This is a genomic window from Nonomuraea sp. B10E15 (assembly GCF_039871615.1).
Classification (GTDB): Bacteria; Actinomycetota; Actinomycetes; order Streptosporangiales; family Streptosporangiaceae; genus Nonomuraea.
In genome coordinates, this window is record NZ_JBDPMB010000009.1 from 282,653 (window position 1) to 328,278 (window position 45,626).

At 70.6% G+C, this 45,626-nt stretch carries 38 protein-coding genes, 2 tRNA genes, 1 rRNA gene and 1 pseudogene (1 of these 42 cut by a window edge); 26 read left to right on the forward strand and 16 right to left on the reverse strand.

The window, feature by feature from the left end; all coding sequences use genetic code 11:
- The 7 genes from ABGB14_RS25930 to ABGB14_RS25960 form a co-directional block, all read left to right on the forward strand.
- Nucleotides 1–331, forward strand: partial view of a hypothetical protein gene (locus ABGB14_RS25930; protein WP_347646419.1) — the end only. 389 nt of this gene lie to the left of the window's left edge; 331 of the gene's 720 nt are visible here — the last part of the coding sequence; the start codon falls outside the window, past its left edge; the stop codon is at nucleotides 329–331.
- A 20-nt stretch (nucleotides 332–351) separates the two neighbouring features.
- Nucleotides 352–1,560: a S8 family serine peptidase gene (locus ABGB14_RS25935; protein ID WP_347646420.1), complete on the forward strand. Its 1,209-nt coding sequence runs from the start codon at nucleotides 352–354 to the stop codon at nucleotides 1,558–1,560.
- Between the two features lie 53 nt (nucleotides 1,561–1,613).
- A complete protein-coding gene (locus ABGB14_RS25940; RefSeq protein ID WP_347646421.1) occupies nucleotides 1,614–2,516 on the forward strand; it encodes a hypothetical protein in 903 nt (300 codons plus the stop codon).
- Entirely contained in the window at nucleotides 2,510–3,658 is a 1,149-nt protein-coding gene (locus tag ABGB14_RS25945; protein ID WP_347646422.1) for a S8 family serine peptidase, read from the forward strand. The genes ABGB14_RS25940 and ABGB14_RS25945 overlap by 7 nt, the downstream gene beginning before the upstream one ends.
- 48 nt (nucleotides 3,659–3,706) lie before the next feature.
- Complete coding sequence (locus ABGB14_RS25950) at nucleotides 3,707–4,066, forward strand: hypothetical protein (protein ID WP_347646423.1); 360 nt, start codon at nucleotides 3,707–3,709, stop codon at nucleotides 4,064–4,066.
- Nucleotides 4,054–4,368: an MGMT family protein gene (locus ABGB14_RS25955; RefSeq protein ID WP_347646425.1), complete on the forward strand. Its 315-nt coding sequence runs from the start codon at nucleotides 4,054–4,056 to the stop codon at nucleotides 4,366–4,368. The genes ABGB14_RS25950 and ABGB14_RS25955 overlap by 13 nt, the downstream gene beginning before the upstream one ends.
- 207 nt (nucleotides 4,369–4,575) lie before the next feature.
- A complete protein-coding gene (locus ABGB14_RS25960; protein ID WP_347646426.1) occupies nucleotides 4,576–7,323 on the forward strand; it encodes a CDP-glycerol glycerophosphotransferase family protein in 2,748 nt (915 codons plus the stop codon).
- Nucleotides 7,324–7,338: 15 nt separating this feature from the next.
- On the opposite strand, the gene ABGB14_RS25965 is transcribed toward ABGB14_RS25960, so the two are convergent.
- The gene (locus ABGB14_RS25965) at nucleotides 7,339–7,953 is read right to left on the reverse strand and encodes an NUDIX domain-containing protein (protein ID WP_347646427.1); all 615 of its coding nucleotides are present in this window, start codon (nucleotides 7,951–7,953) and stop codon (nucleotides 7,339–7,341) included.
- 173 nt (nucleotides 7,954–8,126) lie between these two features.
- Here ABGB14_RS25965 and ABGB14_RS25970 point away from each other — a divergent pair, with 173 nt between their 5' ends.
- Complete coding sequence (locus ABGB14_RS25970) at nucleotides 8,127–11,339, forward strand: ATP-dependent DNA helicase (RefSeq protein ID WP_347646428.1); 3,213 nt, start codon at nucleotides 8,127–8,129, stop codon at nucleotides 11,337–11,339.
- A complete protein-coding gene (locus ABGB14_RS25975) occupies nucleotides 11,333–14,629 on the forward strand; it encodes an ATP-dependent DNA helicase (RefSeq protein ID WP_347646429.1) in 3,297 nt (1,098 codons plus the stop codon). Before ABGB14_RS25970 ends, ABGB14_RS25975 begins: the two co-directional genes overlap by 7 nt.
- On the opposite strand, the gene ABGB14_RS25980 is transcribed toward ABGB14_RS25975, so the two are convergent.
- From ABGB14_RS25980 to ABGB14_RS25995, 4 genes are read right to left on the reverse strand one after another with little or no spacing between them, the layout of a single operon-like run.
- A complete protein-coding gene (locus ABGB14_RS25980) occupies nucleotides 14,589–15,659 on the reverse strand; it encodes a type III PLP-dependent enzyme (RefSeq protein WP_347646430.1) in 1,071 nt (356 codons plus the stop codon). The genes ABGB14_RS25975 and ABGB14_RS25980 overlap by 41 nt on opposite strands.
- Nucleotides 15,656–17,203 (reverse strand): IucA/IucC family protein, encoded by a 1,548-nt coding sequence (locus ABGB14_RS25985; RefSeq protein ID WP_347646431.1) that lies wholly within the window; start codon nucleotides 17,201–17,203, stop codon nucleotides 15,656–15,658. The genes ABGB14_RS25980 and ABGB14_RS25985 overlap by 4 nt, the downstream gene beginning before the upstream one ends.
- Nucleotides 17,204–18,691 (reverse strand): IucA/IucC family protein, encoded by a 1,488-nt coding sequence (locus ABGB14_RS25990; RefSeq protein ID WP_347646432.1) that lies wholly within the window; start codon nucleotides 18,689–18,691, stop codon nucleotides 17,204–17,206.
- Nucleotides 18,688–19,824 carry a siderophore biosynthesis protein gene (locus tag ABGB14_RS25995; RefSeq protein WP_347646433.1) on the reverse strand — a complete coding sequence of 379 codons (1,137 nt, stop codon included), beginning with the start codon at nucleotides 19,822–19,824 and terminating at the stop codon, nucleotides 18,688–18,690. The genes ABGB14_RS25990 and ABGB14_RS25995 overlap by 4 nt, the downstream gene beginning before the upstream one ends.
- A gap of 143 nt (nucleotides 19,825–19,967) precedes the next feature.
- On the opposite strand from ABGB14_RS25995, the gene nudC reads away from it, so the two are divergent.
- The gene (gene nudC / locus ABGB14_RS26000) at nucleotides 19,968–20,942 is read left to right on the forward strand and encodes an NAD(+) diphosphatase (protein WP_347646434.1); all 975 of its coding nucleotides are present in this window, start codon (nucleotides 19,968–19,970) and stop codon (nucleotides 20,940–20,942) included.
- Here nudC and ABGB14_RS26005 read toward each other — a convergent pair whose 3' ends face one another.
- Together ABGB14_RS26005 and ABGB14_RS26010 are read right to left on the reverse strand one after the other, a co-directional pair.
- Complete coding sequence (locus ABGB14_RS26005) at nucleotides 20,943–21,191, reverse strand: mycoredoxin (RefSeq protein WP_347646435.1); 249 nt, start codon at nucleotides 21,189–21,191, stop codon at nucleotides 20,943–20,945.
- Nucleotides 21,192–21,282: 91 nt separating this feature from the next.
- Nucleotides 21,283–22,005: an alpha/beta hydrolase gene (locus ABGB14_RS26010; RefSeq protein ID WP_347646436.1), complete on the reverse strand. Its 723-nt coding sequence runs from the start codon at nucleotides 22,003–22,005 to the stop codon at nucleotides 21,283–21,285.
- A gap of 346 nt (nucleotides 22,006–22,351) precedes the next feature.
- On the opposite strand from ABGB14_RS26010, the gene ABGB14_RS26015 reads away from it, so the two are divergent.
- The 6 genes and pseudogenes from ABGB14_RS26015 (at nucleotide 22,352) to ABGB14_RS26040 (ending at nucleotide 28,407) form a co-directional block, all read left to right on the forward strand.
- Complete coding sequence (locus ABGB14_RS26015; protein WP_347646437.1) at nucleotides 22,352–24,391, forward strand: ATP-dependent DNA helicase UvrD2; 2,040 nt, start codon at nucleotides 22,352–22,354, stop codon at nucleotides 24,389–24,391.
- Nucleotides 24,392–24,420: 29 nt separating this feature from the next.
- Nucleotides 24,421–25,003 (forward strand): annotated as a pseudogene (locus ABGB14_RS26020) (putative glycolipid-binding domain-containing protein).
- 406 nt (nucleotides 25,004–25,409) lie between these two features.
- The gene (locus ABGB14_RS26025) at nucleotides 25,410–26,510 is read left to right on the forward strand and encodes a winged helix DNA-binding domain-containing protein (RefSeq protein WP_347646438.1); all 1,101 of its coding nucleotides are present in this window, start codon (nucleotides 25,410–25,412) and stop codon (nucleotides 26,508–26,510) included.
- 211 nt (nucleotides 26,511–26,721) lie between these two features.
- Complete coding sequence (locus tag ABGB14_RS26030; RefSeq protein ID WP_347646439.1) at nucleotides 26,722–27,591, forward strand: acyl-CoA thioesterase II; 870 nt, start codon at nucleotides 26,722–26,724, stop codon at nucleotides 27,589–27,591.
- 158 nt (nucleotides 27,592–27,749) lie between these two features.
- A complete protein-coding gene (locus tag ABGB14_RS26035) occupies nucleotides 27,750–28,013 on the forward strand; it encodes a hypothetical protein (RefSeq protein WP_347646440.1) in 264 nt (87 codons plus the stop codon).
- Nucleotides 28,014–28,137: 124 nt separating this feature from the next.
- Entirely contained in the window at nucleotides 28,138–28,407 is a 270-nt protein-coding gene (locus ABGB14_RS26040) for a WhiB family transcriptional regulator (protein ID WP_132333100.1), read from the forward strand.
- Nucleotides 28,408–29,003: 596 nt separating this feature from the next.
- On the opposite strand, the gene ABGB14_RS26045 is transcribed toward ABGB14_RS26040, so the two are convergent.
- The 3 genes from ABGB14_RS26045 to ABGB14_RS26055 form a co-directional block, all read right to left on the reverse strand.
- Nucleotides 29,004–29,213 carry a hypothetical protein gene (locus tag ABGB14_RS26045; RefSeq protein WP_347646441.1) on the reverse strand — a complete coding sequence of 70 codons (210 nt, stop codon included), beginning with the start codon at nucleotides 29,211–29,213 and terminating at the stop codon, nucleotides 29,004–29,006.
- 278 nt (nucleotides 29,214–29,491) lie between these two features.
- The gene (locus tag ABGB14_RS26050; RefSeq protein ID WP_347646442.1) at nucleotides 29,492–30,826 is read right to left on the reverse strand and encodes an AarF/UbiB family protein; all 1,335 of its coding nucleotides are present in this window, start codon (nucleotides 30,824–30,826) and stop codon (nucleotides 29,492–29,494) included.
- Nucleotides 30,827–30,897: 71 nt separating this feature from the next.
- Nucleotides 30,898–32,448, reverse strand: a complete 1,551-nt coding sequence (locus tag ABGB14_RS26055) for a hypothetical protein (RefSeq protein ID WP_347646443.1) — start codon at nucleotides 32,446–32,448, stop codon at nucleotides 30,898–30,900.
- A gap of 211 nt (nucleotides 32,449–32,659) precedes the next feature.
- On the opposite strand from ABGB14_RS26055, the gene ABGB14_RS26060 reads away from it, so the two are divergent.
- The 3 genes from ABGB14_RS26060 to ABGB14_RS26070 all read left to right on the forward strand — a co-directional run bounded on the left by ABGB14_RS26060 (nucleotide 32,660) and on the right by ABGB14_RS26070 (nucleotide 34,606).
- The gene (locus tag ABGB14_RS26060) at nucleotides 32,660–33,442 is read left to right on the forward strand and encodes an enoyl-CoA hydratase-related protein (protein ID WP_347646444.1); all 783 of its coding nucleotides are present in this window, start codon (nucleotides 32,660–32,662) and stop codon (nucleotides 33,440–33,442) included.
- Between the two features lie 67 nt (nucleotides 33,443–33,509).
- Entirely contained in the window at nucleotides 33,510–34,025 is a 516-nt protein-coding gene (locus ABGB14_RS26065) for a M48 family metallopeptidase (protein ID WP_347623147.1), read from the forward strand.
- A complete protein-coding gene (locus ABGB14_RS26070; protein WP_347646445.1) occupies nucleotides 34,022–34,606 on the forward strand; it encodes a hypothetical protein in 585 nt (194 codons plus the stop codon). Before ABGB14_RS26065 ends, ABGB14_RS26070 begins: the two co-directional genes overlap by 4 nt.
- A gap of 1 nt (nucleotide 34,607) precedes the next feature.
- Here the strand turns inward: ABGB14_RS26070 and ABGB14_RS26075 are convergent, their stop codons facing one another.
- From ABGB14_RS26075 to ABGB14_RS26085, 3 genes are read right to left on the reverse strand one after another with little or no spacing between them, the layout of a single operon-like run.
- A complete protein-coding gene (locus tag ABGB14_RS26075) occupies nucleotides 34,608–35,594 on the reverse strand; it encodes an endonuclease/exonuclease/phosphatase family protein (RefSeq protein ID WP_347646446.1) in 987 nt (328 codons plus the stop codon).
- A gap of 32 nt (nucleotides 35,595–35,626) precedes the next feature.
- Nucleotides 35,627–36,181, reverse strand: a complete 555-nt coding sequence (locus tag ABGB14_RS26080; RefSeq protein WP_347623144.1) for an NUDIX domain-containing protein — start codon at nucleotides 36,179–36,181, stop codon at nucleotides 35,627–35,629.
- Nucleotides 36,178–37,389, reverse strand: coding sequence for a zinc-dependent metalloprotease (locus ABGB14_RS26085; protein ID WP_347646467.1), 1,212 nt, complete (start codon nucleotides 37,387–37,389; stop codon nucleotides 36,178–36,180). The genes ABGB14_RS26080 and ABGB14_RS26085 overlap by 4 nt, the downstream gene beginning before the upstream one ends.
- A gap of 130 nt (nucleotides 37,390–37,519) precedes the next feature.
- Here ABGB14_RS26085 and ABGB14_RS26090 point away from each other — a divergent pair, with 130 nt between their 5' ends.
- The 6 genes from ABGB14_RS26090 (at nucleotide 37,520) to ABGB14_RS26115 (ending at nucleotide 43,588) form a co-directional block, all read left to right on the forward strand.
- The gene (locus tag ABGB14_RS26090) at nucleotides 37,520–38,593 is read left to right on the forward strand and encodes an NAD-dependent epimerase/dehydratase family protein (protein WP_347646469.1); all 1,074 of its coding nucleotides are present in this window, start codon (nucleotides 37,520–37,522) and stop codon (nucleotides 38,591–38,593) included.
- A 105-nt stretch (nucleotides 38,594–38,698) separates the two neighbouring features.
- A complete protein-coding gene (locus ABGB14_RS26095; protein WP_347646447.1) occupies nucleotides 38,699–39,124 on the forward strand; it encodes a molybdenum cofactor biosynthesis protein MoaE in 426 nt (141 codons plus the stop codon).
- A gap of 10 nt (nucleotides 39,125–39,134) precedes the next feature.
- Nucleotides 39,135–40,181, forward strand: coding sequence for a PDZ domain-containing protein (locus ABGB14_RS26100; RefSeq protein ID WP_347646448.1), 1,047 nt, complete (start codon nucleotides 39,135–39,137; stop codon nucleotides 40,179–40,181).
- A 128-nt stretch (nucleotides 40,182–40,309) separates the two neighbouring features.
- The gene (locus ABGB14_RS26105) at nucleotides 40,310–43,273 is read left to right on the forward strand and encodes a UPF0182 family protein (protein WP_347646449.1); all 2,964 of its coding nucleotides are present in this window, start codon (nucleotides 40,310–40,312) and stop codon (nucleotides 43,271–43,273) included.
- 54 nt (nucleotides 43,274–43,327) lie between these two features.
- Nucleotides 43,328–43,404, forward strand: a tRNA-Met gene (locus tag ABGB14_RS26110).
- A gap of 107 nt (nucleotides 43,405–43,511) precedes the next feature.
- Nucleotides 43,512–43,588, forward strand: a tRNA-Met gene (locus ABGB14_RS26115).
- 440 nt (nucleotides 43,589–44,028) lie between these two features.
- On the opposite strand, the gene ABGB14_RS26120 is transcribed toward ABGB14_RS26115, so the two are convergent.
- From ABGB14_RS26120 to ABGB14_RS26130, 3 genes are all read right to left on the reverse strand, one after another.
- A complete protein-coding gene (locus tag ABGB14_RS26120; protein WP_347646451.1) occupies nucleotides 44,029–44,265 on the reverse strand; it encodes a hypothetical protein in 237 nt (78 codons plus the stop codon).
- 5 nt (nucleotides 44,266–44,270) lie between these two features.
- Entirely contained in the window at nucleotides 44,271–44,459 is a 189-nt protein-coding gene (locus tag ABGB14_RS26125; RefSeq protein WP_347646452.1) for a hypothetical protein, read from the reverse strand.
- Between the two features lie 74 nt (nucleotides 44,460–44,533).
- Nucleotides 44,534–44,935 (reverse strand): hypothetical protein, encoded by a 402-nt coding sequence (locus tag ABGB14_RS26130; protein ID WP_347646453.1) that lies wholly within the window; start codon nucleotides 44,933–44,935, stop codon nucleotides 44,534–44,536.
- Between the two features lie 582 nt (nucleotides 44,936–45,517).
- On the opposite strand from ABGB14_RS26130, the gene ABGB14_RS26135 reads away from it, so the two are divergent.
- Nucleotides 45,518–45,626: ribosomal RNA gene (locus tag ABGB14_RS26135) — 16S ribosomal RNA — on the forward strand; the annotation flags it as partial.

The window sequence follows — 45,626 nt, forward strand, 5'->3', positions numbered from 1 at the left end:
CGTGGCCATGCGCGACGAGCGGGGTGCCCTGCAGGCCAAGTCCGCCTTCTCCGACAGCGGCGAACCCGAGCCCGGGCTGCGGCCGCTGGCCTTTCGCGGTACGGTGGCCGACCGGTTCACGCCTGCCGTACGCCAGGCGGGTTCTGTGCGCCAGGCGGGCCCCTATCTCGTGCTGACCACGGCCGGCCAGGTGGCCGGGCGCCCCGCCGACACCGTGGGCGAGCAGCGGCCCGCCATCTTCGCCTTCGCCACAGAGATCTCCGAGCACGTGCTGTCGAAGCTGAGCACGCCACGGATGCCCGACTGCACGGCCGAGGAGTGGGTGTGCTGAGGCGGGGCAGAGGCGGGGCTGTGCTGAGGCGAGGCGCGGTGGTGGCGGCGCTCGGGTCGTTGTTGCTCGCGACGCCGCCCGTCTGGGCCGACGACGTGCGGGGCGGCCAGCAGGCGGTGATCGAGACGCTCGACCTCGCCAAGGCGTGGCGCACGACCAGGGGCGCGGGGGTGCTGGTGGCCGTGCTCGACTCCGGTGTCGACCGTCGCCATCGTGACCTGGCCGGCTCGGTCCGTGTGGGCAAGGATTTCACTGTGGGCGCAAACCCGCGGGGCGTGATTCCACGCAGGTTGCACGGCACGTACATGGCCTCGCTGATCGCCGGGCACGGCCACGGGCCCGAGGGAAAACGGGGGATCATCGGCGTCGCGCCCGAAGCGCACGTACTGTCGGTAAGGGTCATCCTCGAGGATGAAGAGCCCGGTTTCCGGGAGTTCAACTCCGCCGAGCGCTTCGAGGACGTGGTGGCCCGTGGCATTCGCTACGCGGTGGACGAGGGAGCAGACGTGATCAACATGTCGATCTCCAAAGAGCTGGCGACCCGGCAGGAGCGTGCGGCGATCCGTTACGCCATCTCCAAGGGTGTCGTGCTGGTGGCCGCCGCCGGCAACCACGGCGACAACAAGATCGACGGCGACTTCGCGCCCTACTCCTACCCGGCGGCGTTCCCCGGGGTCGTCTCGGTGGGGGCGACGGACCGGCGGCTGCGGCGGGCCGCGTTCTCCAACCGCAACTCCTCGGTGCTGGTGTCCGCACCGGGCGTGGACATCATGGGCGCGGGCCCTGGCGGCCAATACTGGGTCGGCAGGGGCACCTCGCAGGCGACCGCGCTGGTGTCCGGGGTAGCCGCCCTCATTAAAGCGAAATATCCGGATATGTCGCCGCCGCTCGTCGCCCGCGCCCTCTCCACCGGCGCCACCGACCGCCCGCCCGGCGGCTACGACACCGCCACCGGCTTCGGCGTCGTGAACGCCACCAGGGCGCTGGCCGAGGCCGGCAAGCTCGCCGGGCACACCGAGACAGCCACCGGCGCCGAGGCCCACGACCCGGCCAAGCCGCTGGCCGGCGGCCACGCGGGCCCCGTCAGGGTCATCACCAGGGACCAGCGGCAGGTGACGCTCTACTCCGCCATCGCCGCAGCGGCGGGCGCCGGCGCGCTTCTGTCCCTGGCCGTCATCTTCGTCCTGGTCAGGCGCGTACGCCGGGCGCAGAGCTCACAAGAGGCATGATCCGCCTACTTAGGGGGACGAAATAGACAAGCGAACGCGGGAACGAGGCGGTGGTGAAGGCACGTAGGACGACCTCAGGGCTTCCGCGCGCCGGGGGAGAGGCCACGCAGCGACGGAGCAACCCGCTCGGCGCCGCGACCGGCCGCAGGTCACGCGTCCGCGCATGGCCCGCGGCCAATTCCCGCACGCGCACGGCGGCCCGGCAGCGCGCCCAGATGGACGACCTCAGGCAGGGCATCCGCTACCGGCGCATCTTCGTCGTGCTGCTCGGCGTCATCCTCGCCGTCTCGGCCGTCGTCGTGCTGCTGGGCTCGGTCGGGCTGGTCGCCGAGACCCGCTCGCGCCCGCTGACCGCCGCCGAGCAGAACCAGTACAAGGACGAGGAGATCGCCAGGCGCTGGCAGGCGTGGCCGGCCACGGGCGTCTTCCCGGAAGAGGTGAAGTACGTCGGCCTCGACCGCGCCCAGCAGTACGCCAGGCGCGTCGGCATCGCACCGGAGACCGACTGCGGCAAGGGCGTCGACGCCTCCGTGGCCGGGGTGCTGCGGAGCCACGGCTGCGTCACCGTGCTGCGGGCCACGTACACCGACCAGACGGCCGCGTTCGTCATCACGGTCGGTGTCGCCGTGCTGGAGGACGAGGAGTCCAGGGTCTCGGCGACGGACGAGCTCACCAAGGACGACCGCGTCGGTGTGCTGCCGGTCGCCTTCCCCGGCACGGTGACCGAGCGCTTCGGCCCCCAGCAGCGCCAGCGCACCGGCTGGGTGGGCGCGGGGCCGTACATCGTGTTCTCGACGGCGGGCTACGCCGACGGGCGCACCAGGGCCGCGGTCCCGCCCGAGGAGATCCTGCACAGTGAGTTGTGGCCGGCTGCCAGGTCGGTCGGCAACCAGATCGCCTACTTCCTGGCGGACCCGCCCAAGGTGCCGCCCTGTACCCAGGGGAACGTGTGCTGAACGCCGTACGCACGCTCACGGCCGCGCTGCTCGTCCTGGCGGGACCCGCCGCCGACCCCGTACGCGACCAGCAGCAGTGGGTGCTGGACGCGCTCAACATCGAGCGGGCCTGGTCGGTCACCAAAGGCGCGGGCGTCACCGTCGCCGTCGTGGACAGCGCGGTGGACGGCGAGGTCAAAGAGCTCAAGGGCCGCGTGACCGCCGGCCCCGACATGACCTCGGGCGCGGTGAGCCGCGAGGTGTCGCCGGGCAGGCACGGCACCGCCATGGCCGGGTTGATCGCCGGCTCGGGCGAGGACGGCGGGTTCACCGGCGTCGCCCCGGAGGCGCGCATCCTCTCGTTGCCCCTGGTCACCGACGAGGAGCCCACGATGGCCACGCCGGCGCCGGACGCGGGGCGCTCGCGGGAGAGCCCGCTGGCCCGCGCCCTGCGCTACGCCGCCAACCACGGCGCCCAGGTCGTCAGCATGTCGATCGGCTCCTACGGCCCGCTCAGGTCCGAGCGCGAGGCCGTCTCCTACGCGCTCGGCAAGGGCGTCGTGCTGGTGGCGGCCGTGGGCAACGACGGCCAGACCGACTACGCCAAGAAGGAGGACACCTCCTACTGGAGCTTCCCCGCCGGCTACCCGGGCGTCATCGGCGTGGCGGCCACCGACAAGCAGGGCAGGCGGGCGACGTTCAGCAGCGACAACCTGTCGGTGATGGTCGCGGCGCCCGGCGTCGGCGTGCCCGTGGTCAAGCGCAGGAGCGGCTACGAGATGTCGCAGGGCACCAGCTCGGCCGCCGCGCTCGTGGCGGGTGTGGCAGCGCTGATCAAGTCGCTCCATCCGAAGATGCGGCCCGAGCAGGTGGCCCAGGCGCTGTCGTCGAGCGCCAGGGGCCGGCCCGCCGCCGGTTACGACGACCAGACGGGGTTCGGCGTGGTCGACGCGGCGGCCGCGCTCAACGCCGCGGGAAGCCTGACCGGCGCGAAACGCAGCGTCGTGCCGGGGATGGAGCACTTCGGGGAGGGCGAGGACTCACCCGTCCCGGCGCCTCCGGGGCCCGACCCGCTCCGCCTGGTGTTGTACGGCGGCGGCGTGCTGGTGGCGCTGGTGGCGTTCTGCGGCGCGATCATCATGCTCAATCAGCGCAAGGAGTGAAAGGCTCCGTACGACGGGAGGAGTAAACATCCGCTATGGTCCCCCGTCATGGGATACGAGCTGCGGGTGGTGCGTGAGTCACCACTCGCCTTCGCGGAGCTCGCGAAGGCCATCGCTCCGGCCGGTTTCGAGCTGCGCGGATCTGACGAGATCGTGGCCGGTCACGGGGGCGCCGCGCACGCGGTGGCACGCTGGGACGACCAGCTGATCGGCGAGCCGGGCTCCGACTGGCAGGTGGCACAGCTCCTGCGGTTGTCGGCCGCGCTCGGCGCCCGGCTCGTGGGCGAGGACGGCGAGGTCTATGCTCTGCGTGACGGCGTCATCGAGGTCGAGGCGGGCGGCGGCACGGTGGAGATCGGCAAGTTCGACGAGATCATCGACGCCGGGCCGGCCTCATGGACTCCATGAACCCGTTCGCGGAGAAGGTGCTCGATCTCGTGGAGCGCATCCCGCCGGGCAGGGTCATGGCCTACGGCGACATCGCCGAATACCTCGGCGAGGGCGGTCCGCGTCAGGTCGGCGCGGTGATGTCGACGTGGGGCGGAGGCGTGCCGTGGTGGCGGGTCGTGCACGCGGACGGCAGCGGCGCCGCCCCTGACCACCTGCGGAGATGCCTGGCTCACTGGCGCGAGGAGGGCACTCCGCTGCGCGGCGAGCGGGTGGACATGCGACTGGCCCGCTGGGACGGGCGTTCAGCGGATTTTCAGTAAGCGGCTTGACCAGCACTTTCGCCGAACGGGCGATTCTGTGACATGTGACGCGCATTACCATGGGCAGAACACTGATGGCGGCCCGAAAGGCGGTGCCTCCCCATGGCCACCGGCGTTACAGCCCAAAGCCAGGGCGGCGATTCGCTCGCCGACCGCCTGAAGGCTGTCCAAGATCTTTGTGATCGTGGCGAGCCTCTCGAAGCGGTCATGCGAGCGGTCGGTCCAGGCGGTCGCGACGCGGCGTTCGACACCGAGGTGCTGAGCGGCCCTCTGGGGAACCGCATGGACCTCGCGGTCAAACGAGGCGCGGCGCGCCGGCGCGAGATGCTCCAGCTCATCCGCCCCTACCTGGCGGGCGTCGACGCGCGCGTCAAACGTGACCTGCCGGTCGCGCGCCGCGTCATCTGCCACCTGATCGAGCACCGCCCCGACGATGAGCTCGTCGAGGGCGAGACGCTCACCACGGTCGTGGCCGCGGCGGCCGAGCCGTCCAAGCGCATCCGCAAGGGCCTGCGCTGGTACGCCGAGCTGCCCTTCAGCGACGAGTTGCCGTCCGACCTGCTCCGGCTGCGCCGTTCCGACCTGGTCCCGGTGACCCACATCGACGACATCGTCTGGGTCGACGGCAGGCTGCGCGTCACCGGCTTCGCCTACCTGGCGGGGCTGTCCGTGCGCAGCCGCAGGTTCAACTGGGCGACCGTGGTGCTGCGCGGCCCGCGGTGGTTGCCGCCCATCCGCATGCGCACCCGCCGGGTCCTCGCCCCCGAGGCCACCCACGGGGCGCGCGAGCCCGGCTGCAACTACGACTGGTCCGGATTCACCGCGGAGCTCAGCCCGTGGTCGCTGCGCTGGCGCGGCGCCGTGCGCGGCGCGGTGTCCGCCGTGCGGCGCCGGATGCGCCACCGGCCCTCCGTGCCCGACGCCACGACGTGGCGCGCGGAGATCGTGTTCTGGAGCCGGGGAGCGCGGGCCACCGGCCTGCTGCGCGGCTTCTCGATCGGCAGGGCCGAGCGCCCGGCCGGGCGCCTGCTGAAGCCCGGCTGGTGGGCCAGGCCGGTCTGGACGTCCGACAGGGCGCTGCAGATCGTGCTCCAGCCCAACCGGGCCGAGCTGAAGGGCGTGTCCCTCGACGGCGAACGCCTCGAGCTCAAGATCTCCCTGCCCGGCCGTACGGTGACCAAGGGCCACGCCAGGCTGGGCGGTCACCGCATCGCCGCCGACTTCACGCCCTCGGGCGACGGCACGCAGGTCGTCGTCGGGCTGGCCGTGCCCGCGCTGCTGCAGGAGAAGGACGGCCGGCGGCTCTGGGTCGAGCCCAAGGGCGACCCCGCCGCGTCGGTCATGCTCGCCGACCTTGTCGAGACCCGCGCGACCGTGGGCGACCGCGAGATCACCGTGCTCGGCGACCGGCGTGACCGCGTCGTCGTCTCCGCCCACCGCATCCGGCCGGTGATCACCTCGGCGGACTGGGAAGGGCCGGTGCTCGTCCTGCGCGGCGACTATCCCGACGCGCCCGGTCCCCGCACGCTCACGTTGCGGCACAGGTCAGGGCTTTCCTACTGGATCCCCATGGATCGGTCCGGCGACGCGTTCACCGTACGCGTCGAGCCGGCGGCCATGGACCGGTTCGGCGATGCCGTGCCGCTGACGTCCGGCACCTGGAACATGTCGGTGCGCCACCCTTCGGGTGAGATCGTGCCGCTGCGCGTCGACCACGCCGCGCTGCCCGCGTTCGACGAGGACCCGCGCACGTTCGACGGGCGCACCTTCCGGATGATCTCCACGCGGTTCGACGTGCCGGTGGTGACGGTCGAGGAGGACCGGCCCGCCGACGAGCGCGGCGTGGCGGGCACCCACGTGCTGCGCCGCGTGTTCTACCCGGCCCAGCGCACCGAGCCCCTGACGGACGCGACCGCCTACGTCGTCAACGACGGGCGACTCTACGCCGACAGCGTCCGCGCCATCTACGAGGAGCGGCTGCGGCGGGGCGACGACCGCGAGCACATCTGGATCGTCAAGGACGGCGCGTTCGTGCCGGAGGGCGGCGCGACCGTCGTGCGTGCCGGCAGCCGCGAGCACCACGCGGCGCTGGCCAGGTCGCGCCACATCATCACCAACACGTTCCTGCCCACGTGGTTCCGCGCCCGCGAGGACCAGGTCGTGGTGCAGACCTGGCACGGCACCCCGGCCAAGCACCTCGGCAACGACCAGCCCCACATGCAGCGCGACCCGAAGCCGCCGATCTGGTACCGGCAGGCGGCGGAGGTGCGCGGCTGGGACCTGCTGCTGTCGCAGTCGCCGTGGGCCACGCCGGTGCTGCGCAAGGCGTTCGGTTACAAGGGTGAGGTGCTGGAGAGCGGCCTGCCCCGCAACGACGTGCTCACCTCGCCCGACCGCGACGCGCTCGCGGCGGCGGTGCGCGAGCGTCTCGGGCTGGCCCCGGGCAAGCGGGTGGTGCTGTACGCGCCGACGTGGCGTGACTACGACCGCAAGAACGCCATGGTCAAGCTCGACCTCGCCAAGGCAAGGGAGGCGCTGGGCGCCGACCACGAGATCCTCGTACGCGCCCACCCGATGCAGGCCATGCCCGCTGTCCCCGACATCGCCCGCGACGTCACTACATATCCGGACATCGCCGAGTTGCTTCTGGTGACCGACGTCCTGGTGACCGACTACTCCTCGGTCATGTTCGACTTCGTCTGCACCGGCCGCCCGATCGTGTTCTACGGCTACGACCTGGCGAAATACTCGTCGAAGCGGGGCCTCTACCTCGATCTGCCCGAGCAGGCGCCGGGGCCGGTGCTCTCGACGTCGGCCGAGGTGATCGACGCGCTGAGGTCGATCGACGAGGTGGCGGCGGCACACGCGGACCGTTACGACGCCTTCCGCGCCACGTTCGCGCCCAAGGACGACGGCAAGGCCACGGCGCGCGTGGTGGACCACCTCTTCCCCTGACGGGGCGGCCGGCCGTCAGAAGAGGTCGGGCAGGTCGGGCAGGAGGAGGCGCCTGCCGGGATCGTGTGCGGGCTCGGCGGGCGGCCGCGCCGAGCCCTCGTGAGGGGTGTGCTCCACCAGGAGATAGAGCAGCGCCGCCACGCTGGTGCCGCAGACCATCTCCCCGTCGGCGATGAGCCCGCGGACCAGGGAGAGGTGGAGCCACTCCACCCGCGTGGCCTCCGGCGGATCGGCGGGCGGCGCGACGCGGGTGGCCGACTCGGCGCGGTAGACGTGGTGCAGGCTGTCGGAGAGCCCGTTGAACGGCTGGACGGACAGCAGCGGGCGCAGCGGGCCGGGCCGCCATCCGGTCTCCTCCTCGACCTCGCGGGCCGCCGCCGCGATCGGCATCTCGCCCTCGTCGATCCGCCCGAGCGGGATCTCCCAGCCCCAGGTGTCGGTGATGAAGCGGTGCCGCCAGACCAGCAGCACCCGGTCGTGGCCGTCGGTGACGACGGCCCCCGCGCCGGGCGCGGTGCGGACGAGCCGGCGGTCGAGGTGGCGCCCGTCGGGCAGCTCCACGTCGGCGACCCTGAGGTCCAGCCGCTCGTCGGAGTAGAGCGACGTCTCGGAGTGGACCAGCCAGCGCATGACTAGAGGTTACTGGACATCACTCTGCGTAGGCAGGATGAAGCCCGGAGCGAACGGCGGGGCGGCGTGTCGCCGGGGATCTGGATATTTGCCTCGATACGGTAGGCGGATCGCGCGAGGAGACCGGGCAAGTCGGCACGATCTACCCCTGTGGTCTGGTGGAATCTAGGGTTGTGAGTGGTCAGACCTGGCGGCTGGTGCGGCGCGGCAACGGCGGCCCTGTTGTGCCTCCTGTGCTCGACGAGCACCAGCGTGCCGTGGTCGAGCACGGGAGCGGGCCCCTCCTCGTCCTCGCCGGGCCCGGCACCGGCAAGACCACCACGATCGTGGAGAGCGTCGTCGACCGGATCGAGCGGCGGGGTCTCGATCCCGAGCGGGTGCTCATCCTCACCTTCAGCAGGAAGGCCGCCGAGGAGCTGCGCCAGCGCGTCACCGCCCGGCTGCGCCGCACCACCCGCACCCCGCTCGCCCTCACGTTCCACTCCTACGCCTATGCCCTCCTGCGCCGCGAGGCCGTGCTCGAAGGCAAGCCTCCGCCGCGCCTGCTCACCGGTCCCGAGCAGCTCCTGGAGATCCGCCGCCTGCTCCACGGCGAGCTCGAGAACGGCGCGCTCGACTGGCCGCCGTCGCTGCGCGAGCCGCTCAGGACCCGCGGGTTCGCCGAGGAGCTGCGCGACTTCCTGTCGCGGGCCAACGAGCGCGGCCTCGACGCCGAGCGCCTCGTCGCGCTCGGCCGGCGGCACGGGCGCGCCGACTGGGCGGCGGCCGGCCGGTTCGCCGAGCGTTATCAGGACAGGTTCGACCTCGACCCCGAGGAGACCTACGACTACGCCGAGCTCGTCAGGGCCGCCTCGGCGCTGCTGGCCCGGCCCGGGGTGCTGGCGCGCGAGCGGGCCGCGCACGACGTGGTGTTCGTCGACGAATACCAGGACACCGACCCGGCCCAGGAGCTGCTGCTCGCCCAGCTCGCGGGCGACGGCCGTGACCTGGTCGCGGTGGGAGACCCCGACCAGTCGATCTACGGCTTCAGGGGCGCCGACGTGCAGGGCATCATGCAGTTCCCCGAGCGTTTCCCGGCCCGCGACGGCCGCCCCGCGCCGGTGCTGGCGCTGCGGGTGTGCCGCAGGAGCGGCGCCGACCTCCTGGAGGCCTCGCGCCGGGTCGCCGCCCGGCTGCCGGTCGCCCCCATGCCCGACCACGCGTACGGGCACGAGCACGACCACCGCGACCTGACGCCGCTCCCCGACGCGGAGGCCGGCGACGTGCGGGTGCTGCTGGCCGACAGCACCAGCCAGGAGGCCGCCATCGTGGCCGACACCCTGCGGCGGGCCCACCTGATCGACGGCGTGCCGTGGCGCCGGATGGCGGTGCTGGTCCGCTCGGCCAAACGCCAGGTGCCGTTGCTGCGCCGGGCCCTGGTCAACGCGGGCGTGCCGACGATGATCGCGGGCGATGAGGTGCCGATCGCCCAGGAGCCCGGCGTGCGCCCGCTGCTCACGATGTTGCGGGTCGCGCTCGACCCGGCCCAGCTCGACGAGCCGGTGGCGGAGGAGCTGCTGACGGGCCCGCTCGGCGGCACCGACATGATCGGCGTACGCCGGCTCCGCCGCGCTCTCAAGATCGCCGAGAACGACGCCGTGGCCGCGCTGCGCGAGGCGGGCGCCGGCGACGACGAGCGGCCGTCAACGGCACGCTCGTCCGGCGAGTTGCTCGTCGCCGCCGTGCAGGACGCGCGCGAGCTCACCCGCGTCGAGCCTCACATCGCCCTGCCCGCCGAGCGGGTCGCGGGGCTCCTCGCCACCGCCAGGGAGGCCGCACAGCAGGAGGGCACCGCCGAAGACCTCCTGTGGGCCGTGTGGCAGAGCAGCGGCCTGGCCGCGCGCTGGACCGACATGAGCCTGGCGGGAGGCCCCAGGGGCGCGCAGGCCGACCGTGACCTCGACGCCGTGGTGGCGCTGTTCGACCACGCGGCCAGGTTCGTCGACCGCATGCCCAAAGCGGGCCCCGAGGTGTTCATCGACGACCTGGCCGCCCAGGAGATCCCCGGCGACACGCTGGCCGACCGGGCGCCCGACGGCGACGCCGTACGCGTGCTGACCGCCCACCGCTCGAAGGGCCTCGAGTGGGACGTCGTCGTGGTCGCGGGTGTGCAGGAGGGCGTCTGGCCCGATCTGCGCCTGCGCGGGTCGCTGCTCGGCGTCGAAGACCTCGTCGAGGTGGTCGAGGGCGCCGAGCCGAGCGCCGCGTCGCTGGCCTCCAAGCTGCTGGCCGAGGAGCGCCGGCTGTTCTACGTGGCCGCGACCAGGGCCAGGCGCAGGCTCGTGGTGACGGCCGTGGGCGGCGACGACACCGACGAACGGCCGTCCAGGTTCCTGAGCGAGCTGATGCCGGGCGCGGTGGAGACGGCCACGGTCGACGACCGCGCCCGCTGGCTCACCATGTCCGCGCTCGTGGCCGACCTGCGCAGCGCGGTGACCGACCCCACCAAGCCGGCGAAGATGCGCCGGGAAGCCGCGAGCCAGCTCGCCCGTCTGGCCGCAGCGGGGGTCCAGGGAGCCCACCCCAACGACTGGTACGCCCTCACCCCCATCTCCGACGATCGTGCCCTGAGCTGGCCCGACGGGGTCGTCAGCATCTCGCCGTCGGCGGTCGAGAGCTTCACCAAGTGCGGCCTGCGCTGGCTCCTGGAGACGGCGGTCGGGGCCGCGGGCACCAGCACCGCCCAGGGCCTGGGCAACGTCATCCACGCGCTGGCCGTCCTGGCGGCCACCGACCTGCCCAGCGAGGATCTCCTCGGCGACCGCCTCGACCAGGTCTGGAACGATCTCGACTTCGGCGGCGTCTGGTACAACCGCAAACAGCGCCAGGTCGCCGAGCAGATGATCGGGAAGTTCCTGCGCTGGCACAAGGAGAATCCGCGCGAGCTGGTGGCGCTGGAGGAGGCGTTCACCGCGATGCTCTCCGACGGCGTGCAGATCAAGGGCCGGGTCGACCGGGTCGAGCGCGACGGCGACAACCGCGCGGTCATCATCGACCTCAAGACCGGCGGCGCCAAACCCAGGGCGGGTGATCTCGACCGCCATCCGCAGCTGGGCGTCTACCAGCTCGCGGCGCTGCTCGGCGCGTTCGCCCGGCACGGCATGGCCGAGCCGGGCGGCGCCGCGCTGGTGCAGCTGGGCAAGGCGGCGGGCAAGAAGGACGCGCTGGAGCAGCGGCAGGGAGCACTGGCCGACGACCGCGACCCCGGCTGGGCCGCGGACGTGGTCGACACCGTGGCGACCGGCATGTCGGGCCCGTTCTTCCAGGCCAAGGTCAACGACGGCTGCCGCACCTGCGCGGCCAGGGCGAGCTGCCCGGTCAACGACAACGGGGGCCAGGTGTGCTGACCCCGGCCGAACTCGCCGGCAAGCTCGGCATCCTGCCCCCCACCCGCGAGCAGGCCGCGGTCATCGAGGCTCCGCTGGAGCCGACCGTCGTCATGGCGGGCGCGGGCTCGGGCAAGAGCGAGACGATGGCCGGCCGCGTGGTCTGGCTGGTCGCCAACGGCCTGGTCAAGCCGGAGAACGTGCTCGGCCTGACGTTCACCCGCAAGGCGGCGGCCGAGCTGGCCACGAGGGTCAGGGAGCGGTTGTCCGGCCTGGCGGAGGCCGGCCTGCTCGCGCCGGGCGCCCTCGACAACGAGCCCACCGTGTCCACCTACCACGCCTACGCCTCCCGCCTGGTGACCGACCACGCGCTGCGCGAAGGGCTGGAGCCGACCATGCGCCTGGTCACGCCCGCCGTGTCGTGGCAGCTCGCGTCGCGGGTGGTGGCGATGTACGACGGGCCGATGGACAAGATCGAGCTGGGGCCGCCGTCGGTCACGGCCGCCGTGCTGGAGCTGGCGGGCGAGCTGTCGGAGCACCTGCGCTCGCCCTCCGACGTCAGGCGGCTGGGCGGGTGGCTGAAGGACCGCCTCGCCGCGCTGCCCGGCCGCACCACGCTCGCGCAGCGCAGGCCGCTCGGCGTCCAGGAGGCCAGGGAGCAGCTGCTGCCGCTGGTGGAGGCGTACGAACTGCTCAAGCGCCGCCGCGAGGTCATCGACTACGGCGACCAGATGTCGCTGGCCGCCAGGATCGCCTCCCGTCACAAGGAGGTCGGCGAGATCGAGCGCGCCCGCTTCTCCGTGGTGCTGCTCGACGAATACCAGGACACCAGTCACGCCCAGCTCGTGCTGCTGCGCTCTCTCTACGGCGGCGGCCATCCGGTGACCGCGGTGGGCGACCCCTGCCAGTCGATCTACGGCTGGCGCGGCGCCTCCTCCGGCAACCTTCGCCGCTTTTCCCGAGATTTCCGGACAAGCTCGGGCGAGCTTGCCCCGGTCCGCCAGCTCAGCGTCAGCTTCCGCAACGGCGACCGCGTCCTCGACGTCGCCGCCCGCGTCCAGCTCCCGCTGCGCATGGAGGCCCGCGAGGTGCCGGTCCTCGTCCCCGGCCCCAACCGCGTCGACCGGGGCCGCGTCACCTGCGCCTTCCACGAGACCGCCGACGACGAAGCCGCGTGGATCGCCGACGGCATCGCCAGGATCCTCGGCCAGGAGGTCGCCCCCGACGGCATGCCATGGGGCGAGCAAGAGCGCAAGAAGACGCTCGCCGTGCAGCCCCAGGACGTCGCGATCCTGGCGCGCAAGCGCTCGCAGTTCCCGGCCCTGCGCAGGGCGCTCGAGGATCGCGACATCCCGGTCGAGGTGGTCGGCCTCGGCGGCCTGCTCACCGTGCCCGAGGTCAGCGACATCGTGGCCACCCTGCGCGTCCTCTACGACGCCACGGCCGGCGACGCCCTGGCCAGGCTGCTGGCCGGGCCGCGCTGGCGCATCGGCCCCGCCGACCTGCGGGTGCTGGGGGAGCACGCGAGAGACCTGGCCCGCGAGCTGAGCGAGAGCCACCGCGAGGACGACCCGCTCGACCAGGTGGTGGCCGACCTGGCGGAGGAGCGCGGCAGCCTGGTCGACGCGCTGGACGAGCTGCCTGACAGGGAGGAGTGGCAGGAGGCTTTCTCGCCGCTGGCCCGCACCAGGCTCGTCGCGCTCGCCCACGAGCTGCGCCAGCTCAGAGCCCACACCGCGCAACCGCTGCCCGACCTGATCTCCGAGGTCGAGCGGCGGCTCGGTCTCGACGTCGAGGTGGCAGCGCGCAGCGGCACGGTGAGCGCGTTCGCGGCGCGGGCCGACCTCGACGCGTTCCTCGACGCGGCGTCCAGATTCGCGGGCGACTCCGAGGACCCGACGCTCGGCGCGTTCCTGGCCTACCTGCAGGCGGCCGAGAGCGAGGAGTTCGGGCTGGAGGCCGGACGGGTCGGTGAGAGCAACAGCGTCAAGCTGATGACCGTGCACGCCTCCAAAGGGCTGGAATGGCCGATCGTGGTCGTGCCGGGGTTGTCGCAGCTCGTCAGCTCGAAGGGGACGATCGCCACGGGCAGCGTGTTCCCCGCCACCCCGGTCACCAACAGCCGCTGGACGGACAACCCGCGCAAGCTCCCCTACTCCCTGCGCGGCGACGCCGCCGATCTGCCCAGGCTGGGAGGGTTGAGCAAGGAGGAGCTGGCCGCGTTCGACGAGCGCTGCCGCGAGCGCGACCTGATGGAGGAGCGCAGGCTCGCGTACGTCGCGGTGACCCGGGCCCACTATCACCTGATCGCCTCCGGCTACCGCTGGGGCACCGCGACGAAGCCGCTGGAGCCGTCCGACTTCCTGCTGGAGATCCGCGACACCGCCGACCGCGTCTCGTTCTGGGCCGGCGACCTCGCGGAGGGGGCCACCAACCCGCTGCTCGCCGAGCCCGCCGAGGCCGTCTGGCCCGTCACGCCGGAGGGGCTGCGCTACGAGTCGGTGCTCGACGGCGCCCGCCTGGTCGAGGACGCGCTCTCGGGCAGGCTCGCCGGCTCACCCGCCGAGGAGGAAGAGGCGGGGGAGCCGCTGCGCTCGTTCGAGGAGGAGCGCCTGCGCGCCTGGGAACGCGACACCGACCTGCTCCTGCGCGAGCGCGAGCTGCACCGGCGCCGGCCCGCGACGACCGTCGAGCTGCCCGCGAAGCTGACCGTGTCGTCGCTGGTCACGCTGGCCGCCGACCCGCGCGAGCTGGCCCGCAGGATCCGCCGTCCCGTCCCGGCCAAGCCCGCGCCGCTGGCCCGGCGGGGCACGTCGTTCCACAAGTGGCTGGAGACGCGCTGGGACCAGCAGCGGCTGATCGACGACTTCGAGCTCGACCTGTACGACGAGCTCGAAGAGGCCGACGTGCGCCTGGCCGAGCTGCAGGAGCGGTTCGAGGAGAGCGAGTGGGCCGACCGGCGGCCGGTGGAGCTCGAGGTGCCGTTCGAGACCATGATCGCCGACCGGCTGGTGCGCGGGCGGATGGACGCCGTCTTCGAGCGGCCCGGCGGCTACGAGGTCGTCGACTGGAAGACCGGGCAGCCGCCCAGGGGCAGGAAGGCCAGGGCGGCGTCGGTGCAGCTGGCGGCGTACCGGCTGGCCTGGTCGCAGCTGGCGGGCGTGCCGCTGGAGCGGGTGGGCGCGGCCTTCCACTACGTACGCGCGAACCGCACGGTGCGCCCGGTCGACCTGCTCGACGCCGACGGCCTGGTGGCGCTCGTCGAGAGCGTCAGGATCGCAGATAGTGGAAAGCCGGCTTCGGGTGCATGAGGAAGTCGTGGTGCGAGATGTTCCAGGCGTAGGCGCCGGCCATCTCGAAGACCACGGTGTCGCCCACGCGGGCCGTGGTCACAATATTTCGGGCGAAAACGTCTTTCGGGGTGCACAGCTGGCCGACGAACGTCAGCGGCTCGCCGGCGACCCCCGGCCCTGACCCCGTGGGAAGCACCGTGAAGGGCTGGTCGTGGCCCTTGGTGGCCGGCGTGCGCAGGTGGTGCGTGCCGCCCAGCACGATCGCGTACGCCTCGCCGCGCACCCGCTTCACGTCCACGACCCTGGTCACGTAGAAGCCGCAGTAGACGGTCAGCGCCCGGCCCGGCTCGATCCGCAACCGCCTCCCCTGGCCCAGCGCCGCCAGCCCCGCCCCGTACGCCTCCCAGCCGAACCTCGTCTCAGGCGCGGCGTACGAGACCGCCATGCCGCCGCCCAGGTTGACCTCGTCGTACGCGTCCCCGAGCAGGATCCCGGCCAGCCGCAGCAACTCGTCCGCGTCCAGCCCGCTGGCCAGATGAGCGTGCAGGCCGCGCAGCCGCACCCGCTCGCCGAACAGCGGCAGGCACTCGGCCACGCCCTCCTCGTCCATCCCGAACGGGCCGCTCATCGTGAGTGCCGCCCCCTCCACCGGCAGGTCGGGATTGAGCCGGAGCAGCACGTCGGCCTCCAGGCCCGTGGCGAGCAGGCGGCGCAGCTCGTTCGGCGACTCCACGTGGAGGCGGTGGTGCGGCAGGCGCAGTTCCGCGTCGGTCTTGCCCGGGCCGCCGAGCGCCACCGGCATGCCCGGGAACAGGCTCGTGACGTGGGCGTGCTCGCCGCCCGACGACACCTCGAACCCGTCCACGTGCCCGGCCAGCACGCGCAGCAGCTCGGCGTCGGGGTTGGCCTTGACGGCGTAGTACAGCTCGGCCGCCCCCAGCGCCCGCCGTACGGACGCGACGTGCTCGTCCAGCGCGGGCAGGTCATAGAGGTAGGCCGGGACGGCGGGCAGGCTCGTGGCGGCGGCCTCGACGCGGGCGCTGATCATGCGAGCGGGTTCGCGATCGGGACGTAACCGGCGGCCCGGTCGGCCGCCCTGGCCCAGCGCACGCCCAGGTTCGCCTTGGCCGGCAGCGGCGCCCCTGCCAGCAGGTCCGACAGGGGCAGCGGCCGGCCCAGCTCGCCGGCCTGGCGGGCCAGCAGGTCGCGGGCGACGCGCCACAACGCGCGCAGCAGCGCGTCGTCGGGTCCGGCGAGCGTCGCGGCGATCTCGGTGAGGTGGTTGACGAGCAGGCAGTAGACCACCCGGGCCCAGCCCCGCTCGGCGTCGTAGGTGAGAGCCCTGGCGACGTCGGGGTGCAGGCCGCCGAGGTCGTGCCGGCCCTCGACGAGCTTGGTGCCCTCCAGGTCGCGGAAGACGGCCTGCGCGGGCAGCCCGGAGGTGTCCAGGCCGACCAGGACGTTCTGCAGGTGGGGCTCCAGCACCACGCCGTGCGCGAAGTACAGCTCCAGCACCGGCAGCGCCACCACCCGCACGTACGCCTCCCACCACGGCAGCGGATCCAGGGCGGGGGCGTCGAGGGCGAGGGCGGCGGCCAGCACCGGGGTCACGCCGGGGGAGCAGGCGGCCCACGGGCTCTGCCTGACGATCACGCCCAGCCCTTCGAGCAGCCTCAAGCTGAGGGTGGCCGAACGGTAACCGGGTTCTGGCAGCCAGCGGGTGGCGGGATGCCGGGCCGACACGTCACGAAAGAGGGGTTCTAGTCGCCTGGTCAGCTCCACGGCCCCGGCCAGCTCGTACCAGGCGTTCTTCCGCACGCAGTTCGTGATCCGTACATCGAGGGAGAACTTCAGGCAGACCTCCGCCTCCGGGGCGTACACCGTCCGTACGGACGAGGTCGGCTGCACCACGGGACCCGGTCCGAGGTCGACCAGGTCGGCACCGAACGCGGGCCGCAGCAGGTCGAGCTGCCACGGATGCGCGGGCAGCAGCCGGTAGCCCGCCGGCGCGTCGCCCATCGCGTCGAGCGCCGACGCGTCCCCGTCCTGCGCGACGAGGTCCGCCCGCACGCCGAGCAGCCTGAGGGGGAACTCGGCGTGCGCCTCCGGCGCGTACCGCAACCAGCCGGACCCGTCCCGCGCCTTCGGGCTGGGGTGGAACGGATGGCCGAACACGAGCGCCTGCTCCGACGCCAGCCACGGATCGGCGGGCGGCACGGCCGTGCCCCTGGCCGTCAGGATCGCCGCCACGGCATCCCTGCTGGCCGCCACCTGACCGGCGAACTCGCCGTTGCACCCGAGCCCTCCCAGCTCGGCCTCGACCAGACCGATCAGCTCGTCCGTGGTCAGCGCCTGCCACGCGCCGCCGGCCAGGCGCTCCGGCGGGCCGTCGAAACGCAGCGCGGCGCCGCCGCGGGCACGCACGCGCAACAGCGTGCCCGCGACCCGCAACAGCAGGTACGGCGGCGCCGGCCACACCAGGCCGCGCGGCCCGGCCACCTCCCGCACGCAGCAGCGCAGCAGGGCCGCCAGCGTCGCCTCCTCGGCCAGGGCGGAGGGCGCCGCCACGGCCAGTCCCTCAAGGCTCGGCATTCACGCTCTCCTCAGATAGTTGGGCCCGCTGGTCCCGTAGAACTTGTTGATGTCGCGGGCGCCGGACCGCTCCTTCGACACGAGCGTCCCGGCTGTGATCATGGACTTGCCGGTCAGCCTGGCCGCGTCGAGCGTCCGGGCGCGCAGGAGCCTGGCCATGGGGTCGTCGCCGTACTCGGCGAGCGCCTCGGCCAGCGTGTCGCGCAGCAGCGCGGACGCGCGGGCGTGCGGCAGTGCCCCGAACGTGACCGCCGCGGCGGCCAGGTGCAGCGTGATGGTCACGAACACGTCGGCCAGCGCGTGCGGATCGTCGTTCAGCATGCGCCCGTCCCCGAACTCCGGCACCGCCACCCCGGCGGCGGCCAGCCGCGCCGGTGAGGCCAGCAGCCCGTCGTTGTCCTTGACGAGCAGCTGCATGCGGTCTCCCCCGAGGACCAGGGCGAGGTTCTGCTGGTGGGCCTCCAGCGCGACGCCGTAACGCACGAAAAGCCGTACGTTCCACCGCAACAGCAGCCGCAGATAGCCGGGCAGCACGTCGCCCACCTCGTCGAGCACGCCGGGAGCGGTCAACGCGGCGACCGGCACGAGCTCGCCCGCGGGCAGCCGCCTGGCCATCCACGCGAGATGTTCGTCCCCGGTCTGCGCGTAGGTCTGCTCGTCGGCCAGCAGCACGTCCGGATCGGCCAGCTCGCGCAGCAGCAGCTCGGCTCTGGCGCCGTCGGCCAGCGTCCCCGGCTTGATCGAGCGGCGGTTCCTGGCCCCCAGCGTGCTGATCGGCAGCGGCAGCTTGAGATGCGACAGGGGGGTGACCTCGACCGTCCGCATGGACAGGGTGGGCCGCACGGTGACCGCGGCCTGGTCGAGCAGGCGTACGCCGTCGATCTTCCGCACCTCGCCGGTGGTCAGCGGGTGCACGGGGAACAGCGCCTCGTGCGGCCCCACGGGCAGCCCAGGGTCGGCCTCCGCGGGAAGGCGTACGGCGGAGCCCGGCGCGAGCGCGTCGCGCGGCACGGCCGCCCACCGCAGCTCGAAGGCGGGCCCGAACTCCGGCGCGTAGGCCACCAGCTCGTCCTCGGACAACCCCGGCCGGGCGCGGGAGGTCGGATAGACCGGATGGTCCACGAACGCGGCCCGCGTCTCGTACGACGGCCGCCGCCCCAGCACCTCGTCCGCCCGGGAGTCGTGCGCCTCCAGCGCGGCCATCGCCGCCAGGCACTCCTCGAAGAACGCCGCCACCCCTTCGGCGTCGGCGGGGTCGGCCACCTCCACGAGCGTCTCCAGCACCTGCTCCAGCCCCAGCCGCTCGCCCTCGGCGACCACGAAGTCCTGGAACAGCAGCCCTGGCGCCAGGCGCACCCAGCGGCCGTCCGCCAGCAGCAGCCCGACGCCGTCCCTGGTCCTGGTGACGCGGGAGGACAGCCCGCCGTAGTCCTCGCGCAGCAGGGCGTTCAGCACCCGCGCGGCGAGGTACGCCTCCCTGGCGCTCATCCGAGCACCCACGGCCGGCGGGCCCGGTAGTCGGCGATGGCCGCGTCGACCCGCGCCCGGTCGGGCCCGACCGCGCGGACGACGCCCAGGTAGTCGCGGTTGGTGTGGGTGAGGGAGACGACGTCGCCGACGGCCCGCAACGGCCGGTGCCAGAGCCGTACGTCACCGGCGACGACGCAATCGTGGCCGGGCGCCTGCTTGACCGTCCCGGGCCGGTCGGCGACCAGGCTGACCGCGCTGCCGTACCCGGTGGCCTCGGGGGCCGCGGGCGCCGGCTCGCCGAGGTGCACCCGCAGGATCCACGCGAACAGCGGCGCCCCGAGCACGTCGCCCAGCAGGAAGTCGCAGTGGTCGCCGATCACCCGGTAGTTGACCTCGACGATCCTCGGCCCGCGCGGGGTGACGACGTACTCGGTGTGGCAGGCCCCGAACCCCGCTCCGAGCGCCCGCAACGCCTCCAGCACGTGCCCGTGCGGCCCGTCGGGCGCCCAGTCGAGCCGCTCCTCCACGAAGTACGGCAGCGGCCCCAGCGTCGTCTCGAACCCGCCGAGCACCCGCAGCCCGGTGCTGTCACCCAGCGTCTCCAGCGTGCGCAGCGGCCCTTCGAGGTATTCCTCCACGACCAGCGCCTCGCCTGGCCGCCGCTTCCTGAGCTCGGCCACGGCCCGGTCCAGGTCTCGCTCGACGAGCATGACGTCCTCGCTGGCCACGCCCTCGCGCGGCTTGAGCACGACCGGGTAGGGCGGGTCGCCGGGGACCGGGTCGCCGGGCGCGAGCCGTACGGTGAAGACCCGCTCGACCCCCGCCTCCCGCAGCCGGCGCCGCATGAGGAACTTGTTCTTGGCCGCCACGCACGCCCGCCAGTCCTTGCCGGGCAGCCCGAAGTAGTCGGCGGCCAGAGCCGTCTCCGCCTGCAGGTGGTCGGAGTTGGAGAAGATCGCGTCGGGTCTGCCGAGCTGTTCGACCGTGTCGATCAGCGCGCGCGGATCCCGCACGTCGCACGCGACCGCGTGCGGATGCTGCTCGGGCCGGTCCGTCAGGATCGTCACCTCGCAGCCCAGCGCGCGTGCCGCGGGCAGGAAGCCGTCCGTCACGGAGTCGGTCGGTTTGAGCGCGGTCAGGTAGAGCCGCAACGCGAGGACCCCCAGAAGAATCAGGTAAGCCTTACCTAACTCATCGATCGTAGCTCAGAGAGATCATCGCGTCGCCCGGATAGGTTAATCGGCCGCCAACTGCGAGGTCATAGGATGACATGGAATTCGGGAGGGGATGATCGGTGGAGACGACCGCGGAAGAGCAACTCATCGGACCACTGCTTCTGGCGCGGGGCACCGTCGACAGATCCGTGCTGCTGCGGGCCGACGAACGCCGGCTGGAGCAGGCGTGGTCCGATCCGGCGACCAGGGTGCTGGTGATCGACAACGGTCACACGCTGGTGCGCCGGCAGGGAGATGAGGTGCAGGCGGTGCTCTTCACCACCGCGGAGGCGCCCCCGGGGCCGCGCTATCTCCTCGGCGTGGAAAGCGGAGCCGCCTACTTCGCGGTCGCCGCGCCGCTGCCCGGCGTCTCCGGAGGCGACGGAAACGGCCGCGTGACCGTCCCGCTGAGCCTGCGTGACACGCCCGACGGCGTGCCGGTGCCGGCCGGGCTGCGCCAGGCGGGCGGCCTGCTCGGCGACCGCGACGCGGGCCTGCTGGTCTACGCCGTGGCGCTGGAGGCCTGGCACGCGACCCACGAGTTCTGCCCGCGCTGCGGCACCCGCACCACGATCCAGGCGGGCGGCCACATCCGCGTCTGCCCGCAGGACTCCAGCCAGCACTTCCCGCGCGTCGACCCAGCCGTGATCATGCTGATCCGCGACCCCGACGACCGCTGCCTGCTCGCCCGCGGGCCGCAGTGGCCGCAGGGCCGCCTGTCGATCCTGGCGGGGTTCGTCGAGCCGGGCGAGTCGCTGGAGGCCGCCGTCGCGCGCGAGGTGGCGGAGGAGGTCGGCATCACGATCGCCAACCCGCGCTATCTCGGCAGCCAGCCGTGGCCGTTCCCCCGCAGCCTCATGCTCGGCTTCTTCGCCGACGCCACGACCACCACCCTGACACCCGACGCCGACGAGATCGCCGAGGCGCACTGGTTCTCCCGTGAGGAGCTGGTGCGGGCGCTCGACTCGGGCGAGCTGCGCCTGCCGCCCCCGGTGTCGATAGCCCGCCGCCTGATCGAGACGTGGTACGGCGGCGAGCTGACCGGCGACTGGTGATCAGGCGGGCGCGAGCAGGGCCTTGACCTCGATGGCCGACGGGTTGGTGCGCACGACGCGGCCGGCCGGGGTGTCGATCACGACGGTCGGCACCACCTGGTTGCCGTTGTTGACGCTCATCACGAACTCCGCGGCGGCGGGGTCACGCTCGATGTCGACCTCGTCGTAACTGATGCCCTCGCGGGTCAGCTGAGACTTGAGCCGCTTGCAAGGGCCGCACCACGTGGTGCTGTAGATCGTGAGCGCCATGTTGGGAAATCCCTCCAAGGTCAGGAAGACAGGCGCTCGGTGCAACAACGCGACCCTGCGGCTTAATCCCGGCCGCCTGATCCCCGGCCGTCTAGCCGATGCGCTCGGCGATCCAGGCCTGCACGCGCTCGGCCACGCCGGGCATGCGGTAGAGGGGTGCGCTGTGGTTGCTCCCCGGCGCGGCGTAGACCGTCACGGGGACTCCGACCTGGCCCAGCATCTGCTTGAGCAGATGGCTCTGCACCGGCGGCACGAACTCGTCCTTCGAGTGCACGGCCAGCACCGGCGCGTCCTTGCGGCTGGCGTGCCAGGCCACCTCCATGCTGGCCCACACGCGCGAGCACTTGCCCTTGGGATGGCAGTTGCCCGCCAGGCGGATGGCGGCGGTGCGCAGCTTGCGCTTGTTCCGCTCGATGGCCTTCGCGCCGTCGGCGTACGCGCGCAGCGGCGAGATGATCGGCGACAGGCCCACCACGCCCTTGAGGCCGGCCATGCCGTCGCCGTAGGTGCCGACGGCGGCCGCGATGTGGCCGCCGGCGGAGAAACCGACCACCACGTAGTTGCTCGGATCGAACGCCCACCTGTCGGCGTGCTTGCGGGCCGTCGCGATCGCGGCCAGCGCGTCGGTGCGCTGCGCCGGCCAGGCGGCGTCGCCGGACAGGCGGTAGTTGAGGTTGAAGACCGTGTAGCCGAGCTCGGCGTAGCTCCGGGTGATCTCCTTCATGTATCTCTTGTCGCCGCTGGACCACCAACCGCCGTGGATCAGGAAGACACCCGGGCGCTCCATGCCGTCGGGAGTCCACCACACGTCCATGCTCTGGCGCTTGTGGCGGCCGTACGCGACGGTTTCTAACGCAAGACCCCCAAGCCCATCCGGATACAGGGGATTACTCACCGTAGGGCCTGGTGTGGGCTCCCTGGTCGCATTCGCGGCGACGACCGGTGTGAGCACAACGGCAGCGAGCGTCAGAACACCCACAGTGACCGCAGTTCGCACGGCCTTCCTTTCCCCCATGCAGATGGTCGGCCCCATTGTGGGGGAAGAGACCAGTAGTTTGCATCTTGTTGGCTATGAACATACGCCGGCAGGCATGTTGCCAGAATAAAGCGCATGGCCGCCACTCCTTGGGAATATGTACGGGTGAACAACGGTGAACAACGTGGATGACGTTCTGATCGGTCTCGATCCCGAGCAGCGGGCGGTCGCCGAGGCCGTGCGGGGGCCGGTGTGCGTGCTGGCCGGCGCGGGCACGGGCAAGACCAGGGCGATCACCCACCGCATCGCGTACGCGGTCCGCAGCGGCGTCGTCGAGGCGCGGAGCGTCCTGGCTGTGACGTTCACCACGCGCGCGGCGGGCGAGCTGCGCCAGCGCCTGCGCGCGCTGGGCGCGCCCGGGGTGCAGGCGCGCACCTTCCACGCGGCGGCGCTGCGCCAGCTCACCTACTTCTGGCCGCGGGTCATCGGCGGCGAGGCGCCTTCCGTGATCGAGTCGAAGTTGCCGGTGCTGGTGGAGGCCTGCCGACAGGTCCGGAGAAATCCCGACAGGTCCGAGCTGCGAGACATCGCCGCCGAGGTCGAATGGGCCAAGGTCACCCAGATCGGCCCGGAAGACTACGTCGCGGCCGCGGCCAAGCACCACCGCGCCCCTCCCGTGCCGGCCGAGGAGGTGGCCCGCCTCTACGACACGTACGAGCAGATCAGGCGCGAACGCCACCTGGTCGACTTCGAGACCATTCTCGAGCTGACCGCGGCCGTGATGACCGAGCACCAGGAGGTGGCGGCCCAGATCCGCCAGCAGTACCGCTACTTCGTCGTCGACGAATACCAGGACGTCAACCCGCTGCAGAAGCTCCTGCTCGACACCTGGCTCGGCGGGCGCGACGACATCTGCGTGGTCGGCGATCCCAACCAGACCATCTACTCCTTCACCGGAGCGAGCCCTCGCTACCTCACCGGGTTCGCGGTGGAGCACCCGGAGGCCGCCGTCATCAAGCTGGTGCGCGACTACCGCTCCACCCCCCAGGTGGTCGACCTGGCCAACCTCGTCATCGCCAAGGGCAGGTCCCCCCACCGCCTCGAACTCGTCGCCCAGCGCCCCGACGGCCCGAGGCCGGCGTTCGCCGACTACGACGACGAGCCCGCCGAGGCCGTGGGCGTGGCCAGAGCCATCAGGAAGCTCCTCGACAAGGGCGTGCCCTCGCGCGAGATGGCCGTGCTCTTCCGCGTCAACTCCCAGTCAGAGGCCTACGAGGAGGCCCTGTCCAAGGCCGAGATCCCCTACGTCCTGCGCGGCGCCGAGCGCTTCTTCGAACGGCCCGAGGTGCGCCAGGCGGTCGTCCTCCTGCGCGGCGCCGCACGCTCCGCGGCCGGCGAACCCCTGGCCTCCGAGGTCCACCACATCCTCGCCGGCATCGGCCTGACCCCCACGCCCCCCTCCGGAGGCGGCAAGGCCCGGGAGAAGTGGGAGTCGCTGAAAGCCCTGGCCGACCTCGCCGAGGACATGGCCGCCGAGGGTGCCGACCTGCCCACGTTCGTGGCCGAACTCGAACGCCGCGCCTCCGAGCAGCACGCCCCGCCCGTCGAAGGTGTCACCCTCGCCTCGCTCCACGCCGCCAAGGGCCTGGAATGGGACGCCGTGTGGCTGGTCGGCCTGACCGACGGCATGCTGCCCATCATCTACGCGGAGACCCCCGACCAGATCGAGGAGGAACGCCGCCTCCTCTACGTCGGCATCACCCGAGCCCGCGAGCACCTCTCCCTGTCCTGGGCCCTCGCCCGCGCGCCGGGCGGGCGCAAGAGCCGCCGCCCCTCCCGATTCCTCGACGGCCTCACCGGCCGCGCCTCCACCCCGGCCCGCATCGCATCGCCGTCCCGCGAACGCCGCCAGGTGGCCGCGCCGGTCAGCTGCCGCGTCTGCGCGAAGACGCTGGTGGCGGCCGCGGAACAGAAACTCGGGCGCTGCTCGACGTGTCCCGCCGACTACGACGAGGCCCTCCTCGAACGCCTGAAGGCCTGGCGCACGGCCACGGCCAAGGAAGCCAAGATCCCGCCGTACGTCGTCTTCACGGACGTCACCCTCCAGGCGATCGCGGAACGCGCGCCTGAGACGGAGCAACAACTGCTGTCGATCGCGGGCATCGGCAAGGTCAAGTTCGACCGCTACGGCGAAGCCGTCCTCGCCCTGTGCCGCCATCACTGACCACACCAGGGACTGACACGATCATGTCCATGACCTTCGCACCTCCACCGGAGACCGCGGCCTGGCGACACCTCGGCGCGCGCACCGGCTTCGAGGTGGTCTATTTCCGTCCGGCGGGCGGAGGCGGACACCGCGTCGAGGGCTGCACGACGGCCGTCGAGGACAGGATGACCTGGGCGGTCGACTACGCGATCGACGTGGACCGCGACTGGGCCACCCGGCGTGCGGAGATCAGGAGCCGGTCGGCGGCCGGGCTCCGGCACACCGTCCTGGAGCGACGGTGACGGCGGCTGGCGGATCGACGGCGTGCCGGCCTCTCACCTGGGCGGCTGCCTGGACGTGGATCTGGAGTCGTCGGCGGTGACCAACACGTTCCCCGTGCACCGGATGCGCCTGGCCGTGGGCGGCGGAGCCGGCGCCCCGGCCGCTTACGTCCGCGCCGCCGATCTCACCGTCGAGCGCCTCGACCAGCGCTACGTCCGGGTCGCCGGCGACGGCCAGGGACAACGTTACGACTACGAGGCGCCGGTCTTCGGCTTCGCCTGCCGCCTGGCCTACGACGCGTCAGGGCTCGTCCTCGACTACCCCGGTCTGGCCGTCCGGGCTCTGTGACCCGGCGAGGAGGACCCCGGCGTCGCCCGACCGTCCAGGACGGACGCTCAGGAGACGGATGCCGGAAGCGGCCACAACCTGTCCGCTACTCCTGCGATGGTGGTCTCTCTGGGAACCGCGACAGGGCCGGCGCCTGCGGGTGCCGGGCCGGAACGAGCCCAGGAAAGAGAGCCCCGGAGAAGGAGCAGGGCATGAGCATGCGCAAGCTGGGCCGCACCGGAATCCAGGCCGCCCACGTCCTGCCCGGGCACCATGATGGTCGGCCAGGCCGGCATCCCCGGCCACAACGACTCCACACACCGGGCCACGGGGATCAACGTCATCGGAACCACCCGCGTCTCGGCCGTCACGCGCCCCGAGTCACGCCGCAGACCGGCCGGCGAGCGCGTCGATGCATGGTGATCCGATGACCGTTCTCGACACCAGGGCGCTCAACCGCGCGACGCTGGCCCGGCAGTTACTGCTCGACCGCGCCGACCTGCCGGTCATCGAGGCGGTCGAGCACCTTTGCGGCCTGCAGGCCCAGGAGCCGCAGGAACCGTTCGTCGGGCTGTGGTCGCGGCTGCGCGCGTTCGACCCGGCGGTGCTCTCGGACCTGCTGGTACGGCGCAGCGTGGTGCGTACCCATCTCATGCGCCGTACCGTCCACCTCGTGACCGCCGACGACGTCCTGGCCTGGCGGGCCCGCCACAACGCCATGCTGCGCCAGCGGGTGCTCGGGGTCTACCGGAGTCAGCTCGCCGGGGTCGATCTCGACGAGCTCGCCGCGGCCGGGCTCGCGGTGATGGCCGACGGCCGGCCCCGCTCGATGTCCGAGCTCGCGCGGGCGGTCGCCGGCCGCTGGCCGGAGCCAGGTCCGCGGCCGCTGGGAGAGATGCTGGTCGCCGCCCTCATCCCGATGGTGCAGCTTCCGCCACGCGGGCTCTGGCGCACGAAGGCCGGAGTGCGCAACGTCCCCATCTCGTCCTGGCTGGGCCGCGACATCGACCCACCCGCCACGGACGGCTCCGACCCCGCGGGCCAAGCACTGGTACGCCGCTACCTCGCCGCGTTCGGCCCGGCCGCCACCGCCGACCTGCGCGCATGGTCAGGCCTGGCCGGACTGCCGGCCGCCGTCTCCGCGATACGCGGCGAGCTGATCAGCTTCCGCGACGAGAGAGGCCGGGAACTCCTGGACCTCCCCGACGCGCCACGACCCGATCGCGGCACACCAGCCCCGATCCGGTTCCTGCCGGCCTTCGACAACGCGCTCCTCGGCTATCACGACCGCAGCCGTATCGTCGACGACGCCCACCGCGGCCTTTCCGTGGCCGGCGAGCGCGTGGTCCTGGTCGACGGCAGGGTCGCCGCGACCTGGACCGTCGAGGAGGACACCGTGCACGTCACCCCGCTGCGCCCCTTCTCCCGTGCCGACCGCGACGCCGTTGCCGAGCAGGGGCAGGCGCTGGCGGCGTTCCTGTCCGACGGCGACAACCACCGCGTGCAGATCGCCGCCTCCGCCGGATGAGGACGAGATCTTCACCGCCCTCGAGAAAAGGGCCAGCCAGTGCTGTGCGGGGGGCGTACTCACCCGCGACGCGTGTGAAATGTCGGCTGACCCGTGACCCCGGCGAAACCGTGGCACGAAATCATCAGACAAGCCAGGCCCCCTTGTGGCCTGAATCCAGCGGCACGTCACACTTGTCCCGAAGACCGGAGAAGCGAAGGGGACCGACCACGTGAACGAGGCGCTGAAGGAGTTGCTGGACCTGCTCGACCTTGAGCAGATCGAGCTGGACATCTTCCGGGGGAGAAGCCCGGAGGAGCGCATTCAGCGCGTCTTCGGCGGTCAGGTAGCGGCCCAGGCTCTGGTGGCGGCCGGCCGTACGGTGCCCAAGGACCGCAACGTGCACTCCCTCCACGCCTACTTCATCCGCCCGGGCGACCCGTCCATCCCGATCGTCTACAACGTCGACCGCCTCCGCGACGGCCGTTCGTTCACCACCCGACGCATCGTGGCGGTCCAGCACGGCAAGGCGATCTTCACGATGTCGGCGTCGTTCCACGTCGCCGAGGAGGGCGTGGCGCACCAGGCGTCCGTGATGCCGGTGGTGCCGGATCCCGAGACGCTTCCCACGTTCAAGGACAGGATGTACGAGCTGGTCGCCGATCATCCTGATCTGCGCGACTGGTTGTCACGCCCGCGCCCGGTCGACGCGCGCTACGCCTCGCCGCTCACGTGGGAGGCGTACCAGAACCCGGAGCTGCGCAGCGCCGAGACGAACGTGTGGTTCCGCTATGACGCCGAGTTGCCCGACGACCCGCTGCTGCACGTCGTGCTGGCCGCGTACGCCTCCGACTTCACGCTGGTCGACACGATACTGCTGGCGCACGGCATGGCTTGGGGAGCCTCGGACATCGTGGGCGCCTCGCTGGATCACGCCATGTGGTTCCACGGACCGTTCCGGGCCGACGACTGGCTGCTCTACGCGCAGGAGTCCCCATGGTCGGGGAGGGCGCGGGGCCTCGCGCGGGGCGAGATGTTCAACGCGTCCGGCGAGCTCGTGGTCTCGGTCGTCCAGGAGGCGATGATCCGCCAGACGAAGTAGGCCGGAATCGCCTGCCCACAGCAGGCCGAGGAGCCTGTGAAATGTAACGAAATCGCAGGTAGAAAATATGTTGCCGGTTCCTGGGTTCCCGGTTTAGGGTCTTGGTCAAGCGAGTCGGGCAGTCCTGCTCCGACGATCTCAGAGGGAGGAGAGTCACTGTGATCAGCATCAAGATGCCAGCCACGATGTGGCTCGCCTCCGCGTGCCGTGACTCGGTGAGACTCGTCGATGGTCCCACGAAGTTCCGGCAGGAGAAGTCTGTCCGTAGTCAGGCCGCCGCCTATGCGCACGCCCACTTCGGCGCTGCCGCCGCACAGGCAGCTCCTGTCTACACCGCTCGTATCGAACTGCCGGCCAACCAGCTCACCAAGGGTGGACTGCGCGGTCCGCATCCCTGGCGGGATACCCCGGTCATAACCTGACCGGGAAGACCCCACCAGGCCGCGGATCCGCAGACAGGATCCGCGGCCTTCTTGTTTGTCCGTGATCCCCCGACCACCCACGAGGTGCCCGAACAAGATCAAGATCGATCAAAGGAGAAAGCAGATGGGGGCGAAGACGATCATGGACCTGATCGACGAAGCCGAGATCCCCTGTCGTACCGACCCTGACCTGTGGTTCGCCGAGTCGCCGGAGGACGTGGAGTTCGCCAAGGCTCTCTGCGGCGGCTGCCCGATCCAGAAGGCCTGCCTGGCTCGTGCGCTCGAGCGCGAGGAGCCTTGGGGCGTCTGGGGCGGCGAGCTCATCCTCAGGGGAACCATCATTCCTCGCAAGCGTCCGCGCGGGCGTCCCCGCAAGCACCCGGTCGCTGCCTGAAACACCGCACCTACGAGCAAGAAAGCGAAACCTGATGATCACTCAGTCGACGAGAAGCCTCGCAGTGCCGGATCTCATCCATGAGTTGGTGAATGACCGAATACAAACGCTTCATCGAGAGGCGGAGGAGCAACGCCTCATCGTGCGCCTCCGTCGCGTGGAGCGGGCACGGCGTGGGGTCAGGCGGGCGAACGACCGCCTCCGCAAGGCCCTGAGCCACCCGTTCTGATCGGGGAGATCCTGCCGCCGGCGCAGGATCTCTCCTTGAGCTCCCAACAATGAGAGCCGGGCGCGTCCAGCGCCCGGCTCTTCCTTTTTCCCGGGTACGTTACCCCACGGGTCTCACCTGGCCCAGCGAGGGATCTCACCCCGCAACGACGAGCTGCCCAGCAGAGCCTCCCGGTGATCCGTGCGGACGGTCGGACCTCGCGGGACGGCATCGCTGGGCAGCTCTGCCACATCGCGGGGCACGGTGTCGGACGCCGGGGTAAGGGGTGCGGGGCGTCGCGTGCCTCGCGCGCGCCGAGCGATCCGACGGGGCCGCGGGATCACTCGCCACGATCTCTGCCGTGCCTCTTCTCAAGGCACGGCGCTGGTCAGGGGCCGGTCAGGCAGTGAACGGCGGGGATGTCGCCGGGCACGCCCGGCGCCGACGGGTCGACCACGGTGGTGAGCTCGCCGACGCTGGAGGCGAGGCAGATGGCGATGGCCGACGGGTCGACAACAGCGTTCGCAGCGGGGGCGGCGAAGAGCAGGCCCGCCGCCGCGAAGGCGGTAACCGCTGGCAGACGCGCGGATCTATTCATGGAGGTCCTTCCACGTTCAAAATCGTGACTCTCTGCATTCAGATAATTACATAGAGTAGTCAAGTCGCGGTAGAGCGAACGTCGAATTCTCATCGACGAGCCCGGCCAGGCACCTCGTTGACCCATGACCTGTCGCCCGCCCGGTCCCGGCCAGGTTGCGTCCAGTCAGCGAACCCGTTCGACCCAGGCCAGGCGCACATCGATCCTGGTCGACCTGCCGCAAGAGTCCGTCGCGGCAGGAAGGCGGCGCCGTCGAGCCCAACGGGAACGGGCCGCGGTCAACCGATGGCCAGGGCCTCGTCATCGGGGTCGTCGGCGAAACCAGGAACCCAGCGGATCACCTCGTCGCGGAAGCGTGCTGTGGCGCCCAACTGGCACAGAACACCCACGCCCGCCGCATGGACCCGGTGGATGAGCACGTACGACGTCGGCAGGTTGAGCTGGCGGACCACGTTGGTGGGGCGGAGGTCCGTGACGCTGGCGACCTGGGCCTGCAGCCACTCCCGGCTGAACGTGAATTCCTCCACCGCGGTCGGCTCGACATAGGGGGCGAGAAAGGCCCGCAACGCGTCGGGGTCGATCTGGATGTCCTCGCGGATGAAGCCCTCCTTGCGCAGGCCCCGCATGACGGTCTCCATGTCGCCCTGGTTGAAGATGCGGGTCAGCTGGCCGAACGACTTGGGGTAGCCGTCGGGCAGGCGGTTGACCGCGCCGAAGTCGAGAACGCCGAGCTTGCCGTTGTCGAGCATGCGGAAGTTGCCGGGGTGGGGGTCGGCGTGCAGCATGCCGACGCGCGCGGGGGAGCAGAAGAGGAAACGCACGAGAAGCAGGCCGGCCCGGTCGCGCTGCTCCTTGGTGCCCTCGGTGATGATCCGGGACAGCGGTGTGCCGTCCATCCACTCGCTGACCAGCACCATCTCGTTGGCCGCGACGACGTCGGGGACGTGGAAATCAGGGTCGCCGTCGAACTCCAACGCGAACGCGTGCTGAGCCTCGGCCTCCCTGAGATAGTCGAGCTCCTCGGCGATCCGCTCCCGCAGCTCGCTCAGCACGGCCTTCATGTCGAGGCCGGGCAGCAGCGTCCCGAACACCTTGCCCAGGCGTGCCAGCTGCGCGAAGTCGCCGAGCAGCGCCTTGCCCGCCCCTGGATACTGGATCTTGACGGCCACGTCGCGGCCGTCGTGCCACACGGCCCTGTGCACCTGGCCGATGGAGGCTGCGGCCGTCGGCCGGTCGTCGAAGGACAGGAAGTGCTGCCGCCAGTCGTCACCCAGTTGTTCCGTGAGCACGGTGTGAACCGTGGAGGCGGGCAGCGGGGGAGCGGCGTCCTGGAGTTTGGTCAGCGTGGCGCGGTAGGGGCCGGCGATCTCCTGCGGCAGCGCCGCCTCGAAGATCGACAGCGCCTGCCCGAGCTTCATCGCTCCGCCCTTGAGCTCGCCCAGGACCTTGAAAACCTGCTCGGCAGTACGCTGCTGCACCTCCTGCGCCACGATCTCGGCGGACTTGCCGCCGAGGCGTTTGCCCAGCCCCAGGGCGGTGCGCCCCGCGAAACCGAGCGGAAGGGCGGCCAGCTTGGCGGAGCGCGTGACGGCACGGCGTGGAAGATCGCTCACACTCATGCGCGAACCTCGAAAGATCCGCTTCCCCCCTTCGTGGTCGTCCCTGAGCACGTCAGTCGCGGTTGTCATGCCATGACCATTCTTAGCGAATAAGGATTGTTTCGCATACAACGACATTGCGGGTGAATGGTCCAGGACCGCCTTTTCCAACGCCAATCAGGGGTTACGTCCATTGTGCCGTTGGTCACAGCGGACTCCCGGCCATCGAGATGAGCAAGCGCGTGGCCGGTCGCCGCGGCTGCGACCAGGGCAGCCAGCGTCGAGTCGCAGGCGATCTCGCCGGCCGGATAACCACCCAGCCTCGCAGTGACGATAGGCCAAGCCGGGTCGTGGTCGCGCCGGGTCAGGTCGAGACAGTGCAGGCACGCGCTCTCTGCGGGCAGGACCAGCGGACCGACGACGCCATGGCCCTCGAAGGCCGACGCCAGGAGATGCGGGATGCGCAGCGCGGTCAGCTCGTTGACCAGCACCCCGTCGAGCGCGCCGACCGGCGCCAGGACGACGAGGTCGGGCCGATCCGTGGTGTCCCCCAGATACGGCCCTCCGGCCAAAGCGTTGACGGACGGCGTGAACTCGCCTTCCTCAGGCGAACCCGCCCTGCCCGGCCGAGGCCCGGTGTCCCGAGCAGGCGGTCGACGAATCCCACGCCCGCCCGCGGACGCCGCCGCACCAGACCGAGAACCGGACGAGGACGCAGCGACTCCCACAGACCGGGACGGAAGGTCGGACTCGGCGTCGGGGCCGGGCTGGGACGGACGGCCGCGGTCGGAATCGGGCTGGGACGGACGGCCGCCGTCGGGGCCGCGGCGGCGCGGGCTGTCGCCATCGGGGACCGCCCGGGATGGCCGGGTCGTTCCCGGCGCGGGAGATGACGGGACGGCCGGCCGTGACCGCGCCGCGAGGGCGGAGGGCGCGGGAGCCGCGGCTGGACGGGCTTCGCGTGACCTTTGACCCGAAGTCGTGGCCGGCGATCCGCGGTGAGCGGTGGCGGAGCGCGTTTGTGGAGGTGGAGCGGGCGCGGGGACGGGTGGCGTGCGGCCGCCGGAGGTGAGCCTTCTGGCGACCGCGACCGCGCCGGCCTCGCGAGTCAGGCCCAGCTCTGCCCACGTCAGACCGCCCGGCGTGATGTCGCCCGGCCGGACGACGCCCGGATCGAACACCCGGACGTTGCCCACCCCGGCGCCCGCCAGCAGCGCCACGACCTGCGCTCCCACCCGCCCGGCCCCATAGACCCGCACCCGCTTGTGCCTGCGCCGCTCCAGCACGGCGATTCCGCCTTCGGGCGAGGTCGATGCCAGATCGAGGGCGTCGAGATCCGGCCGCAGACGGTCTCGCTCGGCCAGCGGGAGGTCACGAAGGGCGCCAGGACCGGCGGAGGCGTCGTGGAGGGCTCCTTGCGAGGTGAGCTGGTCGAGCAGGGAACGGGCTTGGTCTTCTTCAAGACCTGCGCGGCCCGCATCGCGCAGGACTCGCTCCAGATCGCGGGTGCCGTCGAGACTCTCGATCCATGCGCGGACCGGGCGGGTCAGACCGCTCAGCATGACGGCCCTGAGGGGATGCACACCCAACTGGAGGGTGTGCTCGTCGCGGACGATACGCCGGAGGGCGGGCTTCACACGTGGCCTCATGGCGGGAAGGCTCGCACGCGTCGGCAGGATTCCGTGCGGATTCCTCCGTGGCTGTGGATAACCACGGACCTGCCGGGCACCTGTGGACAACGCCCCGCTTCAGCCCGTTCCCGGACCAGAACCGCCCGGCTGAGCGTGCAGACGCGTGGGTCGGGGGACGCCCGTGGCATAACGGCCGGGCCGGGTTACGCTTCCCGGCATGACCGAGCTCCTGGTTGATCGCCATGACGACGGAGTCGTCCTCATCACCCTCAACCGCCCCGACATGCGCAACGCCATGACCGATGCCATGACCGCCCGATGGCGCGAGACGATGTCGTCGCTGGCCAAGGACCGCGATGCCCGCTGCGTCGTGATCACCGGGGCGGGCACCGCGTTCTCCTCCGGCGGCGACCTGTCCTGGATCGGCGATCGCGGCGCGGAGGCGGTGCCGTTGTTGCGCGACCGCATGCTCGACTTCTACCGCACCTGGCTCATGGTCACGGAGCTCGAGGTCCCCACGATCGCCGCCGTCAACGGCCCCGCCGTCGGCGCGGGGTTGTGCGTGGCGCTGGCCTGCGACCTCGTGTACGCCGCCGCCGACGCCAAACTGCTGGCCCCGTTCACGTCGCTCGGCCTCCATCCAGGTATGGCGGCCACGTATCTGCTTCCCAGGAGGGCGGGCACGGGCCTGGCGCGGGAGATGCTCCTGGCCGGCCGTACGGTGACAGGTGCGGAAGCGGCGGTTAAAGGACTAGTAAATGAATCTTTCCCGAAAGATGACCTTATGTCGGAAGTACGGTCCATAGCCGGGAAGATCGCGAAGAACGCACCCATAGCCACAAGACTCACGAAAGTGGCCCTGAACCAAGACCATCAGGACCTGGAAGCCGCGCTGAGGTGGGAGTCCCTGGCACAGCCGGTGACCATGGCATCGTCCGACATGATCGAAGGGCTGGCCGCGCATCGGGAAAGGCGTGTGCCCAAATTCACCGGCTCTTAATCATCTGACCAGCAGAAACAACGTCCACCCTCTGTGGAATTTCGTCAGTCTCGGCTACCGTGCATATGTGCCCCCCGAGACAGTCGAGGTTCGTCGCAGTTCTCGTCGCAGGCGTACGGTCTCCGCCTACCGCGACGGTGACAAGACGATCGTGCTCCTGCCCGCCTGGCTGAGCGGCGAAGACGCGGATGAATGGGTGAGCCGGATGCTGGATCGGCTGGCCGCGAAAGAGCGGCGGCGACGGCCGACGGACGAGGCTCTCCTCGAACGGGCCAAGGAGCTGTCGGCCAGATATCTCGACGGCAAGCCCGACCCCGTGAGCGTGCGCTGGGTCGACAACCAGCAGCACCGATGGGGCTCGTGCACCCCGGAGAACGGCACGATCAGGATCTCGACGCGGCTCAAGGGCCTGCCGGAATGGGTCATCAACTATGTGATCATCCACGAGCTGGTGCACCTGCTGGTGCCCAGCCACGGCCCCAAGTTCTGGGCGCTGGTAGAACAGTATCCGAAGGCGGAGCGGGCGCGCGGGTTCCTCGAGGGATTCTCCGCCGCGGCCCACACGGCACCGGAGGAGTGTTGACGCGCATAGCCGCGGTCCTGGCACGACGGCGCATGTCGCAGGCGGCGCCCCCGGGCGTCGACCCGGCGGTGTTCCTCGAGGCGGTGGCCGAAGACACCTACGAGATGGTCGCCGGGCTGGAGCTCGTCACCCCGGTCCTGATCACCAGCGTGCCCGAGCTCGACGCGATCGTCTGGCCGGGCACCCAGGTCATCGTGGTCGACGAGGACGAGCCGTTGAAGAGCATCCTCGCCCGCCTGGACGCCGACCAGGCCGCCGTGATCGCCGCGGACGCCCCCGATCTTCCTCCGCTGCTGGTCGGAAAGTTGTTCAGGGAGCTGGGCAGGTCCGAGATCACGATCTGCCCAGCGGAGCGCGGCGGAGCCGTGGCACTGGCCTGCGCGCTTCCCGCACCCGGCTGGGCCGACCCCGACCTCGACGACGCCGACGTGGTGGCCACGTTGCGCGCCCGGGCTCCAGGGCCGCGCAGGGTCGCCACCACCCCCGGCTGGCACCGCCTGCGCACCCGCGGCGACGTCGAACGCCTCGACCCCGGCCTCGAAGGCTGGGACAACACGCGAGCTCTGATCTCCGCGCGCTGACTCAGGGGACGGTGAGCTCGGCCAGCAGGGCACGATGGTCGGTGCCCGGCACGTCGTGCACGCTGACCTCCTTGACCCCGACCCGCTGGTCGACCAGCACGTGATCGATGGTGATGATCGGCGGCACCCGCTTGTTGGCCGGCCACGTGGGGATCAGCCCGGCCCCCACCTGGTCGGCCGCGTCCTTGTAGCCGCGTGCCAGCAACGAGCGCATGGGCGCGTGGTCGAGCGAGGCGTTGAAGTCGCCGGCGAGGATCCGCACCCGCTCGGGCGATGCGGAGGGAAACGCCTCCAACGCCTCGTGCCAGTCGGCGTAGTTGCGGCCAAGGGGCGGATAGGGATGCGCGTCGACGAACTCGATCGGCGGCCCGCCGGGCAGCGAGACCAGCGCGGCCGGCATGCGGTGCCCGATCTCCGGCATCACGTCGGGCAGTTCACGCATCGGGTGCTTGGAGTAGAGCCCGCTCCCCCCGGCGCTCCACTCGGCTTCCAGCACCCGGTGCGGCATGATCTCCTTGAGCCCGGCCGCGTCCAGATCGGAGATGACCCCAGGGGTCAGCTCCTGCGTGCTCAGCACGTCCGGCTCGAACTCGCGTACGAGCCGCATGATCGTCGCCACGTCGGCCCTGCCGAACAACATGTTGATCGTCATGACCTTGAGCGGCCGGCCCGCCGTGGCGTCCGCGGTGCCCAGCGCCCTCGGCAGCACGCTGAAACCGAGCGCGGTCGTGGCGAGCAGCGCGACGGCGGTCGCGGCTCGCTTGCGCCCGACCGCGGCGATCAGCAGCGGGATCAGCGAGCCCGCCGCCGCGTACGGGGTCGCGGTCATGAGCTGTGTGGGCAGCGACCCGCGCTCCAGCCCGGCCACCCGGGCGACGGCCCAGGCGGCGAACGGGGTCACGGCCAGCCAGGTGAACGCCGTCGCCGGAAATCTGCGTCGTTTACGGTCCGGCACCACGATCGTGCCGCCGACGGCGGAAGTCTCCACGCAAGCCCCCTTTGGAACGACCCAAGAGGACTCTAGCCAAGTGCTCGCGAGCCGAGCGCGTCCCGTCCGCGCGCGGCCAGTCGCCGCGTCGCCTCGTCGGACAGCTCGGGGATCTCGTCGACAGGGAACCAGCGCAGGTCGAGCGACTCCTCGCTGATCACGGCCTCTGCCCCTTCGGGCGCCACGGCGGCGTATTCGACGTCGAGATGCCAGCTGTGCGGCGGATGGCACCACACGACGTGCTTGTCGACGGCGAGCGGCCCCGGCAGCAACTCGAGTCCGGAGATCCCCGACTCCTCCCATGCCTCCCGCAGCGCCACGTCCGCGAGCGACATGTCGGAGATCTCACAGTGGCCACCCATCGGCAGCCACATCTTGGCCTTCGGATGCAGGGTGAGCAGCACCTGGGAGCCGTCGTGCGACAGCACGGCCGTCGTCGCCGTCAGATGCCCCGGCACGCAGGCACGCGTCATCGCGTCGTCGTGGGTGCGAAGGTGCTCGAGGAACTCCGTACGCAGCGCCTCTTCCTCGGGCGTGGGCGCCGTCCAGCCGGACAGCACCGCCACGGCGTCGCGGTGCAGGCTCAACTCTTGTCGCCCTCGCCCTCGTCGTCCGGCTTGGCCTCCAGCTGGGAGATGTCCCAGGCCTGCTCACCGCGTACGAACGCCTCGGGGTCTTCGAGATCGTCGGCCGTCGGCATCAGATCGGGGTGTGACCACAGACCGTCGCGCCCGTCGACCCCCCGCTCGCTCTCCAGCGCGCGCCACAGCGCGGCCGCCTCGCGCAGGCGCCTGGGCCGCAGCTCCAGCCCCACCAGGGTGCCGAACGTGAGCTCGGCGGGACCGCCGGTGGCGCGCCGCCTGCGCACGGTCTCCGCCAGGGCCACGGCGGAGGGCAGCTTGCCCTGGGCGGCCTGGTCGACCACGGTGGCCACCCAGCCCTCCACCAGGGCGAGCATGGTCTCCAGCCGGGCCAGGGCGGCCTTCTGCCGCTCGGTCTCCTCGGGCTTGAGCAGGTTGCCCCCGCTGAGCGCCTCCTGGATGGCCTCGGGGTTGTTGATGTCGAGACCGCGGATCTGCTCTTCGAGGGCAGAGGTGTCGACGGTGATGCCCCTGGCGTATTCCTCGACCGCGCCGAGCAGGTGCGAGCGCAGCCACGGAACATGCTGGAACAGCCGGTGGTGCGCGGCCTCACGCAGAGCCAGGTAGAGCCTGATCTCGTCGGACGGCACCTCGAGGCCCTCGCTGAACGACGCGATGCCGCCGGGCAGCAGCGCGGCCGTGTCGGACAGGGGCAACCCGATGTCCGTGGTGCCGACCACCTCGCGGGCCAGCGAGCCGATCGCCTGCCCGATCTGCTGGCCGACCATCATGCCGCCCATCTGCTTGAGCATGCCCATCAGCGGCCCGGCCATCTGCTGGGCCTCGGGCGGCAGCCCCGAGCCTCCGAGCGCGCCGCCCATGGTCTCGACCATGCGTTCGGCGATGGGCTCGCAAAGCTTTCGCCATATCGGGACCGTGTTCTCGATCCACTCGGACCGGCTCCAGGCCTGCGGATTGGACACGCCGCTGGGCAGCGTCGTCGCTTCGTTCAGCCACAGGTCGGCCAGGCTGAGCGCCTCGACGATCTGACGGCGCTCGCCTTCCATGACGCTCGGATCGCCCTCGGCGGCCACGGAGTGCCGGGCGATGTTCTTGGCCATGTCCCAGTTGACAGGGCCTGAACCCTGCGGCGCCGACAACATGTCGGCGAACTGGCGCATCGCCTGAGCCATCTGCTCAGGGTTGCCGAACATGGCGAACGGGTTCTCGTTAGGGTCGTTTTCGCGACCTGGCAGGTCAGTCACCGCTCTACCTCGTGCAGGATGGAGGAGTCCACATCCGCCACGTTAGTCGTCCTACGGCGGATCAGTGCAAAGTGAGGACCTGGTGCCTACCTCGAAACGCCCGCGTCAACCCGTCGTAGCCGTCACCGGTGCGGCCTCCGGCCTCGGCCGCGAGCTGCTCGCGAGGCTCGTATCCGCTGCGGATTTCCGCAGGGTGGTGGCCATTGACGAGCAGCGCGGCGACGTCGGCGAGGCCACCTGGAGAGTGCTCGACGTACGAGATCCGCTCTTGGCGAACCGGATCTCCGACATCGACGTCCTCGTTCATCTGGCCGGCGACTACACCGTCGACTCCGACCCCGGCGAGCGGCGCGCCTACAACCTGCGAGCCGCCCAGACCGTGCTGACGGCCTGCGCCGCGGCGCGCGTCCGCCGCGTGGTGCTGGTCACGAGCGCGATGGTGTACGGCGCCGCGCCCGACAACGAGGTGCCCCTGCCCGAGGACGCCCCGGTCACGGCAGAGCCCGACACCGGCGTCGTCGGCGACTTCCTGGAGATCGAGTCGCTCGTACGCAGGTCGCTGCGCAGCCATCCCGGCCTCGAGGTGACCGTGCTGCGCCCGGCCGCGGTGGTCGGCCCCGGCGTCGACACGGTGATCACCCGCCACTTCGAGTCGCCCAGGCTGCTGACCGTGAAGGGCTGCAACCCTCACTGGCAGTTCTGCCACATCGACGACCTGCTCTCGGCGCTGGAGCTGGCGGCGCGCGGAGCCGTCACGGGCGTGGTGGCGGTCGGGTGCGACGGGTGGATGGAGCAGGAGCAGGTCGAGGAGATGTCCGGCATCCGCAGGTTCGAGCTGCCCGCGGGGCTGACGTTCGGCACGGCGCAGCGCCTGCACCGGCTCGGCATCACCCCGGCGCCCGCGACCGACCTGCACTACGTCGTCTACCCGTGGGTGGTCGACTGCACGGCGCTGCGCGAGGCGGGCTGGAAACCGGCGTGGACCAACGAGGCGGCGTTCGAGCAGCTCCTGGAGCTGCGCGAGAACAGGACGACCGTGGTCGGCAGGCGCCTGCCCGTCAAGGAGGCGACGCTCACCGCCGCCGGCGCCACCGTCGCCGTGATCGGCACCGCCGCGATCGTCCGCCAGGTGCGGAAGAAGAGGCGGCAGTGAGGGCCGGTGCGAAAACTCCCAGGTGATCTGCTGCAACGCCCCTGACCAGGCACGACATTAGAGCGGCAGCCCGGCGGGCAGATTTCTTGTTGGTATTCTCTTTCCGTGGACGTCATCCGGTTGCTCGGCATTCGTGAGACCCCGCTGTCCGTGGACGAGGTGCTGGCCGCCGTGGGCGACCACGCCGCCGGCGGCACCACGATCTTCGTGGGCACCGTCCGCGAGCAGGACCAGGGAAAGCCGGTGGTGCGGCTCTCCTATTCGGCGCACCCCTCAGCCGAGGCCGAGTTGCGGCAGGTGGCCGAGAAAGTGGCCGCCGACTTCCCCGTGACGGCGCTGGCCGCCGTCCACCGCGTGGGCGACCTGGCGCTGGGCGACACGGCCGTGATCGTCGCGGTGTCCGCGCCGCATCGTGACGAGGCGTTCAGGGCCTCGCGCCGGCTGATCGACGAGCTCAAGGCGCACGTCCCGATCTGGAAACACCAGTCATTCGCCGACGGCGAGGCCGAATGGGTCGGTGCCGGCGAATAGGCTTTCCACCATGTCACGACGCGCCCTGACCCTGCTGCTGTCGGGGTTTCTCGTGCTCGCTCTCGGCGTGGTGGGCGCGCTCCAGAAGGTCCCCTACGTCGTGCTCAGCCCCGGCCCGACGGAGAACACCATCGGCGAGGTCGACAAGAAGCCCGTGATCTCGATCAAGGGCCGGCAGACCTATCCCACCAAGGGCGCGCTGAGCCTGGTCACGGTCGCCTATCAAGGTGGCCCTGCCGCCCAGATCGACCTGCTGACCGCGTTGCGCGGCTGGATCGATCCGACCGTCGCGGTGGTCCCGCAGGAGACCATCTTCGCTCCCGACCGTGATCCCAAGGAGGTCGAGGAGGAAAACACGGTCGAGATGTCCAACTCCCAGGACTCGGCCACGGCCGCCGCGCTCAACGAGCTCAAGATCCCTTACAACATGGTCGTGTCGGTCGTGTCCACGGAGAAGGGCAAGCCCGCCGAAGGCAAGCTGCGCAAGGGCGACGAGATCAACTCCGTCGACGGCAAGCCGGCGGAAAACGTCGATGTCGTGGGCGACGCGGTCAAGGCACACAAGCCGGGCCAGAGCGTCGTCTTCAACGTCACCAGGGGCGGGACGAAGCTCGACGTCACCGTGCCGACGATCGCGGGTCCCGAGGGGCAGACCCTGGTGGGCGTGCTGATGCAGGCCACGTACAAGTTCCCGTTCGACGTCGACATCAACGTGGGCGACGTCGGCGGACCCAGTGCCGGGCTGATGTTCTCGCTCGGCATACTCGACAAGCTCACGCCTGGCGAGCTCACCGGGGGCAAGCGGATCGCCGGCACCGGCACCATCCAGCCGACGGGCGAGGTCGGGGCGATCGGCGGCATCGCCCAGAAGATGGTCGGGGCGAAGGAAGCGGGCGCCACCGTCTTCCTGACGCCCGCCGACAACTGCGCCGAGGCCATGAAAGCCGTCCCTGACGGGCTCCGGCTGGTCAAGGCCGACACGCTGCACAACGCGGTGCTGGCGCTGGACGCGCTGCGCACGGGCAAGGGCAACGTGCCCGCTTGTGACGCTGGATGAAACTTTCGGCAAGGCCCATGCGTTAGCCCTAGGGCTGGCACCGCGGTGTAGGTTGCCAGACACGGACCGATTTTCATGACGACGAGGGGTTGGCCTTGAGCTTCCGGACCCCAGGAGCCGGCAGGGCGATGCGCTTGCCCCGCCGACCGCGACTGCTTCTGCCGGTGGCGATCGCCCTTGTGGTGATCGTTGCCCTGTTCTTTCTCTTCTCTGGTTTTTACACCGACTACCTGTGGTTCGACGCGACGAACTACACGTCGGTCTTCACCACCGTCCTGCTGACCCAGATCGTGCTGTTCCTGGTCGGAGCGGCGCTGATGGTCGGCATCGCCGGCGGCAACATGCTGCTGGCCTTCCGGATGCGGCCGATGTTCGGGCCCGCGGTGTTCGGCGGGAGCAGCGGCGCAGACCGCTACCGCATGGCGCTCGACCCCCACCGCAAGCTCATCTTCATCGTCGGCATGGCGCTGCTCGCGCTCTTCTCCGGCTCCTCGTTCGCCGGCCAGTGGCAGACGTGGCTGAAGTTCATCAACGGCGAGGCGTTCGGCAAGCAGGACCCGCTGTTCCGGATGGACATCTCGTTCTTCATGTTCGACTATCCGTTCATCCGGATGGCGCTGAACTTCCTGTTCACCGCGGTGATCATCTCCATCATCCTCGCGGCGATCACCCACTACCTCTACGGCGGGTTCCGCCTGCAGTCGCCGGGCGTCCACGCCTCCAGGGCCGCCCGCACGCACCTGTCCGTGCTGCTGGGCGTCTTCCTGCTGCTCAAGGCCGTCGCCTACTTCGTCGACCGCTACGGCCTGGTCTTCTCTGACCGCGGATTCGTGCACGGCGCCTCCTACACCGACGTCAACGCCGTCCTGCCGGCCAAGACCATCCTCGCGATCATCGCCCTGATCTGTGCCGCCCTGTTCTTCGCCGGTGTGTTCCGGCCGGGCGGCATGCTGCCCGGGGTCTCCGCGGGCCTGCTCGTGCTCTCGGCCATCCTGATCGGCGGCGTCTACCCGGCGCTGGTCGAGCAGTTCCAGGTCAAGCCCAACCAGCAGGGCAAGGAATCCCCTTACATCCAGCGCAACATCCAGGCCACGCGGGAGGCGTACAACGTCGACAAGACCGAGGTCGAGACCTACAACGCGCAGGCAGACCCGGCCAAGGTCGAATCCAACGGCGACGCGTCCGTCTCCGGCGTCCGGCTGCTCGATCCGGCGCTCGTGTCCTCGACGTACGAGCAGACCCAGCGCATCCGCGGCTTCTACAGCTTCGCCGACACGCTCGACGTCGACCGCTATCCCGACAACACGGGCAAGCTGACCGACCACATCGTCGGCGTGCGCGAGCTGACCAGCCCGCCCCAAGACCAGAACAACTGGATCAACCGGGCCCTGGTCTACACCCACGGCTACGGCTTCGTCGCCGCGCCCGGCAACCAGGTCGACTCCAGCGGCTTGCCCGCCTACGACGCCAAGGACATGCCGGTCACGGGCCCGCTGGTGAACAGCGCCAAGCTCAAGGAATCGCGCATCTACTTCGGCGAGGACCCCTCGTCCTCCGAATACGTCATCGCCGGCGGCAACCCCAACAACCCGCAGGAGCTCGACTACCCGGAGACGGGCGGCACGGGCCAGAAGAACACCACCTACACCGGCAAGGGCGGAGTGCCCGTCGGCTCGTTCATCAACCGGCTCCTCTACGCCGCCAAGTACAGCGAGGCGAACATCCTGCTGTCAGGCGACATCAACGACAACTCCAAGATCCTCTACGTCCGTCACCCGCGTGACAGGGTCCAGCAGGTCGCGCCGTTCCTCACGCTCGACGGCAACCCCTACCCGGCGATCATCGACGGGCGTGTCACCTGGATCCTCGACGGCTACACGACGTCCGACGACTACCCCTACTCGCAGAGCGAGAGCCTCGGCGACATGACGCGCGACACGTCCACCGACCGTCGCGTCATCGCCCAGCAGCCGCGTGACCAGATCAACTACATCCGCAACTCCGTCAAGGCCACGGTCGACGCCTACGACGGCACGGTCAAGCTCTACGCCTGGGACAACAACGACCCGGTGCTCAAGACCTGGAGCAACGCCTTCCCCGGCGTCATCAGCCCGGCCTCGGAGATGAGCGCCGACCTGCGCAGCCACGTGCGCTACCCGGAAGACCTGTTCAAGGTGCAGCGCTACACGCTCTCGCGCTACCACATCACCGACCCTGCCGCCTTCTACAGCGGCCAGGACTTCTGGAACGTCCCCAACGACCCGACGCAGGGCGAGCAGAACGTCAAGCAGCCGCCCTACTACCTGACCACCACGATGCCGGGCGGCACGCCGACGTTCTCGCTGACGACGACCTTCGTTCCACGGCAGGGGCCCAACCTGGCGGCGTTCATGGCGGTCGACTCGTCGTCCGGCTCCGGCTACGGCCGGATGCGCATCCTCCGCATGCCGTCCAGCACGCCCATTCCGGGCCCCGGCCAGGCACAGAACGCCTTCCAGAGCCGCTTCGCAGGTGAGCTCAACCTGCTGGGCGTCGGTGCGTCGTCGGTGCGTTACGGCAACCTGCTGACGCTCCCGTACGCGGGCGGCCTGGTCTACGTCGAACCGGTCTACATCCAGGTGGCCGCGGGTGGCGGTCAGGAGCCCTATCCGATCCTGCAGCGCATCCTGGTGTCGTTCGGCTCCAAGATCGGTGTGGCTCGCACACTGGAGGAGGCGCTGCAAGAGGTCTTCGGCGGCGAGCAACAGCAACAACCCCAGCAGAACGAGCAACAGACCCAGCCCAATGAGGCCAACACCGCGCTCAATTCGGCGATAGCCAACGCGAAGAAGGCGTACGACGACGCGCAGAAGGCCCTGCAGGCGAGCCCGCCCGACTGGGACGCCTACGGCGACGCGCAGAAGCGGCTGGAGGAGGCCCTGAAGACGCTGGAAGGGGCCAACAAGCAGGAGCCGGCGCCCACGGGCACACCGAGCCCATCACCCTCGGCCACGCCGTCTGCGACGCCGACAGGCACAAGCTCGCCGCCGGCCTCCGCACCACCGTCAGTCGCGCCGTCACCCACCGGATCACAGGCGGGAGGCACCTCTTAGCGCAATCAATTTGCGCCCACCCCGCGCCGCCGATACGCTTACAAAGCAAGACGACGCGGGGTGGAGCAGTTCGGTAGCTCGCTGGGCTCATAACCCAGAGGTCGCAGGTTCAAATCCTGTCCCCGCTACCAGGCCAGAGGCTCGGGATTCGGAAACGGATCCGAGCCTCTGATCGTTTCAGAGTATGACCGTCACGGGCACTCCTCTGAAGGCTGTATAGTTGTCAGCAACACACCGACGCGGGGTGGAGCAGTTCGGTAGCTCGCTGGGCTCATAACCCAGAGGTCGCAGGTTCAAATCCTGTCCCCGCTACCAAGGAAAGTCCCCGGTCACCGGATCACCCGGTGGCCGGGGACTTTTTCCGTTTCACCGATAACTGGTATTCACGGCCTGCCTTGTCCCGTGGTCCACAGCCGCGCTTACATGATTACATGTCGGATGAGGCAGTTCCTACGATCTGCGAATGGGCCGGCGGAGAACGCGGTGGATACCCCAACATGCTCCGCCACCACCTGGGCAGGGCGATCACAGAGCCGCAACGCCGCAGGTGGGTCAGCCTGCTCATGGACTCGGCCGACGAGGTGGGGTTGCCGGACGATCCGGAGTTCAGGGCGGCGTTCGCCGGCTACATCGAGTGGGGCACCCGGCTGGCCGTACAGAACTCCCAGCCGGGCGCGGAGCCTCCGCCGCTGGCGCCCGTGCCGAGATGGGGTGGGACGTGGCGCCGCCATACCAGCCTTGAGCCGGTCGCGCGGTCACCGGTTCCAGCCGTCCGCTTCCGCGTAGGCGTCCGGCTCGTCGAGCGGGTTCACGTACGTGTCGGAGTCCCGGAGGTCCTCCTCGCGAACCCAACGCGAGATGCCCCGTGAGACCTCGTCGTCGATCTCGGCGATGCGGTGCAGATAGGGCAGCCGGTCCCGGTACATGTCGATGATCGACAGCTGGAGGTCGTCCCCCATGTCCCGGCCGATCTCGTAGAGGTTGTCGTCCATGGCGCTCAGGCCTTATCGATCATTTGGATCGCCTTCTGCACGGCCCAGCCGAGGAGCAGGAGCCCGAAGACGACCTGCACGATGCGCATCCACAGGGACGAGAAGTGATCGGCGTAAACAACGATGCCGACCCACATCAAGCCGAATATCCCGACGAGGAGGATTGCTGCCCAGTTCAGCCCTCGCTGCCACATATGTGAAGTCTCGCAGCCGGTCCGCCAACGGCGGGTATGCCGGGAGTCGTCATCGGGTCACCGCGCCGGGCCCTTCAGCGGGGGAGCGTCCTGCCCGTGCTGACGCAGCGTCGCAGGCGCACGCCGCGACGATGGGGCCGCTGAGGCGACTCCTCCAAGCACGCGAGCAACGCGGCCGCCGTGGTGGCGTCGGCAAGGACGCGTTGCACGGTCTCCTCGCCCTGGGGCAACTGGCCGTGTTCAGCCAGCTCGTGCTTGAGGAACGCCATGGGATCCGGCGCGTGCGCGGCGTCGGCAGCCGCAGTCGCCCGTGCGGACGTCAGCAGGCGCAGGTAGTGGGTGCGTAGAACGGCCTCGCGCATGCGGGAGTGCTCGAGATCGTCGATCAGCATCCTGGCGATGCTCAGCAGGTCTCCGGCCTGGGTCGTCTCGTCGGCGAGGAAGGCGCGGATGTCGTCGAACTCCGAGCGGGTCATGGCGGGCACCTCCGAGAGCGCAGTCTGCTCGTGGGTACATTCGTAGCGGCGGGCGATTGCGGATGGCTTGCCGTCGACTTGCGCCGCGGGGCCGCCAAGGGGAGTTCATCGGCAAGGTTTGGGCGTCCGCTGGCGAGGGAAGAACCTCCTGATTACCTGAGTGGGCCGAAGCAGGTGCCACAGGCTGCTAGAGTTGCTTCGCGCAGGGCGGTCCGGAGGTTCCTCGGAGCCGCGGAGAAGCCCGGCAAATCCCACTACCTTCATGGTCGTCCGTCATGGTTTCGCACCGGTTCGGACGGGCTGGTAAGTTAGAGGGGTTGTCTCCGAAAGGGGGCGGCGCTTAATTCCCGCAGGTTGTGCAGGTCCGGTCAATTTGACAGGGGCTTGAACGGCTGAAAGAGTTAAGACACAACGAAATGAACGCCTCTGAGCGAGGATCCTGGGTTCGGGGTTTTGGTGAGGATGGACGCGTGCGTTTCTTGAGAACTCAACAGTGTGTTAAAAGCCAGTGCATGATGCACAACCCCGTTGATCGACGTTTGTCGGTTGATGGATTCCTTTTTGTTAGTTGGGTTCAGACCTTTTTTGGAGAGTTTGATCCTGGCTCAGGACGAACGCTGGCGGCGTGCTTAACACATGCAAGTCGAGCGGAAAGGCCCTTCGGGGTACTCGAGCGGCGAACGGGTGAGTA

Coding starts and splice junctions, on each gene's coding strand:
- ABGB14_RS26125 (WP_347646452.1), bottom strand. CDS start 44,459: ATGTGGCAGCGAGGGCTGAACTGGGCAGCAATCCTCCTCGTCGGGATA.
- ABGB14_RS26130 (WP_347646453.1), bottom strand. CDS start 44,935: ATGACCCGCTCGGAGTTCGACGACATCCGCGCCTTCCTCGCCGACGAG.
- ABGB14_RS25950 (WP_347646423.1), top strand. CDS start 3,707: ATGGGATACGAGCTGCGGGTGGTGCGTGAGTCACCACTCGCCTTCGCG.
- ABGB14_RS25980 (WP_347646430.1), bottom strand. CDS start 15,659: ATGATCAGCGCCCGCGTCGAGGCCGCCGCCACGAGCCTGCCCGCCGTC.
- ABGB14_RS26060 (WP_347646444.1), top strand. CDS start 32,660: ATGACCGAGCTCCTGGTTGATCGCCATGACGACGGAGTCGTCCTCATC.
- ABGB14_RS25990 (WP_347646432.1), bottom strand. CDS start 18,691: ATGAGCGCCAGGGAGGCGTACCTCGCCGCGCGGGTGCTGAACGCCCTG.
- ABGB14_RS25960 (WP_347646426.1), top strand. CDS start 4,576: ATGCGAGCGGTCGGTCCAGGCGGTCGCGACGCGGCGTTCGACACCGAG.
- ABGB14_RS25985 (WP_347646431.1), bottom strand. CDS start 17,203: ATGCCGAGCCTTGAGGGACTGGCCGTGGCGGCGCCCTCCGCCCTGGCC.
- ABGB14_RS26010 (WP_347646436.1), bottom strand. CDS start 22,005: ATGGACGTGTGGTGGACTCCCGACGGCATGGAGCGCCCGGGTGTCTTC.
- ABGB14_RS26040 (WP_132333100.1), top strand. CDS start 28,138: ATGGGGGCGAAGACGATCATGGACCTGATCGACGAAGCCGAGATCCCC.
- ABGB14_RS26045 (WP_347646441.1), bottom strand. CDS start 29,213: ATGAATAGATCCGCGCGTCTGCCAGCGGTTACCGCCTTCGCGGCGGCG.
- ABGB14_RS26025 (WP_347646438.1), top strand. CDS start 25,410: ATGACCGTTCTCGACACCAGGGCGCTCAACCGCGCGACGCTGGCCCGG.
- ABGB14_RS26100 (WP_347646448.1), top strand. CDS start 39,135: ATGTCACGACGCGCCCTGACCCTGCTGCTGTCGGGGTTTCTCGTGCTC.
- ABGB14_RS25955 (WP_347646425.1), top strand. CDS start 4,054: ATGGACTCCATGAACCCGTTCGCGGAGAAGGTGCTCGATCTCGTGGAG.
- ABGB14_RS26120 (WP_347646451.1), bottom strand. CDS start 44,265: ATGGACGACAACCTCTACGAGATCGGCCGGGACATGGGGGACGACCTC.
- ABGB14_RS26085 (WP_347646467.1), bottom strand. CDS start 37,389: ATGTTCGGCAACCCTGAGCAGATGGCTCAGGCGATGCGCCAGTTCGCC.
- ABGB14_RS25965 (WP_347646427.1), bottom strand. CDS start 7,953: ATGCGCTGGCTGGTCCACTCCGAGACGTCGCTCTACTCCGACGAGCGG.
- ABGB14_RS26105 (WP_347646449.1), top strand. CDS start 40,310: ATGCGCTTGCCCCGCCGACCGCGACTGCTTCTGCCGGTGGCGATCGCC.
- ABGB14_RS26005 (WP_347646435.1), bottom strand. CDS start 21,191: ATGGCGCTCACGATCTACAGCACCACGTGGTGCGGCCCTTGCAAGCGG.